General features: G+C 37.2%; 54 protein-coding genes and 1 pseudogene (1 of these 55 running past the window's edge). 14 read left to right on the top strand and 41 right to left on the bottom strand.

Annotated elements, in window-relative coordinates; all coding sequences use genetic code 11:
• The 11 genes and pseudogenes from ACQKN2_RS00275 to ACQKN2_RS00225 form a co-directional block, all read right to left on the bottom strand.
• A protein-coding gene (locus ACQKN2_RS00275; protein WP_427413133.1) for an ABC transporter ATP-binding protein crosses the window boundary here: on the bottom strand, positions 1-418 show its start. Its footprint begins 611 nt before the window's first position; the window shows 418 of its 1,029 coding nt (coding positions 1-418); the start codon lies at positions 416-418; the stop codon falls past the left edge of the window.
• A 25-nt stretch (positions 419-443) separates the two neighbouring features.
• Positions 444-1,898: an aldehyde dehydrogenase family protein gene (locus ACQKN2_RS00270; RefSeq protein WP_427413132.1), complete on the bottom strand. Its 1,455-nt coding sequence runs from the start codon at positions 1,896-1,898 to the stop codon at positions 444-446.
• Between the two features lie 11 nt (positions 1,899-1,909).
• Positions 1,910-2,659, bottom strand: coding sequence for an SDR family NAD(P)-dependent oxidoreductase (locus tag ACQKN2_RS00265; protein WP_427413131.1), 750 nt, complete (start codon positions 2,657-2,659; stop codon positions 1,910-1,912).
• Between the two features lies 1 nt (position 2,660).
• Positions 2,661-3,749, bottom strand: coding sequence for a tartrate dehydrogenase (locus ACQKN2_RS00260; RefSeq protein WP_427413130.1), 1,089 nt, complete (start codon positions 3,747-3,749; stop codon positions 2,661-2,663).
• Positions 3,746-4,978, bottom strand: a complete 1,233-nt coding sequence (locus ACQKN2_RS00255) for a M20 family metallopeptidase (RefSeq protein ID WP_427413129.1) — start codon at positions 4,976-4,978, stop codon at positions 3,746-3,748. The genes ACQKN2_RS00260 and ACQKN2_RS00255 overlap by 4 nt, the downstream gene beginning before the upstream one ends.
• 711 nt (positions 4,979-5,689) lie before the next feature.
• Entirely contained in the window at positions 5,690-6,598 is a 909-nt protein-coding gene (locus ACQKN2_RS00250; protein WP_427413128.1) for a hypothetical protein, read from the bottom strand.
• 188 nt (positions 6,599-6,786) lie between these two features.
• Positions 6,787-6,858: pseudogene (locus ACQKN2_RS00245) on the bottom strand (transposase-like zinc-binding domain-containing protein); the annotation flags it as partial.
• Positions 6,859-6,924: 66 nt separating this feature from the next.
• Positions 6,925-8,049: a conserved virulence factor C family protein gene (locus tag ACQKN2_RS00240; protein WP_427413127.1), complete on the bottom strand. Its 1,125-nt coding sequence runs from the start codon at positions 8,047-8,049 to the stop codon at positions 6,925-6,927.
• 11 nt (positions 8,050-8,060) lie between these two features.
• Positions 8,061-9,947, bottom strand: a complete 1,887-nt coding sequence (locus ACQKN2_RS00235; RefSeq protein WP_427413126.1) for an ABC-F family ATP-binding cassette domain-containing protein — start codon at positions 9,945-9,947, stop codon at positions 8,061-8,063.
• Between the two features lie 243 nt (positions 9,948-10,190).
• Entirely contained in the window at positions 10,191-11,612 is a 1,422-nt protein-coding gene (locus ACQKN2_RS00230) for an anion permease (RefSeq protein WP_427413125.1), read from the bottom strand.
• Positions 11,613-11,964: 352 nt separating this feature from the next.
• The gene (locus tag ACQKN2_RS00225) at positions 11,965-13,419 is read right to left on the bottom strand and encodes a PLP-dependent aminotransferase family protein (protein ID WP_427413124.1); all 1,455 of its coding nucleotides are present in this window, start codon (positions 13,417-13,419) and stop codon (positions 11,965-11,967) included.
• 108 nt (positions 13,420-13,527) lie between these two features.
• On the opposite strand from ACQKN2_RS00225, the gene ACQKN2_RS00220 reads away from it, so the two are divergent.
• Entirely contained in the window at positions 13,528-14,925 is a 1,398-nt protein-coding gene (locus ACQKN2_RS00220) for a pyridoxal phosphate-dependent decarboxylase family protein (protein ID WP_427413123.1), read from the top strand.
• A gap of 186 nt (positions 14,926-15,111) precedes the next feature.
• On the opposite strand, the gene ACQKN2_RS00215 is transcribed toward ACQKN2_RS00220, so the two are convergent.
• From ACQKN2_RS00215 to ACQKN2_RS00190, 6 genes are all read right to left on the bottom strand, one after another.
• Positions 15,112-15,726: an HD domain-containing protein gene (locus tag ACQKN2_RS00215; RefSeq protein WP_427413122.1), complete on the bottom strand. Its 615-nt coding sequence runs from the start codon at positions 15,724-15,726 to the stop codon at positions 15,112-15,114.
• A gap of 777 nt (positions 15,727-16,503) precedes the next feature.
• Positions 16,504-17,547 (bottom strand): DUF917 family protein, encoded by a 1,044-nt coding sequence (locus ACQKN2_RS00210; RefSeq protein WP_427413121.1) that lies wholly within the window; start codon positions 17,545-17,547, stop codon positions 16,504-16,506.
• A gap of 16 nt (positions 17,548-17,563) precedes the next feature.
• The gene (locus tag ACQKN2_RS00205) at positions 17,564-19,138 is read right to left on the bottom strand and encodes an OPT/YSL family transporter (protein WP_427413120.1); all 1,575 of its coding nucleotides are present in this window, start codon (positions 19,136-19,138) and stop codon (positions 17,564-17,566) included.
• A 23-nt stretch (positions 19,139-19,161) separates the two neighbouring features.
• On the bottom strand, positions 19,162-19,914 hold the full coding sequence (locus tag ACQKN2_RS00200; protein WP_427413119.1) for an IclR family transcriptional regulator: 753 nt from the start codon (positions 19,912-19,914) through the stop codon (positions 19,162-19,164).
• A gap of 16 nt (positions 19,915-19,930) precedes the next feature.
• Entirely contained in the window at positions 19,931-21,610 is a 1,680-nt protein-coding gene (locus ACQKN2_RS00195) for a hydantoinase B/oxoprolinase family protein (protein WP_427413118.1), read from the bottom strand.
• A 3-nt stretch (positions 21,611-21,613) separates the two neighbouring features.
• On the bottom strand, positions 21,614-23,650 hold the full coding sequence (locus tag ACQKN2_RS00190) for a hydantoinase/oxoprolinase family protein (protein ID WP_427413117.1): 2,037 nt from the start codon (positions 23,648-23,650) through the stop codon (positions 21,614-21,616).
• 327 nt (positions 23,651-23,977) lie between these two features.
• Here ACQKN2_RS00190 and ACQKN2_RS00185 point away from each other — a divergent pair, with 327 nt between their 5' ends.
• The gene (locus tag ACQKN2_RS00185; protein ID WP_427413116.1) at positions 23,978-24,202 is read left to right on the top strand and encodes a hypothetical protein; all 225 of its coding nucleotides are present in this window, start codon (positions 23,978-23,980) and stop codon (positions 24,200-24,202) included.
• Between the two features lie 70 nt (positions 24,203-24,272).
• Here the strand turns inward: ACQKN2_RS00185 and ACQKN2_RS00180 are convergent, their stop codons facing one another.
• Positions 24,273-25,952 carry a formate--tetrahydrofolate ligase gene (locus ACQKN2_RS00180; RefSeq protein ID WP_427413115.1) on the bottom strand — a complete coding sequence of 560 codons (1,680 nt, stop codon included), beginning with the start codon at positions 25,950-25,952 and terminating at the stop codon, positions 24,273-24,275.
• A 213-nt stretch (positions 25,953-26,165) separates the two neighbouring features.
• Here ACQKN2_RS00180 and ACQKN2_RS00175 point away from each other — a divergent pair, with 213 nt between their 5' ends.
• Positions 26,166-26,366: a cold-shock protein gene (locus ACQKN2_RS00175; RefSeq protein WP_427413114.1), complete on the top strand. Its 201-nt coding sequence runs from the start codon at positions 26,166-26,168 to the stop codon at positions 26,364-26,366.
• 76 nt (positions 26,367-26,442) lie between these two features.
• Here ACQKN2_RS00175 and ACQKN2_RS00170 read toward each other — a convergent pair whose 3' ends face one another.
• Positions 26,443-27,228, bottom strand: a complete 786-nt coding sequence (locus ACQKN2_RS00170; RefSeq protein WP_427413113.1) for a VOC family protein — start codon at positions 27,226-27,228, stop codon at positions 26,443-26,445.
• A 176-nt stretch (positions 27,229-27,404) separates the two neighbouring features.
• On the opposite strand from ACQKN2_RS00170, the gene ACQKN2_RS00165 reads away from it, so the two are divergent.
• Positions 27,405-27,893, top strand: a complete 489-nt coding sequence (locus ACQKN2_RS00165; protein WP_427413112.1) for a flavin reductase family protein — start codon at positions 27,405-27,407, stop codon at positions 27,891-27,893.
• A gap of 76 nt (positions 27,894-27,969) precedes the next feature.
• On the opposite strand, the gene ACQKN2_RS00160 is transcribed toward ACQKN2_RS00165, so the two are convergent.
• Together ACQKN2_RS00160 and ACQKN2_RS00155 are read right to left on the bottom strand one after the other, a co-directional pair.
• Entirely contained in the window at positions 27,970-28,644 is a 675-nt protein-coding gene (locus ACQKN2_RS00160) for a phosphopantothenoylcysteine decarboxylase (protein WP_427413111.1), read from the bottom strand.
• A gap of 466 nt (positions 28,645-29,110) precedes the next feature.
• A complete protein-coding gene (locus ACQKN2_RS00155; RefSeq protein WP_323646510.1) occupies positions 29,111-29,986 on the bottom strand; it encodes a LysR family transcriptional regulator in 876 nt (291 codons plus the stop codon).
• Between the two features lie 134 nt (positions 29,987-30,120).
• Here ACQKN2_RS00155 and ACQKN2_RS00150 point away from each other — a divergent pair, with 134 nt between their 5' ends.
• Positions 30,121-31,020, top strand: coding sequence for a DMT family transporter (locus ACQKN2_RS00150; RefSeq protein WP_427413110.1), 900 nt, complete (start codon positions 30,121-30,123; stop codon positions 31,018-31,020).
• A gap of 131 nt (positions 31,021-31,151) precedes the next feature.
• Here the strand turns inward: ACQKN2_RS00150 and ACQKN2_RS00145 are convergent, their stop codons facing one another.
• The 5 genes from ACQKN2_RS00145 to ACQKN2_RS00125 all read right to left on the bottom strand — a co-directional run bounded on the left by ACQKN2_RS00145 (position 31,152) and on the right by ACQKN2_RS00125 (position 34,009).
• Positions 31,152-31,499, bottom strand: coding sequence for a general stress protein (locus ACQKN2_RS00145; RefSeq protein WP_427413109.1), 348 nt, complete (start codon positions 31,497-31,499; stop codon positions 31,152-31,154).
• Between the two features lie 207 nt (positions 31,500-31,706).
• Positions 31,707-32,147: a Dps family protein gene (locus ACQKN2_RS00140; RefSeq protein WP_427413108.1), complete on the bottom strand. Its 441-nt coding sequence runs from the start codon at positions 32,145-32,147 to the stop codon at positions 31,707-31,709.
• Between the two features lie 282 nt (positions 32,148-32,429).
• Positions 32,430-32,663 (bottom strand): hypothetical protein, encoded by a 234-nt coding sequence (locus ACQKN2_RS00135; RefSeq protein WP_427413107.1) that lies wholly within the window; start codon positions 32,661-32,663, stop codon positions 32,430-32,432.
• 137 nt (positions 32,664-32,800) lie between these two features.
• Complete coding sequence (locus tag ACQKN2_RS00130; protein WP_427413106.1) at positions 32,801-33,652, bottom strand: hypothetical protein; 852 nt, start codon at positions 33,650-33,652, stop codon at positions 32,801-32,803.
• An 84-nt stretch (positions 33,653-33,736) separates the two neighbouring features.
• Positions 33,737-34,009, bottom strand: a complete 273-nt coding sequence (locus tag ACQKN2_RS00125) for a hypothetical protein (protein WP_427413105.1) — start codon at positions 34,007-34,009, stop codon at positions 33,737-33,739.
• Between the two features lie 169 nt (positions 34,010-34,178).
• Between ACQKN2_RS00125 and pepF the strand changes: the two genes are divergently transcribed.
• Positions 34,179-35,987, top strand: a complete 1,809-nt coding sequence (gene pepF / locus ACQKN2_RS00120) for an oligoendopeptidase F (RefSeq protein WP_427413104.1) — start codon at positions 34,179-34,181, stop codon at positions 35,985-35,987.
• Between the two features lie 221 nt (positions 35,988-36,208).
• Positions 36,209-37,192: an SEC-C domain-containing protein gene (locus ACQKN2_RS00115; RefSeq protein WP_427413103.1), complete on the top strand. Its 984-nt coding sequence runs from the start codon at positions 36,209-36,211 to the stop codon at positions 37,190-37,192.
• Positions 37,193-37,465: 273 nt separating this feature from the next.
• Here the strand turns inward: ACQKN2_RS00115 and ACQKN2_RS00110 are convergent, their stop codons facing one another.
• The gene (locus ACQKN2_RS00110; RefSeq protein WP_427413102.1) at positions 37,466-37,657 is read right to left on the bottom strand and encodes a zinc-finger domain-containing protein; all 192 of its coding nucleotides are present in this window, start codon (positions 37,655-37,657) and stop codon (positions 37,466-37,468) included.
• 559 nt (positions 37,658-38,216) lie between these two features.
• On the opposite strand from ACQKN2_RS00110, the gene ACQKN2_RS00105 reads away from it, so the two are divergent.
• Both ACQKN2_RS00105 and ACQKN2_RS00100 read left to right on the top strand, forming a co-directional pair.
• Complete coding sequence (locus ACQKN2_RS00105; protein WP_427413101.1) at positions 38,217-38,609, top strand: ribonuclease HI family protein; 393 nt, start codon at positions 38,217-38,219, stop codon at positions 38,607-38,609.
• A gap of 347 nt (positions 38,610-38,956) precedes the next feature.
• Positions 38,957-39,595 carry an NlpC/P60 family protein gene (locus tag ACQKN2_RS00100; RefSeq protein WP_427413100.1) on the top strand — a complete coding sequence of 213 codons (639 nt, stop codon included), beginning with the start codon at positions 38,957-38,959 and terminating at the stop codon, positions 39,593-39,595.
• Positions 39,596-39,638: 43 nt separating this feature from the next.
• Here the strand turns inward: ACQKN2_RS00100 and ACQKN2_RS00095 are convergent, their stop codons facing one another.
• Positions 39,639-40,829: an MFS transporter gene (locus ACQKN2_RS00095; protein ID WP_427413099.1), complete on the bottom strand. Its 1,191-nt coding sequence runs from the start codon at positions 40,827-40,829 to the stop codon at positions 39,639-39,641.
• 5 nt (positions 40,830-40,834) lie between these two features.
• Entirely contained in the window at positions 40,835-41,233 is a 399-nt protein-coding gene (locus ACQKN2_RS00090; RefSeq protein ID WP_427413098.1) for a MarR family winged helix-turn-helix transcriptional regulator, read from the bottom strand.
• Between the two features lie 270 nt (positions 41,234-41,503).
• On the opposite strand from ACQKN2_RS00090, the gene ACQKN2_RS00085 reads away from it, so the two are divergent.
• Positions 41,504-42,061 (top strand): DJ-1/PfpI family protein, encoded by a 558-nt coding sequence (locus ACQKN2_RS00085; protein WP_427413097.1) that lies wholly within the window; start codon positions 41,504-41,506, stop codon positions 42,059-42,061.
• Between the two features lie 34 nt (positions 42,062-42,095).
• Here ACQKN2_RS00085 and ACQKN2_RS00080 read toward each other — a convergent pair whose 3' ends face one another.
• From ACQKN2_RS00080 to coaW, 4 genes are all read right to left on the bottom strand, one after another.
• Positions 42,096-42,425 (bottom strand): DUF3889 domain-containing protein, encoded by a 330-nt coding sequence (locus ACQKN2_RS00080; protein ID WP_427413096.1) that lies wholly within the window; start codon positions 42,423-42,425, stop codon positions 42,096-42,098.
• A gap of 94 nt (positions 42,426-42,519) precedes the next feature.
• Complete coding sequence (locus ACQKN2_RS00075; protein ID WP_169776077.1) at positions 42,520-42,663, bottom strand: hypothetical protein; 144 nt, start codon at positions 42,661-42,663, stop codon at positions 42,520-42,522.
• Positions 42,664-42,686: 23 nt separating this feature from the next.
• Complete coding sequence (locus tag ACQKN2_RS00070; protein WP_419150377.1) at positions 42,687-42,923, bottom strand: hypothetical protein; 237 nt, start codon at positions 42,921-42,923, stop codon at positions 42,687-42,689.
• Positions 42,924-43,045: 122 nt separating this feature from the next.
• Complete coding sequence (coaW, locus tag ACQKN2_RS00065) at positions 43,046-43,882, bottom strand: type II pantothenate kinase (RefSeq protein WP_427413095.1); 837 nt, start codon at positions 43,880-43,882, stop codon at positions 43,046-43,048.
• 697 nt (positions 43,883-44,579) lie between these two features.
• Here coaW and ACQKN2_RS00060 point away from each other — a divergent pair.
• Complete coding sequence (locus ACQKN2_RS00060; protein WP_427413094.1) at positions 44,580-45,401, top strand: squalene/phytoene synthase family protein; 822 nt, start codon at positions 44,580-44,582, stop codon at positions 45,399-45,401.
• Positions 45,402-45,574: 173 nt separating this feature from the next.
• Here the strand turns inward: ACQKN2_RS00060 and ACQKN2_RS00055 are convergent, their stop codons facing one another.
• The 4 genes from ACQKN2_RS00055 to ACQKN2_RS00040 all read right to left on the bottom strand — a co-directional run bounded on the left by ACQKN2_RS00055 (position 45,575) and on the right by ACQKN2_RS00040 (position 49,199).
• Positions 45,575-46,456, bottom strand: a complete 882-nt coding sequence (locus ACQKN2_RS00055; protein ID WP_427413489.1) for an arginase family protein — start codon at positions 46,454-46,456, stop codon at positions 45,575-45,577.
• 499 nt (positions 46,457-46,955) lie between these two features.
• Positions 46,956-47,249 (bottom strand): 3-isopropylmalate dehydrogenase, encoded by a 294-nt coding sequence (locus tag ACQKN2_RS00050; protein ID WP_323645744.1) that lies wholly within the window; start codon positions 47,247-47,249, stop codon positions 46,956-46,958.
• Positions 47,250-47,499: 250 nt separating this feature from the next.
• Positions 47,500-48,528 carry a sensor histidine kinase gene (locus ACQKN2_RS00045; RefSeq protein WP_427413093.1) on the bottom strand — a complete coding sequence of 343 codons (1,029 nt, stop codon included), beginning with the start codon at positions 48,526-48,528 and terminating at the stop codon, positions 47,500-47,502.
• Positions 48,525-49,199 carry a response regulator transcription factor gene (locus tag ACQKN2_RS00040; protein WP_403001070.1) on the bottom strand — a complete coding sequence of 225 codons (675 nt, stop codon included), beginning with the start codon at positions 49,197-49,199 and terminating at the stop codon, positions 48,525-48,527. The genes ACQKN2_RS00045 and ACQKN2_RS00040 overlap by 4 nt, the downstream gene beginning before the upstream one ends.
• 227 nt (positions 49,200-49,426) lie before the next feature.
• Here ACQKN2_RS00040 and ACQKN2_RS00035 point away from each other — a divergent pair, with 227 nt between their 5' ends.
• Complete coding sequence (locus ACQKN2_RS00035) at positions 49,427-50,194, top strand: ABC transporter ATP-binding protein (protein ID WP_403001069.1); 768 nt, start codon at positions 49,427-49,429, stop codon at positions 50,192-50,194.
• Complete coding sequence (locus ACQKN2_RS00030; RefSeq protein ID WP_427413092.1) at positions 50,181-52,058, top strand: FtsX-like permease family protein; 1,878 nt, start codon at positions 50,181-50,183, stop codon at positions 52,056-52,058. Before ACQKN2_RS00035 ends, ACQKN2_RS00030 begins: the two co-directional genes overlap by 14 nt.
• Positions 52,059-52,360: 302 nt before the next feature.
• Here the strand turns inward: ACQKN2_RS00030 and ACQKN2_RS00025 are convergent, their stop codons facing one another.
• The 4 genes from ACQKN2_RS00025 to ACQKN2_RS00010 form a co-directional block, all read right to left on the bottom strand.
• The gene (locus ACQKN2_RS00025) at positions 52,361-53,017 is read right to left on the bottom strand and encodes a hypothetical protein (RefSeq protein ID WP_427413091.1); all 657 of its coding nucleotides are present in this window, start codon (positions 53,015-53,017) and stop codon (positions 52,361-52,363) included.
• Between the two features lie 177 nt (positions 53,018-53,194).
• Positions 53,195-53,446 (bottom strand): hypothetical protein, encoded by a 252-nt coding sequence (locus tag ACQKN2_RS00020; RefSeq protein ID WP_427413090.1) that lies wholly within the window; start codon positions 53,444-53,446, stop codon positions 53,195-53,197.
• A gap of 335 nt (positions 53,447-53,781) precedes the next feature.
• Positions 53,782-53,985 carry an IS3 family transposase gene (locus ACQKN2_RS00015; RefSeq protein WP_427413089.1) on the bottom strand — a complete coding sequence of 68 codons (204 nt, stop codon included), beginning with the start codon at positions 53,983-53,985 and terminating at the stop codon, positions 53,782-53,784.
• 481 nt (positions 53,986-54,466) lie between these two features.
• Positions 54,467-55,366 (bottom strand): TetR/AcrR family transcriptional regulator, encoded by a 900-nt coding sequence (locus ACQKN2_RS00010; protein ID WP_427413088.1) that lies wholly within the window; start codon positions 55,364-55,366, stop codon positions 54,467-54,469.
• Positions 55,367-55,567: 201 nt separating this feature from the next.
• Here ACQKN2_RS00010 and ACQKN2_RS00005 point away from each other — a divergent pair, with 201 nt between their 5' ends.
• Positions 55,568-57,013: an MDR family MFS transporter gene (locus ACQKN2_RS00005; RefSeq protein WP_427413087.1), complete on the top strand. Its 1,446-nt coding sequence runs from the start codon at positions 55,568-55,570 to the stop codon at positions 57,011-57,013.
• The last annotated feature ends 658 nt before the right edge of the window (positions 57,014-57,671 follow it).

The raw sequence follows: 57,671 nt of genomic DNA, 5'->3' as shown, positions 1-57,671 counted from the left end.
ATTTCTCCCACGCCTCTTTTTTTGATGTCCTTTGATGTCTACGAATTCCTTCCATCATTTGATTGCCGATTGTAAACACAGGATCTAATGATGTCATTGGCTCTTGAAAAATCATACTAATTTCATTGCCTCTTATATTGCCCATTTCTTTATTTTTATAGTCTAAGAGATTTTTGCCATTCAGTTTAATGGTACCAGCTGTAATTTCTCCTGGTGGTATGGGCAGTAATCGCATAATTGATAACGATGTAATACTTTTTCCGCTTCCAGACTCACCTACAAGCGCAACCGTTTCTCCCTTACGAATCGTAAAGCTTACATCATCGACCACTTTCGCCTGTTGACCATTTTTTAAATGGAATTTTATTTTTAAATGATTTACCTCTAGGAGCACCTGATTTTCTTTTGGCTGATCCATATGCATCCCTCCATCTCACATTTCATTACATTTGATTAGGTGGTGCATAGCGTATTGCGATATTTTTCATTTGCGTATAATTTCTCAACGCGACAAAACCTTTTTCTCGTCCAATGCCGCTCTTTTTATAGCCACCAAACGGCATTTGAATTCCACCTGCTGCTCCATAGTTATTAACAAACACTTGTCCAGCTTTTACACGGCTTGCAACATAATGTGCAGTATCCAAATCCTTCGACCAAACGCCTGTAACTAAACCGTAATCTGTACTATTCGCTAAGGTAATCGCTTCATCAACCGTCCTAAACGTAAATACAGTCAACACTGGTCCGAAAATTTCCTCCTGCGCGAGTGGATCGTTCGCTTCTACTCCTGCAAGTATTGTTGGCTCAACATAATAGCCCTGTTCATAACCTTCAATCGTCAGTGTTTCACCACCAGTAACTACATAGCCATCTTCCTGCGCCTTTTGCAGTAGTGTTGAAATCTTCGTATATTGTCGTTCATTTAGAAGCGGGCCCATATCAACATCTGCTTCACCCGGACCAACTTTTAACGCTTGGAATTTTTGCACTAATTGTGCCATGAATTTTTCTTTGGCGCTTTCTTCAATTAGGAGTCTGGCTCCTGCAGAGCATGTTTGCCCGGCATTCTGAATAATGGCGCGTACAACTCCTTCAAGCGCCTGCTCCATGTTGGCATCCGCAAAAACAATATTTGGAGATTTTCCACCGAGCTCTAACGTCACAGGTACAACATTTTCAGCGGCTGACTTCATGACCGCAATGCCTGTTGGAACAGAGCCTGTAAACGTAATATGATTGATATCAGGATGGGATGTTAAATACGGTCCAACAGCACGACCTAAACCAGTAATATGCTGAAAAATGCCTCTTGGCACTTTATCCGCAAACCATTCCGTTATGGCATGTGTAGTTAATGGCGTATCTTCCGCACTTTTAACAATTACAGCATTGCCAGTAGCAATGGCAGCTGCTACACTTCTCGCTGTAATTTGAATAGGGTAATTCCAAGGCACGATATGTACGGTAATTCCGACAGGCTCTAACACTACCGCGTTTAAAATACCGTCTTCAATGGGAATCGTATCCCCCATTACTTTATCAGCAGCTCCTCCGTAAAACTCAAAATAGCGTGCTGCCGCTTCAATATCCGCTCTTGCTTGAGTTAACGGCTTTCCAACATCACGACATTCTAATAAACTCCATTCCTCTGCATGCAGACGTATATAGCGTGCAAGTTCAATAAGTAGCTGGCCACGTTCATAGGCCTTTATTTTCCGCCACTCTTCACTTTCAAACGCTACACGTGCAGCACGTACAGCCTCGTCAACTTGGGTTTTACTCGCATTCGTAATTTGGGCAATGACTCCACCAGTAGAGGGGTTCATGACATCCAATAATGCTTCCATACCACCATGTATCCACTCACCATTTATCAACATCGGAATTTTTTTCACGCTTATCCCTCCTATAGTCCACGACCACCGTCTACATGTAATGTCGTTCCTGTAACCATGCTCGCTGCATTAGAGAGTAAATAACTTACTGCTCCTGCAATGTCTGCTGGATTCACTAATCGCCCAAGTGGGACCGATTGAACAAAGACACTTTGCATTGTTTGCTCGACGTCCGCTCCTTGTGCCGTAAATTGAGCAAGCATCTGAGTATCGGCTGGCCCTGGGTGAATCGTATTCACACGTATTTGGAACGGCGCTAGCTCAATAGCCAAACCACGTGTAAAGCTCTCTGCCGCCCCTTTAGATGCTATATAAGCTTGTAAACCTGGGCGTGGTCGTACAGCAGAAATAGAAGCGATTGTGACAATGGAACCCTCTTGCCGCTCCTTCATATAAGGAACAACTGCCTTTGTTGTAATAAATAAGCTTTTTACATTGACATCCATTAACCGGTTCCACTCGTCCATCGTTACTTGCTCAATCGGTTTTGCTGCCTGCGCTATACCAAGTGCATTGACTAGTCCATCAATCCGTCCATACTCGTCAAAAATCTGTTTGAATACTTCGTTCACACGCTCCTCCTGTAAGACATTGACTTCAAAGCAGCGTAAGGCGTCCTGCTGCACTAAATCGCTTAGAGAAGCTACTGATAAATCAAGCCCTACTGCAATATTGCCTTTTGAAAGCTGTTCCTGAATAATGGCTTTTCCCATACCACCACCAGCACCTGTAACGATGATGACCTGTTGTTCTACTGCCATGCTATACACCCCTTGCAGCTAAATTCATTTTGATAATCTCCTGACAAATCGCATCACCCATTTGTGCTGTTGTCGCCTGTCCACCAATATCTGCGGTTTTCACAACACCTTCTCGAAGCACCTTCTCAATCGCACTCACAATTATCTGTTCTATATCTGGTCTCCCAATATGTCCAAGTAACAAAGCAAGTGACCAAATTTGTGCGACTGGGTTTGCTATGCCCTTTCCTGCAATATTTGGTGCTGACCCATGCACTGGCTCAAACATTGAGGGGAATTCCTTTTCCGGATTTATATTAGCTGACGGTGACAACCCAAGACCACCAACAATGGCTGATCCTAAATCTGATAAAATGTCCCCGAATAAATTGGAGGCCACAACAACCTGAAAATCTTGCGGGCGTTCCACGAAATAAGCTACTAAAGCGTCGATATAGATAGATTCTAGCTCTAGTGCTGGTGAACTTTGTGCAACAATTCTTCTAGCATGCTCATCCCAAAGTTTCATTGAGTGAATAATAGCATTCGATTTTGTCGCGCTCGTAATTTTTGTTTTGCCATTTTTATAGGCATAATCACAGGCGGCTTGGACAATTTTTTCAATACCGATACGTGTCATAATCGTATTTTGAATCGTCATTTCTTGTGACTGGTGATGATAAATTCGCCCACCACTATCGGAATATTCCCCCTCTGCATTTTCACGGAAGATCACAAAATCAATATCCCTTCCGTTAGCAAGCGGTGAGGCTATGCCGGGTAGTGATTTAATCGGACGGAAATTAACATATTGCTGAAAACTTTTTCGTATCGGCATAATTAATTCCCATACGGTAACGTCATCAGGAACACGAGCATCTCCAATAGCCCCGAATAATATCGCATCAAATTCTTTTAATATATCTAATGCATTACTTGGCATCATTCGACCGTGCTTGAGGTAATAATCTGAGCTCCAAGGAAAAATGGTTGTTTCTATTTGTAAAGACAAATCTTGTTCCTGCAAAGAATTCATTACCTTTAATGCTTCCTCCATAACTTCTTTCCCTATGCCATCCCCTGGAATAACCGCAATTTTTGTATGAGTCATTGTACATCACCTGCTAAAAACTTTAATGCTGCTAAACGGTAAATGGCTGTTGTTTCTGCTAATTCTTCAATATCGACATATTCGTCAATTTGATGAGGCATATCACGATCACCCGCTCCAACGGTAACAATGGGTACTCCGTGCACATGAAGGAACGTTCCATCCGTAGCCCCTGGAACACCGTTATATTTCGGCTCTTTTTCCGTTACCTCAGCGACTGCCTCATAAATGGCTTGTACAACAGGATCCTCCTGCGCTGTTGCTGTTGCAGGGCGGTTATCAAGCACTGTTAGCTCAACTTTAAAATCCGGATCATCTGCTTGCAGACGTTTAATAATTGCCTCAATTTTACCGAGAAGTTCCTCATGATCCTGTGCAGGAACTGTACGAATATCAAGTGTCGTCATACAGTGATCAGGAATGACATTAATTTGCGCATCGCCTTTTACAGGTGCTCGTAAAATCGTTGGTGTAATAGATGGCCAATTAAGCATCGGATCACGTCCTAAACGTGCTTGCTCTTCTTTTTCCAATTTTTCAAGCTCTACGATAAAACGTGCCATGCGCCAGTTCGGATTAATGCCACTCCAAGAAATCGCACCGTGCGCCATTTTACCAAAAATATCCACTTTCAAACGTATTGCCCCACGCTGTGCGATACAAACATTGTTTTCCTCTGGTTCACATATAATTGCTCCATCCACATCATCTGCCCAGCCATTTTTTATAAAATGTTTAATACCAAGCATTAGCCCTTCTTCATCACAAGGAATACATAAAATAATCTTGCCTGTAAATTCCTCCTGATCCAGTAACAACGACTGACAAGCTGTAATCATACACGAAAGATTTCCTTTTGTATCATTTGTACCTCGGCCATACATTCGACCATCAATAATTTCTGCACCGAAAGGGTCGTACGTCCATGCTTCACGATTTCCTTCAGTAACGACATCTGTGTGTCCTTCAAAGAGGAGTGTTTTTCCTGGCTTACCCGAATCAATAATACCAATGACATTCGGTCTGCCTGGTACAACCTCCTCAACATGTGTTTCAATCCCTAAATCACGTAAATATTGAGCGACATAATTCGCGACTTCTTGTTCATTGCCATTTGGATCATCTTCTCGGTAAACACTTTCTATGCGTACTAGCTTTTGTGTAAGCTCAATAACTGCTTCGCGGTCCCGTAAATAAGATTCTGTTGTCTTTAAACTAGTTATTGTCATTCAAACGCCCTCCTAAATTTATAGAATATTCCGAATTTAAATAATTCTATCATTATCCTATTAAACAAGTATTAGACAATTTGTTAATAATATATAGAATGCTATTAACCTTTTGTTTAGTAGCAACATGCTAGAAAACAACAAAACTTTCTAATTTATATTATTTTTTGATAGAAAAAGACTTATGAGAGGCTCTTCTTACTTAGAATAGATATACTACAATAAAAAAATCTGATCATTACCATAACGTGGGGTTGATTTCCGTTCCGATTGGGCGCTTTGCCGCTGACGCTTCGCTTTCGCACAGAGCAAAGCTTCCTGGGGGCGTCGGGGCAACAGGATGTTGGTCACGAAGGCGTTATCACAGGACGTGATGCTTTTAGCCTTCGTTCCCCTCCCGCTTCGCTCACGTGGCTCGCTCCAGGGTCAGGGGCCAAATTAAAAACATCGATAAAGTAAACTAGGTTAGAGATTACTTAACTACAGGTGGATACGAGCAGACGTAAGACTGGACACATAATGTTAGAGCTACGACATTTGAGGATTTAGTGAAAGGCTGTTTTCGAAAAGATTGTTGCTATTCAACTAACGCTGCAAGTTAGTTCAATAAGAGAAGGCGTATCCTGTTATGAACAGGATGCGCCTTATTAATATACTTTGTGTCAAACGTTAAAGAGTCTGTGTAGAGAAAATACTCTAATCTACTAGAGATTAGTTAGTGGATATGGCCATTAAATCATCATTTTCTAGCCAATGTTTACCGCCTAGAAAATCAACTAAATATAGTGGTTTGTAGTTGTTATTAACAGTAGTATGGATTACTTCGCCCGTTATCTTTAAGGCAGATATCATCACTTGTGATCTGATAGGATATTTAATATCGACGTATTCCTTTAGAACAAGGATGAATTGTTCCATAGAGCAAACACCAGTCTGGAAGATACGGTGATTATCACCGGTCTCAATGTGGTATATAACTCCCCCGTCTTTTAATACATCGATTACGATTGTATGTTGGAATTGACCAACTGAACGAGTGGCAGAAAATCTGCACCCGGTAACAGCTCGGTGGAATGGTTCTTCTTTATCCGGATGATATAAGCTTCTCTCTACTTGCTCCCAACCACTTTCTGTAAGTGCATTCTCAATATAACTAAAGATGGGGACGTATCGACTCGGGTTTTCTAGTATGAATTGTTTTATTTCTTCAAGTTCTTGAGCGAATGAGTTGTCGAAATTAGTTTCATCGAAATCTCCCTCAGAATACGTTTTAGTCAAATCTTTCATTTGATCTCTAAACTGTTGGGGGGTGATAAGCTCTGTAATGGCCCCTTCATATTTAAGTACTTCAGATGTTTGGGTATTGCCTGATGGATCGAACAAGTATGGTTTGCCTAAATAAGATGTTTCTAAATATACCTTTAATAGTTTCATCTGCAAAACTCTGTTGTGTTGTATTATTGGGCGCCAAATTGCAATGATGTCATATCCAAAGACTTCATTCATTGCTAAGGCAAATATATGGCTACGGTTAAGACAATAATCGAATAGTGTTCTTCCTGTATCGCCTACTCTAATTTCATTTAAAGGCAAGTCTACGAAATCGTATTTCAACTGCACTTATCTTCCCTCCTTAAAAACTATAATCTTTTTTTATTGGTCATTTGTTACTTGCTACTATTTATTATGCACTGTGCTCTTATTGCTTAAACTTCAAAGGTACCGATATAGAATATGCCCCCGCTCTCCTATATTCCTGTTCTCCTGTTCCACTTTAAAATTAACTTGTTAGATTTCAATGTATGAAACAAATATCTTTGTCTAGAACGATATTTACCATTACGTTTTACGGCAGTACATCCACAATGAAAACAACCTAGTGAAAAGAAATATAAAAAAACCAGCATCTATTTTGAATAGCTCAAATAGATGCTGGTTTTTTCGTTTTATTGCTGGCGAGATTCTGTCATTTGCTTCCAAACAGAACCTTTTGCCTCTTCACCCTGTTCAATGCGGGCAATCGCCATTTTTACTTGTAGCTTCACTTCAAACTCTTTATCTTCTTCAGCAGCCTTTAATGCACCTAATGACTTTTCAGTACCGACTTCATATAAGTACATAGCTGCACGCCAACGAACAAGTTTGTTTTTATCCTGTAATGCTTGCTGCATCGCGTCTTCAAATTCTACGAGGCCTAGGTCACTCATACAATCTCCTGCAGTTCGACGTACCGCTGCACTTTTGTCCTGTATTGCCTTTTCCAAATATGGAACAACTGCCACATCTTCAATCATGCCTAAATAAACTGTTGCAAGTCGACGGATAGACATTTGCTCATCTTGTAACGCTAAATCTAAAAGTGGTAAATCATCTAGCTCTGGATCTGCCATTTGATCAAGCAGTTGGAAACGTTTTTCCCATTCTGGTTGCTTAAACTGTTCAACAGTGATTTTTAGCTTAGCTGGCTTCTCAATTGTTTTCTCAGAATCATTAATCATTACGGCAATCTCTGCTATACGTTCCTCAGAATATGTCACATCGATTTCTTGTTTTACGGCTTCTGCAATTTCTTCAAGCTCTCCATAACGTACACCATAGTCAATCCACTTACGTTGGAAAATATAATTTTCATCAACTGCTGTCTCACTAATTTTATTGAAAGCTTCCACAAAGCGCTCACCACAGCTTACTCGGTGCTCACGTTGGTTATCAAATACCTTCACTTGAAGTGGTACTTGCTTATAAAACTGTACATGAACGTACACTTCACCATAAAATTCATTGGCAACTTGTTCATTGTTTACTTCCTGTACATCTTCACCTAACACTTGACGGATGCTTGCTAAAATACCTTCCCATGCATACTTTGCGTTACGCTCTACAGCGAAGAAATCTGCTACATGATAAACGCCCTTCACACCTTCAATGGCTAAAATCGCAGCTGCTTCACCAGTTGCTTCATCTTTATTATCCTTTTTAAAATTATAGCTTTTGCCAAAAGGTAACTCTGTATCAACGATAATCTTCATAGAATTAGGGCTTGGTGTCGGTTCAATTGTAATAATCTTCATGTTATCGCTCCTTATCCGTTTACGATTTCATCTAAATACGACCATCTTTCAATTAGATGCTCATATTGTGCATTCAGCTCATCCAGCTTCGCCGTTAATTCCTGAAGCTTTGTAAAATCTGCCCCAGCATTGGCAATACCTTCTTCTGTCGCCATTATCGCTGTTTCTGTCTTTTCTATGTCATCAGCCATAGTTTCCCATTCTTTTTGCTCTTTAAAGGATAATTTTTTCTTGTCCGATTTAGGCTTTTCGGTCTTTGGTTTTTCGACTTTCGGTGCTTCTACTTTTACAGTTGCTTCCTGTTCACGCTTTAGTAAATATTCACTGTAAATATCAAGCATCTCTTCAACATGACCAAGACCATCTAAAATCCACAGCTTCTTCGCGATTCGATCTAAGAAAAAGCGATCGTGGGATATCGTTATAACGACTCCAGGGAAATGCTCAATGAAATCCTCAAGCACACCTAATGTTTCAATATCTAAATCATTTGTAGGCTCATCTAGTAACAGTACGTTTGGTTGCTCCATTAATAATCGTAATAAATGCAGACGTTTACGCTCACCACCCGATAATTTACCGATAGGTGTACCGTGTGCATTAAGTGGGAATAAGAAACGCTCCAGCATTTGAGCAGCCGAATAGCGTACACCCTCTGCATCTGTTATATCATTTGAAGCTTCTCGGATATATTCAATCATGCGCTCATTTTCATTCATCTTTGGTAGAGTTTGTTTGAAATGCGCTAACTTCACTGTCGAACCAACAAGAATTTCACCAACATCAGGTGACAGCTCTCCTGCTAGCATGTTCAATAATGTTGATTTTCCTACACCATTCGCTCCGATAATACCAATACGATCGCCCTGCTGTAGTAAAAATGAAAAGTTTTCAAGAATTTTTTGTTGGCCAAATGCCTTTGAAATATTTTCAGCCTCTAATACCTTCCGACCGAGACGTGTTGTTGCTAGGCCAAGATCAAGAGAAACATCCTCAGATTTACGTTCCAAGTTCTCCTCTAAGTGCTCAAAGCGCTGAATACGTGCCTTTTGCTTCGTAGAACGCGCTTTCGCACCACGACGAATCCATTTTAATTCTGAGCGATAGCGGTTGCGATCTTTTTGTGCAGAGGCTGCATTCATTTCCTCACGAATAGCACGAGCTTCTAAATAATCCCCATAATTCCCTGTATGTCGATATAATGTTTGATCAGCCAGCTCATAAATATGCGTAGACAGCTCATCTAAGAAATAACGATCATGGGTAATAAATATAACTGCTCCCTTTAATCGTAACACCATTTCCTGCAGCCACTCTGTTGCCTGCACATCTAAATGGTTGGTAGGCTCGTCCAATAAATAAAGATCTGCCGGCTCTATTAAAACTTTAGCTAAAGCAACGCGCTTTTGCTGACCGCCTGACAGTGTTAATACTTCTTTATCAAACATTTCAATTCCAAGCTTCGTAAGTGCTGTCTTAGCAAGTGCATTGACATCCCATGCCTGCTCCTCATCCATACGATGTTGCAAGCTAAATAACGTTTTTTGTAAACTTTCTGAAGTCGGATTTAATGCAAGTGCAGCAACCGTTTCCTCATATTCACGATTCAGTTTTAAAATAGGTGAATCCCCTGCAAACACTGCCTGTAACACAGTTTCGCCACTGTTAAAAGTAGGTTCCTGTGGTAAATAAGCAACACGATATTTATTTGGGCGGTCAACTTCTATTGAATCCGCTTCGATTTCATTTGCTAAAATAGAAAGCAATGTGGATTTACCAGTACCATTAATACCAATTAACCCAGCTCGCTCCCCCTCATAAATCGTAAATCCAATATTTTGAAAGAGCGTTTTATCGCCCACTGTTTTCGTTAAATTTTGTACAATTAAATGACTCATTACACTTGTCCATCTCTTTCATTTAGGTGTTGTTTAATGCCATACTACTTTTTAATATATAGTTTATTATTGATATCCATTTTTATCATAACACCAAATGACAGGTAAACAAAGGACAACAAACTCTTCTTACCCATCTAAAAAAATACCTCCTCCATTACCTGCAAAATGAAGAAGGGTTAAAAATCTCAAAAAAAATATCCGGATAGAAATATTTCTATCCGGATACAGAAGCTAATTATTTCACCAATAATTAAGAAGCTTCCACCATAATCCTCCTACTATAACAAAAATCAGGATTGTTACAACGGAAACTACAAAACCAACTGTCCACCATTTTTTTTGATCAATATAGCCTGCACCGAAGAAGACCGGTGCTGGACCAGAACCATAATGAGTAGTGGCGCCAAATAAATTGCTAAATGCCGCTAATAATATAGCCGCCAACATTGCTGGTGCTCCCGCTTGCAGCATAACAGATAAAAACGCTGCATACATCGCACTAATATGAGCAGTCGAACTCGCAAAGAAATAATGAGAATAGAAGTAGACTAATGCTAATATTAACACAGCCCATATCCAACTATACCCAGATACAAGTCCACCCACTTCATTACTAAACCACGGAATCAACCCTAGTTTGTTCATAAAAGATGCCATCATAAATAGCGTTGCAAACCAAATTAGTGTATCCCATGCGCCTTCTTCCTTCTTAATATCTGCCCATGTCAATACATCTAACAATAAAAGCAATGAAAGACCAATAAGAGCTGCTGTAGTGGCACTAATCCCTAAGTAGTCTCCACCAATCCATAACGACAACACAGCAACAAATACTACGATCATTCGTTTTTCAGAACTTTTTAGTGGACCAAATTCATCCAGCTTCTTTTTCGCGATAGCTGCTGCCTCTGGTGTTTCCTTGATTTCAGGCGGATAAATTTTATAAATAACATAAGGAACAACGATTAAAGCTGTTAGACCAGGGACAATCATGGCCATTGCCCAACCAAACCAAGTAATCGTTACTCCAGCTGAATCACTTGCTAGCTTAACAATTAAAGGATTCGCTGCCATGGCTGTCATAAACATGGCCGACGTTATTAAATTCCCTTGAAAGCCTACCTTCAAAAGAAAGGCCCCCATCTTACGCTCTGTCCCGTCTTCTGGTTTAGATCCGAAAGTATGGGATAATGACTGGATGATTGGGAATATGACACCACCAGCACGAGCTGTATTACTAGGAATAGCAGGTGCTAATATTAGGTCACTTGCTAATAAAGAATAAGACAGACTCAACGTTTTTTTCCCAAAAAGACGAACAAATACATAGGCAATTCGTTCTCCTAGTCCCGTTTTAATAAATCCACGAGAAATAAAGAAGGCAATAACAATTAGCCAAATCGTTGAATTGCCAAAACCGCTTAAAGTCTCTTCAATAGTTAATGTATTAGTTATGGCAATCATAGCCATAGCAATAAAGGATATCGCTCCCATTGGCAACGGTTTCGTTATAAATCCTATAATTGTCGCAACAAAAATAGCAAACAGATGCCACGCTTTTTCCTCTACTCCTGAAGGTACTGGACAAAACCAGATAGCCACGCCAACAGCAAGGGAAATGAAGAAAGGAATCCATTTGACTGTGCTTTTTGCTTCTTTCATGATGTTGATGCTCCTTTGACAGTTACCCCAATGTAATTTAACAGGCGATTTCTCCCACGATTGAATTATAGACCAAATTCAAGATCCCCATTGTCGAAAAAGCATAAGTAATTATATACACTTTACGTGACGGACGAAAAGAATTTTGGCTCATTATTCAAAAAAAATTCATCTTTAATTGTAAATATCCGTTTTTTATGTTAATTTCTTCGTTTCAAAAACTTTTGAAGCATCATAGTTATTGAGGTTAGCATGCGCAAGATTACTAAAAAGATACGAATAACGTTTAAATTAGCTTATCGGTTTGAACCAATCCGACACATTTCAGATAGTTAAAAAAGTGAAATCAACCTCACTTTATGTCATGCAAATACAATGTAATAATCTTACAAAGTTCAATTATGCCCCATTCAAGTTCTTGATGATCTGGATAGGAATAACTAATTCTCATATGATTATATTGAGGTTCTCCCGGATAACATGCAGAGCTTGGTAAAAAAGAAATGTTGGATTGCTGTGCTTTGAAAAGTACTTCATCTGCATTTTTATCGCTAGGCAAAGACACCCAAATATTTAAACCTCCTTTAGGTATTACCCAAGTAACTCCTTCAGGAGCATACTTTTCCAACAACTTAATCGTTTGATCTCTTCTTACTTCAAGAGCAATACGTAACTTTTCTAAATGTGTGTTCATTCTATTTGAAGTTAAAAAAGGAATAAGCGCCTTTTGTGTTAAAAGTGGGCTCCCCAAATCAGCACTAGATTTTGCCGATAATAGCCGTTGGTGAACTGTCCCGTTCGATATAATTGCACCAATTCTACAACTAGGTGCTAAAGCTTTACTAAAACCTTTTAAATAGATAACATGTCCATTCATGTCTAAAGATTTAATAGTTGGTGGTGGTGGATTATCCTCAAAATAAATTTCATTCCATGAATCATCCTCAATAATAAGGAAACTATTGTGTTGAGCGAGTTCTAATAACTCGTTTCTTCTAGTTTCGCTTAAAACAGTGCCTGTTGGATTATGGAATGTAGGATTTGTATAAACAAGCTTTGGTTTTTTTGTTAAACACAATGAAGCTAAAATATCGGTCTGCATACCTTCTTCATCCATAGGAACAGGAATAATATGTGCTCCCCGATTTCTAAAAACATCAATTGCCGCTGTATATGTAGGAGCTTCCATAATTACAATGTCTCCTGGACCAATGAATGTTCTCGCAACTAAATCAATTCCTTGCTGAACACCATTTGTAATGATGATCTCTTGGGGGTTTGTTTGAATTTGACAATGTTGTTGTACATAGTTTTTTATTGCCTCTCGAACTGCATAATCTCCTTGGACAGGGCCATAGCGAGCTACAATTTGTGGATCTTCCTGTAAAACCTGAAAAATTTCTTTCGATAAGTATGTTGACGGTAATAGTCCTGGATGAATTGTAGCACTAGATAATTTAATCGAATTTTCAATTCCAACATTCAACATATATTGAGAGCGATGAATATAATCTGGGATAGCTAGTTGCCAATTATAATCGTTCTTACTTTTAGTACTTGTTCTCTGTTTTCTCTCTCTAACAAAAGCGCCCTTCCCATGCTTCAATTGAATATAGCCATTTTTCTCCAACAATGCATAAGCTTTACTAACTGTCACAAGACTTACTTGATTTTCTTTTGAAAAGTTCCGGATTGATGGCAATTGACTACCTTCCTCTACTAAGCCTGCTCGTATCTTTTCCGATAAAATGTTCGAAATCTGATGAATTAGAGATTGATCTGATTGACGATTCAGTTTTATTTTCATAGGTCCTCCTACTGTTATACCCTTTGTTTGACTGTTATATATATCACTATATAGTGTAATAAGCGTGAGGAACAAGAACAAATGATATGACAAGGAGATTGATCAAGTATGAACATAATGAAACATGATCAAGAAATTTTTGACAGTATATTAAATGAAGTCGTACAGCATGCTACTAATTTTTTTAATGGACTCGAAGATAGATCTGTATCTATTCATTCCTATGATTTAACAAAAAATGAACTTCCCGAAATAGGAAGTGGGGCCAATGCAGCCCTTGAGTTTTTCACTCAAAATTATTCGAAAGGCTTAAGCGGTAGTGTTGGTTCAAGATATTTAGGATTTGTTACTGGCGGTGCTACCCCTGCATCCATCATAGGAGATTGGTTAGTTAGTATTTATGATCAAAACCTATCAACTTCGAAAGATTCGATCGCTGGATACATTGAATTAGAAACGATTAACATGTTAAAAGAATTATTTTTGTTAAGTAATGACTATAGTGGTACCTTCGTAAGTGGGGCCACAATGGCTAATTTCGTAGGTCTTGCTCAAGCAAGAGAATGGATTGCACATCACTATGGAAAAAGCACTTCTATTGATGGTTTATACGATATTCCACAGATTAAAATCGTGAGTAGTACACCACATTCAAGTATTTTCAAAGCAACTGCTATGCTTGGTATAGGTAGAAAATCTATTCATCAAATACCTTGTAGAGAAAATCGTGAAGCTATTGATATAACTAAATTACAGGAATTTCTTGAACATCATAAAAATCAACCGTGTATTGTCGTAGCGAATGCTGGGACGGTTAATACTGTAGATTTTGATGATTTAGTTGCTATTGGAAAACTAAAAACTCAATACAACTTCTGGTTACATGTCGATGCTGCATTTGGTGGTTTTGCTGCTTGTTCTCCACTATATAGAGAATTAGTAGAAGGAATGAACTATGCTGACTCAATTACGATTGATGCACATAAATGGCTAAATGTTCCCTACGACTCTGCCATGCAATTTACTCGTCATCAACAGCTACAGGTAGCAGTATTTCAAAATAATGCCGCTTATCTTGGAAGTTCTATTGAAAATCCAGATTTTTGTGATTTGACACCTGAAAACTCTCGACGATTCCGTGCCCTACCTGCATGGTTTACGTTAAAAGCATATGGAAAAAAGGGATACCAACATCTTATTGAGCAAAATGTAAAGCTAGCTAAACAGCTTGGGCAAAAAATAGACGATAGTAAATACTTTAAGCTTCTTTCTCCAGTAAGATTAAATGTCGTGTGTTTTTCTTTAAATAATGAATCCATTACGACTGAAATGAACAATCATTTTCTTTCTGCTTTAAATCGTCAAGGAAATGTCTTTATGACACCAACTATTTATAATGGAGTTCCTGCAATCCGTGCCGCCTTTAGCAATTGGCGTACAGAAGAAAAAGATATAGCTATTATATGGGAAGCATTAATAACAACTGTACAAGACTTCCAATCATAGCTTAGTGAATACGTATGGAGCTTTTTGATCCACAGACATTTCGAAGCATGACGAGAGCTAGTAATCACTTTTACTTTGGATGAAAATTCATTCTCCTTCCGAAGTAAAAGATTCAACATTATTCATACCTAAAAATCCGTTGTCTATTGAAATAGACAACGGATTAATTTTTAATAGCGTAAGTAATTACTCACCTATTTCATTTTGTAATTGCTCTAAAAACTGTACCATAAATTGATGGCGTTCTTCAGCCATTTGTTTGCCCTTCTCTGTAATCATTAAATCCTTTAGCAATAATAGCTTCTCATAGAAATGAGTAACTGAGGATGTATTTTTACTACGATACTCGTCCTCTGTCATATCCATACGTGCATTCTCTTCTTTATCATAAAGCTTTCGACCCTTAGCCCCACCAAAAGCAAACGTACGTGCAATACCGATTGCTCCAATCGCATCTAAACGATCTGCATCTCGTGCTATTTTTGCTTCGATAGAAGTTGCTTCTATTTCATTGCCACCATTAAACGATACTTGTTCGATGCAATCCCGAATATGTTGCTTTTTTTCTTCACTTAAAGGTAGCTCGGCAATCAGCTTATTTTCTTGCTCTTTGCTATCGGTATACTTTTTATCACTTACATCATGCAAGAGCACAGCAATTTTCACAACTTCTGCATCCGCTTCTGACTCTGTTTGTAATATCGCTAACGCATTTTGATAAACACGTTCAATATGTTGAAAATCATGACTAGCATCAAATTGTTCGTATATTCCCCGTACTTTGTCCATTAAATTGTTCATAATCTTAGTTCAGTCCCTTCATATTATTATTATACTGTATTGTTTCGAATAGTTGGCAATTAAGTATCCTCTAGGCTTAACAAAAAAAAATTTGTAAATCCATTTCAATTGACAAACTTTTCAGAATATTATAAGATAAATGTACAGAACATCTAATTTTGTTCTGTAGCTCACAATTTCAGTGGTGTACAAGAACTATGTTTTGACAGATTTAACAACTTCAGCGGGCTTACAATTAAATATTGTGTTGAAAGATGACGTGCGTATAGTGAAAGTCAATCATCTAAGAAAACAAATAAAAGTGAACATTTTTCCCTTAGAAATTCTTTGTTTCAACCCGCATAGTGAATGTACATGACGAAATAAGTGAACAAACAGTTAGCTTGTTGTCACGACCTAGAAGGCTTTGACCATATGTCGCAAGCGTGTGATATTTGTATCATTAATTGACGTTACCTTCTTGTATTCATACCTTTGTGTATGTGTGAACGTAACTCCTCCCATTAATAGCAAATAGCATACTGAATTCTTGCCAACATTTTGCGAAAAGTCAAATTATCAGAGTCGTGCTAACAAAACTAGAGAATTCTTTTTTAGGCAACAATTTTTCCGTATTTCATTTAAGCCGTAAGCGAAGTAATACGTTATGAAGGAAGTAGGAACGATAGTGATGTTAAGTAATACCAACCCGCTGAAGAAAAAGTAAAAGCTGCCCATCTTATTTATTGTAGATGATGGCAGCTTTTATTGTTTATTTTCAATTTTTTATTAACCCATTTATAGAACAGCTTTAACAACCTCATAAATCTCCTGTAACAGAGCCTCATTTTTCATCGTTGTACTTAATTTTAGATTACTTTGATCGACTAAAATAACAGCAACCTGCATTCCTTCTTTAATGCTAGCGCTCGGTACTGGAATCATTTTTTCCGTATCAAAAGTCATGATGAGGTCTGGAAATTGAGATTGGATATTACCTTCTTTAGCTAAAGTCATATACTCGTTCCAGAAAGTTAAGTGAAAATCCCCAACTTTTAATTTTCCAATGTCAAAGCCATTTTCCTTTATTAGCGAATAGTCCGTCACGATTCCAGAAACGATGTGCATACCATTCAACTGACGAATAACATTTTCTAATTTTCCCTCGATTGTTTGTCCATTTAGAAAGCTATAGCCGAGCCCAATCGCAGCGGAAATAGCATGAGGTGCTCCATTTTCTTTTAAATAGCCAATGGTTACAGGGTTTCGAGTAACCCCTACCATCCCACCAGCTAAAATAGAAGCATTGCGAACGGCTTTTGCAGTATTTTGCAAATCACCCTCTATAAAGCCTTGAATTGCAAAATCATTTTTTCCACCTGCATAAAATTGCACGGATTTATAGTCTTTCTGTTCATGTAGATTCAATGAACCCATGATACCAGTTGGATGAGCTCGCCCATTACAAGGTGCATCCACAACTGGTACATTCAATAAAACGGATTGCAACCAGCCATTAATCGTTGTAATGGCACCATTCTCGTTTGTAATAATACCTTTTAAACGGTCATCCATATACGTATTCATACTTCGATAGCTCCAACTAAGCTGTTCGCATGAAATATATTGATCGGCAGCTGAGGGAGCTCCGACCATCGCAACACAAGCGACAAAATCTTCATCCTCTAAGTCTGTTATATCGATTAACTGAGGTGTACCTGTAGCGAAAATTTCCTCAACAAGTTTTAACCCTTCCTCTAGGAGACCACCACCACCGCCTCCTAGAATTGCACCCCCATAGACAGCAGCAATACCATCCTCGTAAGATAGAGTTTTTACCATTATCAATTACTCCTTTCTATTTTCCTATTTTTAAAATAGAAGAGAAGAAACTATATAAAGCATCTCCTGCAATCACACCTGCTGCAAATATAGTCATTTCAGATTCTCTCTTGCCTTTCGTCACATACGTGAAAATAGTTCGAAGTAAAATACCGACTAAAACAGCCCATCCAGCAATAGGATTGATCAGTAATAAACCCGTTGCAAATAGGATACCCATTTGTCTTTTTGCACCGCCGATTAGTTGTATCAATGCACCCGGAATAGCCCAAATCAATAATTGTTTAGCCACCTCACCTGTTACACCAGATTGAATTGTAGCAGCATACACATGATTTACAGGTGCCACTAAACCTTGTGCAAAATAAGATTGATAAGACAGTAAAACAACAATGGCAGAAATAGAGAAGGCTAAAATACCAGCGATCATTTGCTGTTTACGACCTTCTTTTTCTAAAGCGGGATCACTACCATTTCCACGTAAAATAAAACCTGTTTTCAAATCATAGCCCATATCCGCAAAGGCAACACCTGTTGCAGCGCTATATCCGGCTAATAAAGCAAGTGCAGGAGGTGGGAAACCAATTAAAACGCCGACAATAAGCGTTATAAACGCTACTGCAAATGCTGGGAACCAACCTGCATGCATGGCAGCAATACCAACAATTAATTCATGTACAAATGCAGCAATCGCTGCGAAAATGATGAAGCCTATCAACATACCAACAGACATTTGTGACATCAATCCACCCAAAAGTGCGATTAATACCGCAATCAATAAATAAGCAATAAACCCTGCACCAAAGCCTTGTCTAATTTCCATGGAACCTTTAGAATACACGAAATTTTCTGACTCTTTGATAGATTCCTTATTTAATAAAGTAAAGCCTACTTGGAATAGCGCCACAATTCCAGCGCCAATCATCATGCCATGTGGAATATAATATTCGTTTAAATCCACATTAAATAGTTGAACAGAATAGCCTCTAAGTAAAAGACCAATTCCAAACATTGTAAGCGCCCAAATATTCCCGATAAACGCTACCCCAAAGGCTGACATTGGAATTTTAAGTACAGCTCCTACAATACCAACTAAAACACCACCGAGTAGAACCTTTGCATTATTACCACCTTTATCTCCAGCTTTAATTGCTTCAGCTGTTGCAATCCCTGGTGGCCAAGTGCCTGTTGCTGGGAAAATCTTTGTATCAAAAAATTTATATAATAATAAAGCATCCACAAACATCGCTAAAATAACACCGATGAACAATGGTAATACTAAGTTTTCATAGCCTAAAACATATGGAATACCAATTGGCAACATTAAACTACTTGCTGCACTAAAAGTAGCTGATGATATCGCTGTTTGAATAATGTTTTGTCTATGCACTGATTTAAAAGCTATCAATTTTCCAATAGGAATTCTGCCGAGAATCATGGCAAATATTGCACCAACAATCGATGTATTCGCTGAAATCCCTAAAGTAGTAATCAGTTGTATCCCAATAATTGCACCAACTACAGATGTTAAGACTATCATTAGTAGAGTTACGGGCTCTAAGGCCCGCGGATGTAATACTTTATTATTCATAGTGTCAGCTCCCCTATTGTTTGTTATAGTTTAGAGATGTGAGATTGAATTTGATGAGCAATTTTCACTAACTGTTCAAGCATGTATTTCTCCCTTTGATCGTCAAAGTCATATACTAATCCAGAAATCGTTAGAGATGCCATGATTTTTTTCTTATGATTGAATAATGGTACACTTATACCAAAAGCATGTTCGTTGTACTCCCCTACAGTGACACACCAATTATTTTGTCGTATGATTTGTAGCTCTTCTTGAAAATTGTTAAGGAGCTTTTCATGTTCCACTTCAGACTGCTCTTCATTAAAATACGCTAATAATTCAAGCTGTCTTTCTTTGTCCAAATAGGCAAACATAACTTTACATGAAGCCCCGATATAAAGTGGTGTTTTTGTACCTAATGACACTGCATACTTTATATTCTTATTACTTTCAGCAATTTTTGTTGTGACACCATACTCTTTATCCATATAAGTTAGAAATACTGATTCATTGATTTCACTTGCAAGACTCTGCATCAATTCATAGATTGTAAAATGTGGGTCACTAGTATTGGCGAGCGCATCATGAAATATAAACATTTTATAACCTAATTTATATTTTTTTGTAGCGTCATCCTGTAATAAATAGCCTGCTTCTGTAAATGTATTGATTGTTCTTTGCACAACACTTGTGTGCAATTTTGTCATACGTGAAATTTCACGTACACCTAATGCGTTTTCTGTAGTTGCGAAGCATTCAAGTATATCCAATGAGTTTTTTAATGTCTTAACAGTCATTTATATATTTCTCCTTCTATGCGTTTTGGTAACCGTAACGTTTTTCAGCTACCTCTAAAGAAATATATCCATTTAATAAATCTTTTTCAATTGCTTTCGTACTTCTCTCTTTTGGATTGCCATAGCCACCCCCTGTTGCCGTAACAAGCTCTATACGGTCTCCTTTTTGCAGTTCATAATTCGCTAGGACACCAACCGGACCAACCTTTGCACCATCTTTTTTATGAATGATCAGATAGTTATGCGATCCTCCTTCACCATCATTTAAGCCAAATGGTGTAAATTGATGTCTACCTAAATTGACAGAAACCTTTTGACCGTCATTATTAACGGTATAAACTCGGCGTACTCCTAAGCCACCTCTATATTGCCCTGCACCAGCACCATCGCAATTTAAGCTATATTCATCAATTTGAATACCATATTTTGTTTCCGCAATTTCAACAGGAAGATTATATGTTTCACCATCTCCCATACAATATTGTCCACTTTGACCATCCTCATCATTTGACGCTCCCCAACCACCTACTGATGGTTCAACAATTAGGAATGACTCATCATTTTCAGGATTTTTACCTGTTAAGATAAATGTACAAACCGACTGTAAATGACCTGCTGACAATCTTTCTGGTAAATGAGGTGCAAGTGCTTTCCAAATTAAATCCGCTGCACCAATACGTGCCTCAAAGTTCATTGAAACAGGGTGCGGACGTTTGGCAGATACAATAGAATTGTCATCTGTCATAATCGTTAAGCGTTTAAAGACACCTTCATTTATGACATCAATATCGCCAAGTAAAGCCAGAAACATCACTCGCACACTGGCCATCAAGCCAAATTGCGAGCAGTTTACCGGTACATTTACAGCAGGATGTGATCCTCTAAAATCACACATAAATTCTTCATCACTGATGGTTACCTTTACTTTGATTGGATAAGGTCCGCCTTTTAAAGGATCACCCTCAATAAAGTCTTCCGCATAAAATTCGCCCTTTGGTAATTGTTGTAGTTCAAACTCAACAATTTTTTCACCCTTGTCCAATAATTTTTGAATGGACAATTTAACAGATTCGGCACCGAATTTCTGACAAAGCTCCGTGATTCTTTTTTCACCTGTTTTTAAGGCAGCCACCTGAGCAAACATATCTCCGATTGATAGTTCTGGTAAACGAACATTAGTAGAAATGATTTCATAAATTCCTTTATTGAGCTCGCCTTTTTGATAAAGCTTCACACCAGGTAACTGTAGTCCTTCCTGATAGATTTCATTGGAATTACTTGTGAATGAACCCGGATCCATGCCACCAACCTCTGTCCAGTGCGCTTTGTTTGCAGAAAAAGCGATAACCTCGCCTTTATAGAAAATCGGTAAGACTAAACCAACATCCGATAAATGCGATCCTCCACCAACATACGGATCATTAATAATAATGACATCGCCTTCGTGTAAGTCTTTTCCATGATTAAACTTTTCAATGACACGTTGTACCATCGGACTTAGCATCCCAATAAAACTTGTTACGCCATTACCTTGGCTGATTAGATTGCCTTTTGCATCTGTTAAACCACACGCATAATCTAATACCTCATAGATAACTGGGCTCATAGACGAACGAGCTAACGCTACAAACATCTCATCACCAATAGCTAGTAAAGAATCCTGAATAATTTCTATTGCAAAAACGTCTTTTTTCATGTTTTATCTCCCCTCCATCTCTACAATCAGATTACCGTATTTATCTATTTCAATAGATTGTTTTTCATTGATCACAACTGTAGATGTAGGACTTTCCACAATAGCAGGACCAGCAATTACATAGCCAGGTACTAATTTTTGTTGATCATAAACATTTACCTCTACCCAGCCTGTTTTCTTGACGTATAACTTCCGTGTTGCTTTTATACATGTCGAAGCGTCAATATGTGAGAAATCTAATTCCTTAAACTGCATCGCTTCACCTTTCCCATAAATAGTAAGATGTGTATTCACTAACTCAATAGGCGTCTCTGGTAAATCAAAAGAGAACTCCTGTTTATGTTTAATATGGAAAGCCTCTGCTAATTGAGCAAGCTCTTCTTTATGAATAGCAATATTCGATGCATTCAATTTGACAGCGTGTTCCTGGCCTTTATAACGAAGATCATAATTAATTTCAAAATAATAATGATCTTTTGACAAAGGTGCATCTGCATAGGCATTTTCAATAGCTTCATCAATATTTTTTTGAATATCAGCTAGATGATGATGATTAAAGTCCATTAAACTTGTTTGAATATAATCTTGTCGGTATTCCGTCATCATCATTCCTAATGCTGAAAAGACAGATGAACCATATGGAATAATGATTTTTTTCATACCCAGCTCTTCCGCTAAATTAATCGCATGTAGAGGACCACCACCACCAAAGGCAACCATTGTAAAATCTTCAGGGTCATAGCCTTTACGAATAGAAATTAGTTTCAGGGCATTTAACATATTAGAGTTGGCAATATCTAAAATCCCTTGTGCTGCCTCCTCTGCTGTCACATTAAACGGATTAGCAATGGCTTCAGTAAGTGCTTCCTCCACTTTGTCAATAGACACTGGATTATCGAAGTTTTCTAATGATAATCTTCCTAAATAAACATTTGCATCCGTAATCGTTGGCTGTGTATTGCCTAAGCCATAGGCAACTGGCCCTGGATTCGCACCAGCAGAATCTGGACCAACTTTTAATGAGCCGAATTGATCCAGACGAGCGATGGAACCACCGCCATTGCCAATTTCCACGATATCAACAACTGGAGTTTTAATCGGATAGCCTGCAAACTTTTCATTTCTTTCAATATAGTAATCTGTTGTGACATTTACTTTTCCATTTGTAATTAGCGAACATTTTGCAGTCGTTCCGCCAACATCAAAAGCGATAATATTGGATTCATTTAAAAGTTCACCTAATTTTGCTGCCCCAAACATACCAGCTACTGGACCAGATTCCACAAGGTTGATTGGCAATTCCATTGCTTTATCAAAGCTTGTTGTACCACCATTGGATTGCATAATTTTCAAATGATCTGTAATACCGATTGTTTCTAATTTTTCTTTTAAGCTTTTTAAATACGCGTGTGCAATTGGCTTAACGTATGAATTTAAAACTGTTGTATTCGTTCTTTCATATTCGCGATATTCCTTAATCGTTTCACTTGAAAGTGTGATATACACCTCTGGCCAAATTTTTAATATTTCTTCTTTAAGCTGTAATTCATGTATTGAATTTTTATAACCATGAATCAGTGAAATAGCAACGGTATCTACACCCAATTCTTTAAATTTACGGACGATATTGCCTACTCCTTCAGTATTAAGCGCTTTCATAACATTACCTTTAAAATCGATTCGCTCATCGATTTCTTGTCGTAAATAACGCTCTACAAAAGGTTCTGGCTTTTTATATTTAAAATTGTATAAGTCCGGACGATTCCCTCGAGCAATTTCTAACACGTCGCGGAAACCTTTCGTCGTAATTAATCCAACTTTGCCCCCTTTTCTTTCCGTTAATGTATTAATAATGACTGTTGAACCATGAATAAAAGATTCAATAAGAGAATCTTCCGTTACGTGTCGTCCTAATACATTTAATATACCGTCCTCAAAATGACCTGGAGTCGTATGCCCCTTGTCAAAATGAAGATTTCCCTTCTCATCCGTGTAAACTAGGTCGGTAAAAGTACCGCCAATATCTGTTGCAATTTTCAAGACTTCATCCCTCCGTGTTCCTATTATTGGAACAGTGTTCCAATTAATAAATTAAGTAAATTATATTCAAAGTAAAAAGAAAATTCAATCTATTTTTAAAAATAAAAATTCATTTGACAATTAAGATTGTTGTAAAAATCTGCTTTTTATTTCCAAAATCAGACGGTTACTTGTAAAAAACGCCAAGTTTCCCTTTACATAAAAGGAACTCAGTTACTTTATACAGAACACAAAAAAGACCCTGGTCATACACCAGAGTCCCAAACAAACTAAAGAGCCTACATAATGAAATTAATCCTCTCATATCCTCTATATGAGAGGATGATTATGTTGAATAATCTATTAGAAAATACAAGCCTTTTAGAAAACGTATATAAACTATCTATTGCCGTTCTACTTCTATGTTCTGCTTTTTCCGTTAGACTTCTTAAAAAGGTAAAACGAAAAAGAAAGCTTTCTGCCTTTGAATTGACAATGGATATAATCATTCGAGTAGCCATTTTTTTATGGTTAACCAGCTTTTTACTGATTCGATATGGCTATCTACTTTAAATTTTCTAAAATAAAAAGCTGCCCCCTTTAAGTAAAAGGAGCAGCATTAACGTTAATTTTTTTGTATCAATTAGAACAACCCTACCGCATGTCCTTCATTATCTACATCCATGCGTAAAGCAGCTGGTGCTTTTGGTAAACCTGGCATTGTCATAATATCGCCTGTAAGACAAACTAAGAATCCTGCACCCAGTTTTGGAATCACTTCACGGATTGTGATGGTAAAGCCCTCTGGACGTCCTAAAAGACTTGGTTGGTCGGATAAAGAATACTGTGTTTTCGCCATACAAATCGGTAGAGAATCCCAGCCGAATTTTTCGATTTGGGCAATTTGCTTTTTCGCTTGTTCGGTAAATTGTACATCTTTCCCGCCATACACTTTTTGAACAATCGTACGAACTTTTTCTTCAACAGACTCTGTTACATCATATAAAGGAGAGAAGTTATTTTCTTCTTCTAATACGGCTACTACTTGCTCAGCTAAGGCTAATCCACCTTTACCGCCTTCTTCCCAAACATTTGTACGAGCAATACGAACATGATTTTCTTGACACCAGTTCATCACTGCTTCTAACTCCGCTTCTGTGTCCGTAATAAATCGATTTAACGCGATAATCGGTTCAACGCCAAATGTACGAACTGTGTCGACGTGTTTCGCTAAATTTTCAATTCCTTGTAAAAGTGCTTCAACATTTTCACCTACAAGCGCTGTTTTTGGTACACCGCCATGCATTTTTAATGCACGGATTGTAGCTACAATGACAACTGCACTTGGTTTAAAGCCTGCCTTACGTGCTTTAATGTTCATGAATTTTTCAGCACCTAAATCTGAACCGAAACCTGCTTCTGTCACAACAATATCAGCTAACTTACGAGCCGTTTGTGTCGCCATAATCGAGTTACAGCCGTGTGCAATATTTGCAAATGGTCCACCATGGATAATTGCAGGTGTTCCTTCAAGTGTTTGCACTAAGTTTGGTTTGAAGGCATCCTTTAATAATAAAGTTAAAGCTCCTTCTACTTGAAGATCACGCACGAATACAGGCTCACGCTCAAATGTATAACCGATTACGATACTTGCTAAACGTTCACGTAAATCTTCAATGCTTGTAGCTAAACAAAAGACTGCCATAACTTCTGATGCAACAGTAATGTCAAAGCCGTCCTCACGTGGCATCCCTTGCACAGGACCACCGAGACCCACAACAACTTTACGAAGTGTACGATCATTTAAATCCATTACACGCTTCCAAATAATACGGCGAGGGTCAATGTTTAAAGCATTTCCTTGGTGGATATGATTATCGATAAAGGCTGATAATGCATTATTCGCCGTCGTAATTGCGTGAAGGTCGCCAGTGAAATGCAAGTTTATATCCTCCATTGGTACAACTTGTGCGTATCCACCACCTGTTGCTCCACCTTTCACACCCATTACAGGACCGAGTGATGGCTCACGTAAAGCAACAGCAACATTTTTATTCAATTGATGAAGTGCATCAGCAAGTCCAACCGTTACAGTTGACTTCCCTTCACCTGCTGGAGTTGGACTAATGGCAGTAACTAATACTACCTTTGCGTCCTCACCATGTGCTGTTATTTTTAGTGGATCAATTTTTGCTTTGTAGCGACCATATTGCTCAAGTGCATCCTCTGGAATACCTGCGTCTTTCGCGATTTCTGTAATAGGCTTCATCACCGCTTGATTAGCAATTTCTAGATCTGATAAAGGTTGATTTGTCGTTGTCATTTGGCATCCTACTTTCTATGTTGTTAATTTCCATTATAGTCTTTATTGTGAAAAAAATCATAGTAAGTTATACTAGCATTTCGACAATCAATTGACAACTTTGCTCAATTCATGTATGTTCTTAATGAAAATGCATTTTTTCACATTTTCGCAGGTTATGTCACGACTTAATTGATTTTATTCTACTTTCAAGCGCATGGGAGGCGAATGCTTATGCAACAGGGAAACGTAAAGTGGTTCAATAATGAAAAAGGTTATGGCTTTATTGAATGTGATGATGGAGAAGATGTATTTGTACATTTTACGGGAATCCAGGAGGAAGGCTTCCGTACACTTGAAGAAGGTCAAAAGGTATCATTTGATGTGGTGGAAGGCAATCGAGGACCACAGGCATCAAATGTTGTAAAATTATAAGTACAAAGGAGCTGTTCGTTTAATGAACGGCTCCTTTTTTCAAATGCTCTTCATTGATCTTTTAAACGCTATAATTTTAGCTATTGATCCAATAAAAAGCCCCTGGAAAAACTAGTGTTTCCTTTGTTCTATCAGTATCCTTAAGTGTAACCCCAAACGGTCCTTCATTTAAATGACCTAGCGCCATAGTAGCCGCAGTAACTTCGTCATAAAAATCTAGGCGCATATTTGGTAAGTGTAAGGAAGTAAACTGTTCTTGTTGTTCAGGCTCTGGTAATTGTAATACTTCCCTCCATTGTTTCACTGTAGCTTGCACATCTTTTACATAAAATTGTACAGATTCCATCGATATGGATTGATTGGTCTTAATGGCTCCATTTGCTTTTAATTGCGCAACACGTTCCTCATCTGTATCAGCCCACTCAATCAAAAAAGGGAAATCAATTTCCTGCCCAGGTTTCCCAAAATGCAATAGCTTCCATTCAACTACGGAGCCGTCAGGTCTTGTTCGACTACAAGCATCAGGTCCAAATACTTCGAAGCCAAGTGCACGTAAACGTTGTCCCTCTTCCTTAATATTTTTTGTACGTAACGCAATTCTTGAAAAACCATAGCGCTCGTTTGTATGTTTAAACGTATAATGTAGTGAATAAGGCAATTTCACTGCATTTTCAAATAAATGACGATCATAAATGGCTATTTGCTCAATATAGTTTAATCCAAAGTAGCTTAACGTATTGTATGTCCCCCACATTGTATGTTGACCACCGTTAACTGTATGGATATTACGTTTATTTAAGAAAATCTTTGTATTCTCGGGTGATTGAACTTGATGAACTAGATGGTCAAAATATAAAGACATGACTAAACCCCCTTTTTTTCTCTATTATATACTTTACCTGTTAGTTTTGTTGGTTTAAAATGAAATTAGGAATATTGCAATTATTGAGAATTTAAATCAACGCGAAATGATTGGAATGCTGATGGTTCGATAGAAAAGATTTTTCATTTCCATAAATCAATGAAGAGGTGATTAGAATGACAGACAAAGTAGGTGCTTTTAAACAAGCATTAGGTAATTATCCAACAGGCGTAACGGTAGTCACTGCTTGTAATGAAGTAAATGAACCTTTTGGCTTAACTGTCAATTCCTTTGCATCCGTTTCCATAGATCCACTCCTTATTTTGTGGTCGCTCGATAAAAAATCACAGCTGCATCCATATTTTACAGTAGCTCAAAAGTTTGCTGTTAATATTTTAGCGCATAATCAAGAGCACTTATGTACCCTATTTTCAAGTAAAATCCCAGATCGCTTCGCCCATGCTAAATGGTCAACTTCTACTTTAGGTCTACCAGTTTTGCATGAGACTGCAGCCATTTTACAATGTAAAACTTTTCAGCAAATCGATGCTGGAGATCATACGATATTTATCGGGCAGGTCCTAGAAATTGACAATGCACAGAAGGAACCCTTACTGTATCATCGCAGACATATTGGTGAAATCCCAAAAAGTTTTTATGAATAGGCTATTGCAAGAATATACGCAAACAACAACAAAACAAAAACTGTGCAGATTTATTTACCTCTACACAGTTTTTGTTTTAATTATTTTGTAAAAAATCCATTAATGCTTGCGCTGTCTTTTGCTTGCCCATAATCTTTTTCGGTTCACCTTTAGCCGGTACAATCCAGTGAGGCTCATCTCCACCATATAAAGATTGTGAGCTATTCGCTACCATAAACTGAGCGCTGGCCGATTCCATTCGTAGACGTGCGCGGGACAGTAAAAACTCCTCATCGTCCGTTGCCTCAAGTTTAAAGCCTACTAAAGTAACTTTCGGCTGCCACTCCTTAATTTTACCTAATACTTTAGGTGCCTTTTTAAAGTGGATGATAGGTGGCTCGTCAGATGGCATTTTACCTGACTCCTCCATTAAATTCCCAGATTGGTCATACACTTTGTCAATGAGCCAATCAGAACCAGCAGCCGCCATAATAACGATATCCACTTGTTCCTCCTGAACAGCATGTCGAACTTTCTCGCCTAAATCTTCAATGCCTTCAAATCGAATGGTACGCATTTTATCTTTATTCGCTGGAAGCTGCGCGAAATAACCATGCATATACATTACGTTTGCCCCAGCCGCTAATGCCGCTTCAGCTAAATAACAGCCCATCGACCCTTTCGATAAATTCGTATGTCCACGCACACGATCCCATTTTTCAAGTGTTCCCCCACTTGTAATGAGTACGGTCTTACCCCGTAATGTCCCCATACACTCACCTTTTTTCTAATCAATTTCGCCTTGGCGTAATTGCGTCCGGATTTTGAATTGTGCCTAGGCCTGCACGATGCAGGTCAGTTAGCCGTTTTCGCAGGATGCGAAGGTTGTAGGCTAACATCCTTATTTTCATTCCTTTGAAAATCCGTGACATCCGCCGGAGGCTTTGGGCCAACACGATGTTGGTCACTCAGTCGTCGCCACAGGACGTGGCGCTCTTAGACTGAGTTCCTCTATTTCAGCGGGTAGTTTGGACACCCACTGAAAAAGTAATCAAAATTGCATTCATCTCACCACCTTTAGAGGTGGGAATCTTCTGTAGCTGACGCTTTGCTTTCGCTACAAAAAACATTTGCTGAATGAAGATAAATATACAAATACTATTTTAACGCAATGCTATGTTATGCTTCAATGCTGTTTTTATAGAGCAGGTTGCTGTCCTCTTATACTTGGATAAATATTAATTCATATTTTGCTCTTTTAACCAGGAACTTAATATTTCCGCAAATTTCTTGGTCACTGGTGATGCCTGGTGTTTCATCGCAATTCCAATTGTGCGATAGCCACCTTGTTTTAACGGTATGGCTTTTATCGTAGGCGGTAAATTATTCGTCACTAATTTCGGTAAAATACTAATTCCAAGCTGATGAGAAATCATCGAAGTGATTCCTACCTCTTCCGATAGTTCAAAACGAATATTTGGCTTCACATGATATTGCTCTAACAGTACTTTTACATCATTCGTCCCTTTATGTGACGTCATAATAAATGGCATGTCTTCTAGTTCCACAATATCAATTTCTGCTTTATCATAAAGTGGACTTTTATCAGAAACGATACACAGCAACGGATCTTGCTGTAGCTCGGTATACTGAAATTGCTTCGACTTTTGACCATTTAAAAATCCTGCATCCACCTCTCCACTCAATAGCCATTGTTCGATTTCATAATAGTCTCCCTCACGTAATTCTACTTGTATACCAGGAAATTGATTGTCCATAATACGAACAATTTCCGGCATCCAGTTGGAAGAAATACTTGAAATTACACCTATTCGCACTTTCCCTCGAGTAACACCGAGTATATGTGCTGCTTCTTGCTCTAATAGTTCCTGTGCATCGAGGACTTGCCTCATTGCCCTTAACATTGTATTTCCTTCACTCGTTAATATGACACCCGCTCGACTTCTGTGAATCAGTGCAAAGCCGAAATCTTTTTCTAAGCTTGAAACAGCATGACTGACAGCAGATTGGGTTAATCCCAATGCTTCTGCTGCTTTTGTAAAGCTAGCTACCTCAGCAACTTTATTCAAAATCTCATATTTCACTAAACTCATTGTCTTGTCCTCGATATACATGAATTTTTTTAATACTGATTATTATAAACATTCGTTTTACTAATCACAATACAAGAGATATAGTAAATTTTAGGTTAAAAACTGTTTTAGTACACAGATTGTAGGTGAGCATAATGAGTATCCAAGGAAAAGCAAATTTGTTAATGGTTATAGTGACTATGTTTTGGGGATTATCTTATACCTTTATGGTAATGGGGCTTGAAACATTGGCTGTTTATAATGTGGTGGCATTGCGTTGTATCATCGCATTTTTCGCAGCAGGTATCATCTTTTATAAACGCATGATTAAGGCCGATGCTAAAACTTTAAAATATGCGGCAATTCAAGGGTTTCTATTATTCATTGTGTTTGTTCTAAGCTTATTCGGACTAGAAACAACTTCGGTATCAAATGCTGGATTTATTTTGAGTTTAACGGTTGTCTTAGTACCTATTTTCAGCAGTTTTATTGAGAAGAAATTACCTTCAAGAGCAGTTAGTTTTGCGATTGTTTGCACAATGATTGGGATTACAGTTTTAACTGCACATGGCTCATTTACCTTGCAAAAGGGGGATTTGTTAGTAGCCATCGCTGCACTCTGTTATTCGATTTATTTACTGTTAAACAGTACATTTACGCGTAACGTTGAATCCATTTCTTATGGCATTTACCAGCTCGGTTTTGCTGGACTTTATGCACTTGTATTAACATTTATTTTTGAAACACCTACACTTCCAAATACAACGACTTCTTGGATTGCTATTATTGGACTCGGTGTCATCTGTAGTGCATTTTGCTTCATAGGTCAAACTGTTGCACAACAGTTTACTTCTGCTACACACACAGGACTAATATTTTCCTTAGAACCAATTTTTGCAGCGATGTTTGCCATGATGTTTATAGGGGAAGGAATAACGATAAAAGTATTAATAGGTGGAAGCTTTATACTAATCGGAAACCTTTTTGCTCAATTAGAGCATCTTCATGTATTACGCTTTATAAAAAAACATGAACACAAAAAAGCGATACATTAAATCAACTTTGAAATTTTTCTACACAAATAAACAGAGTGATGCATATGCACTCATTCTGTTTATCGTGTTGTACTAGAGGAAATGTTCCCTTTTATGTGAATTAAGATGACTCCCAATCACCTTTCACTAGATCATGTCGTCATAGGTTCAATTGTAGGCTCAGCAAATACTACGATGGCACCTTGTTCTACGAGATGAGCATAGTAAGCTGTTTGTCCTTCTGTAAGATCGAAACGCTTTAATCCTTCCTTCACAGCCGATTCACCGGTAAACCAAGACTTAAATTGATCCATCCAATTCCCTACCTCATAGGTTTTAACATTACTATCCCATTCTACGTCCTCAAATTTACTTGGATCCTTTGCAATTACATGAATGTCCTCTATTTGATATGCTTCTAATTGCATAGTTTCTAAAATACGAAGCATTTCTTCCCTTGTATGGGCCACTTCAATTTGTGGGTTTTGTTCATTTATCATGCTCAATTCCTCCTAACTTGTATGGCTTACTAAGTATCTACCCTTCCTATTCAAGAAAAAACATATTTTGCCCATTCTTTTCCGAACTGTAATATATGTTATAACTTTGTGATATATGTCCATCTTTTGAAACAACGGTATGAAACAAAAAAAAGACAATGGAAATGCACAAAAGAATTCCCATTGCCTAACATTTATTTGTGGTTATTAGTGCCCAAGGAAGGCCTTTAGCATCCATGTATGCTTTTCAAGGGACTGGTACTTAGCATTTAGTAAATCCTCTGTTCGATCGTCTCCTTCTTCTGCAGCAAGCTCCATTGTTGAATTTAAAGCTTTCATAATTTTTTGGAAATCTGCAATGGTTGTAACCACCATTTCCTCCGTCGTCTCATTCCCAGTCGCTTCCTCTATAAAGGACAGTTCAAGATGTTCTTTTAACGTAGCAACTGGTTTTCCATCCTTCGAAAGAATGCGCTCTGCAATTTCATCTAGATTTAATGTTGTTTCATTATATAATTCTTCAAATTTTGCATGTAGTGTGAAGAAGGCATTTCCTGTAACATACCAGTGATAATTGTGCAATTTCGTATAAAGTACAGACCATGTAGCGACAAGTTTATTTAATTGTTTGTTTAAGTTTTGTGTCATTGTTTCTCCTCCAATGTGCCTTTTATTCTAGCCATTAGTATGCGTAGCAAAGTATACTGCCTATACACACATTTTCCTATTTAGATAAAGAATTTTTATAGCAAAATCAAAACATCTTCCACTACATGTTACTCGCTTTTCCTGCAAGAAGATTTTCCTTACGATAGAAGGCAAAGGCAGTTCCACAATAATTTCGCACAGATGGATTTCGTCATTAGGACGCTAGAAAACTTACAACAAACCTAAAAAGAGTTTGGCATTTTGTCTCTCTACACAATTAGACTATTTAAGTTCCTTACGAATTTCTCTTATCTTTGCCACTGGAAGCTTTGCAACTTCAGCAATCCACTCATCCTCAACACCCTTTTCTATCAAACCTGTGATTATTTGTTTCACACCTTGTTCAAACCCTTGCTTGAAACCTTGCTCGAAACCTTGTTTGAAGCCTTCTTGCCTTTCTAATTCCAATACTGCAGCAAGTGTCGGTGGTAAATCTTCTTTAAATAAATGTAACATTTCTTTCTCCCCTCTAATTCCCTCTTTCACATCTCTTATAAGCTGCTTAGATATAGCTCTTTATAAAATAATCAACAATGTAAAGTAGCGCACTTTTTTTCTTTCAACATTAGTGTCTAGATCTAAATACTTTTTAATTATTTTTGTTCCTTACGAATTTCCTTAATCTTTGTCACCGGTAGCTTTGAAACCTCTGCAACCCATTCGTCTTCAGCACCCTTTTCAAACAAACCAATAATTATTTGCTTCATGCCACGTTCAATCCCTTGTTCGATTCCTTGTTCGATTCCTTGTTCGATTCCTTGCTCGATTCCTTGTTCGATTCCTTCCTCAATGCCCTCCTGCCTCTCTAATTCCAATACTCCAGCAAGTGTCGGTGGTAAATCTCCCTTATATAGATGCAACCTTTCTTCCTCCCCTTTAAGCTCAGCTTTTATGTCTTTTACAAGCTGTTCTGATATAAATTTAGGTAGTTTCAATAAGTAATCAACAAAGTAAAGTAGCGCACTTAATTCTGTCCGTTCAACATTATTTAATGACCACACTTCTCTTATGAGAGCTCTTTTGTATGCACTACGAAGGCTCATTTCTTTCTTAGTCCGATTCATATAAATTGAAGCTAGTAACGCTTTACTAAACAGCTTCGGTGATTTCTTCAATTCTTCTTCATCAAAGTCTGACACAACAAACTTATTAAAAGTGTACATAATTTCTGTACCATAATACTTTTCATGATATCGGTTCGTGCTTTTTGTACTCTTATTCGTAAAAATAGCAATAGCCACAATCTTCTTACCATATCGATCACTTATTCGATAGAAGTATTCAAACATACGCTTCGCAAAATGCACTTCATCTACAGCTTGTATTTCCGTATGGACAAGAATCCATTGCTCTTCCCCACTTTTTAGATGAACTTTCGCAATTTGGTCAGCTATTTTGCGCCCTTGACGATGCTCAATAATTTCTTTGAAAAGCTCCTGTTGCAAAAATTCTACTTGCGAATCAATTATGCCTCGGCATAATTGCGTCCGGAATCGGCTTTGTGCTTAGGCCTGCGTGATGCAGGTCAGTTAGCCGTTATCGCATGGATGCGATGATTTTAGGCTAACATCCTCTAAGAACTCCTTTCCGATTCCGTGACATCCGCCGGAGGCTTTAATATCTTTCAGCGAATGTTTTTGACATTCGCTGAAAGATGTTAAAAAATCCACTTCTGCGTGCAACTCTGGCAAAAAGAACAACAAAAAATCTTCAAACAAATCCGCAATTAACTTCTTCCATAAATTATCTTGATTCACGTGACTAAGCTTATACACATCTGGTTTCTCCAAAACTAGCTGCATTATAATTAGATCCCTCCTTTACCTTTAAATTCATTATAGCTAACACGAACATAAGTTTCTACTCTATTATTATATTTTTAAAAATATTAAAACTATTCTCTATAATTATTTCACTTTCCGAAATAGTTTCGTTATAATGGAGACACTTACACATAAGGGGTGTTGATTGATGGAAGTATTACGAAAAGATGTACCAGTAGAAGAAACGTGGAATTTAAAAGATTTATTTGAAAATGATGCGGATTTTGAGCCTATTTTAGCTCAGCTTGTAGAGGATGCACTAAGCTTTGAACGCAAGTATCAAGGTACAATTACGGATGCACAAAAAGTAATTGAAGTTTTAACGGTTTTTGAAGCATTACAAAAAAGCATTGTTCCTATTGGCACTTATGCAAATTTAAATATTCAAACAGATCTTACAGATAATGTAACGCAAATGCGTTCTGCCAAATACAGTACTGCGGTAGGTAAAATAAGTAGTGCATTTTCTTTCGTACGCAGTGAATTACTAGCGCTAGACGAGGCAATTTTACTAGAAGCCACTGAGTTGAGCCCTATTTACAAAGTTTACTTAGAGGAATTATTAAAGCAAAAGCCTTATCAGCTGCACCCTGAAGTGGAAAAAGCATTAGCTGCATTTAGTTCAACTTTTAAGGCACCTTATGAAACATATAATACGACAAAGCTTGTTGATATGCATTTTGGACAGTTTGAGGCAAATGGTGAAAAGCATCCATTAAGCTTCGTATTGTACGAAAACAACTGGGAGTTTGAGGCTGATACAAACGTACGTCGTGCTGCATTTGAAGCATTTTCTAGTAAGTTACGAGATTATCAACACACAACTGCAAAAATTTATAACACACATATTCAACAGGAAAAAACAATGGCGAATTTACGCGGCTTTGACTCTATCATTGATTATTTACTGTTTGATCAGGATGTTGATCAATCACTTTATAATCGTCAAATAGATCTTATTACAAAAGAGCTTGCTCCTCATATGCGTCGTTACGCAAAGCTTATTCAACAAGCAAACGACATCGAGAAGATGACTTTTGCAGACTTAAAAATAGCGCTAGATTCAGAGTATGATCCAAAATTAACAATGTCGGAAGCACAGGAATATGTTGAAAAAGCATTATCGATTATGGGCGAGGATTACAAGAACATGATTGAAAAGGCATTTAGCGAGCGCTGGATTGATTATGCAACAAACAAAGGAAAATCTACTGGGGCATTCTGTTCAAGTCCATATGGTAATCACCCTTATATTTTAATGTCATGGAATGAACGTATGAATGAGGTATTTACGCTAATTCATGAGCTAGGACACGCAGGTCACTTTGTGAATGCACATGCCCATCAATCTTATTTTAATAGTCGTCCTTCGTTATACTTTATCGAGGCACCATCAACAATGAATGAAATGCTTCTAGCCAATTATTTATTAACCCATAACGAGGATCCTCGCTTCAAACGTTGGGTTATTTCAAACATTGTGTCCAAAACATATTATCATAATTTCGTCACACACTTACTAGAGGCAGCATATCAACGAAAAGTATATGAATTAATTGACGCTGGTGAAGCTGTTAATGCTTCTGTTTTAAATCAATTAAAACGTTCTGTCCTTGAAGATTTCTGGGGCGATACTGTCGACATTTCTGAAGGTGCAGAACTTACATGGATGCGTCAGCCACACTATTATATGGGCTTATATCCATACACATACAGTGCTGGCTTAACAATTTCTACACAAGTATCCAAGCGTATCTTAAAAGAAGGTAAGCCGGCTGTAGATGAGTGGTTAGCGGTCCTTCAAGCTGGAGGTACAAAATCACCTGTAGAGCTAGCTCAAATGGCGGGTGTCGATGTTACAACAGACCAGCCGCTTCGAGATACGATTGCTTACATTGGTCACCTCGTTGATGAGCTTGAGCGATTAACGACAGAAATGGAAGCTATCAAAAGCTAAACAAAGCGAGAACTATCTATGCTATTTCTAAAGCGTAGATGGTTTTCTTTTTTTAGTTCTAAGTTGGAAAATATGTTCATATAATAGAATAGGGCGTCTATTTTTTGATATTTCTAAATAGACAATCATTTTTCTTCATACAAATGTACCGTTATTATTAAATGTATGCAATTTATTTAGCAAAATTCGACTAACAATTTTCAAAGGAAGTGTTTCTAATTATGGTAAAACGTAATGATCCATGCCCTTGCGGTAGCGGCAAAAAATACAAAAAATGTTGTGAAGGTAAACAGCAAGTTACAGTAGAAACTGTAGCAATCGAAGAATTAGAGCGTGTACTACAAACATTTTACTTAGAATATCCAGAGCGCAAAGATGTTCGTGCTTATATCGAGCATGTAGGTACATGGCAGCCTAAATTAGAGAGCGTACTACAAAGAGAGCTAATTGAAGCGATCGCGTTAGACGACTTCTTCTTCCATCAAGAACCATCTATTTGGAAAGGTTACTTAAAGAAAACAAAGAAAAAAACGGTAAGACCTTCTACTGTAAAAGTGTTAGAAGGCTGGTCACAACCTCATCTATTTATTGGTTCTGTGTCAGTTGTAGAAGAAAAATATTTCAAGGCTACACATGTGTTATCAAATGAAGAAATTTATATTCGTCGTGAAAATGACAAACCAATCCCTGAAGGTATGCATGTCTTTGCATTCATCTTACCGGATGGTACAAAAAATTCAGAGCATTATTTAGCTGTTTCAACGCTTATCTTCTTCCCTGAAGATCATGCGAAGGTATTTGAGCAATTTAAGAAAAATTTCGAGGCTTCTGAGAAAAAGGTTGGCGCATTCTTAAAAGAAGAGCATTTATCCTTCTGGGAGTTACTTGTGTCAAATGGTTATAAAGGCGAGGAATTCACGAACTTTGAGAGCAATGTAATCACACAAGTGAAAGATTTCCTTGAGCAAAATGATCGTGAAACAGCTCCAATGTTAGAGCTTTTAGAAGACTATTTAATTGAAGGACAACCATCTGCGCGTAAAGAGGCTGCGATTGCTGCTGGCGCGATTCGATATGGTCAAGAAAAAGAGCTGTTCGAGTCGCTATCAATGACAGTAAAAGAAATTGCGGCGACGTTCGACATTTCAGCTTCCTCACTTACAAAATACTATCAAGACTTAAGTACTTATGTTGCAACTAAATAATGCTTAACATTATATTGCGCTACACGCTCTAAACAGATTTTAGAGTGTGTGGCGCATTTTGTTACCATAGAAAAAAGCTACATTTGTTATCGGCAGTGAGCCAACAACAAAGTAGCTTATTGTATGGTACCAACCATTACTATTTTTCCGAACTATCGTTATTTATGCATCGAATTGAGTAAAAAGATTTTTTTCATTAAGCTTTACTTTATTTAAACATAGTTTGTATAGTACTATGATACCTTCAAGACATTTTTGTAATATGTGAAAACATTATTTACTATATACCTTCAAGAGCTCTTCTCCGAGAAATTGTAATCGCTCCCCTACTGAGCAGGCTTCAATACAGAAGCGATGAGCTCCAGGTTTACCACGCTCTTTTCGTAATTGCTTTATCACTAAGCAATCAGAACAATACGTATCATGTAGTTCATCAATATCTTTCATAACCGTCACTTTATCCAATTTGAACTCTCGCTCCTTTCACGTCCAAATTTCGCTTCTTACTATTATGAAGTGAACATTTTAAACAAGCAACTATTTTGTTTATCCACATTTAACATCTTTCAGCAAATATTTTATGTACCGAAAGTGCAACGACAGGTACAGAAGTCTCCCACCACTTTAGGTGGTGAGATGAATGCGAATTTAAGCTATTTTTCAGTGGGTGTCCAAACACCCGCTGAAATAGAGGAACTCAGTCTAAGAGCGCCACGTCCTGTGGCGACGACTGAGTGACCAACATCGTGTTGGCCCAAAGCCTCCGGCCGATGTCACGGAATCGGAAGGGAATTCAATATAGGATGTTAGCCTAAAATCATCGCATCCATGCGATAACGGCTAACTGACCTGCATCACGCAGACCTAAGCACAAAGCCGATTCCGGACGCATTGTTTATCTGTGCGAAAGCGAAGCGACAGCAACAATTATGCCGAGGCATAATTGATCATCAACTAAGATATTGTGAAAAAGCACTATTGATGTACAATGAATGTAAAATCTAAATCAAAAAGTGGGGATTTTATGTTAGAAGTTTACATTGATGCTGCTAGTGCAGGAAATCCTGGCCCCAGTGGTATTGGAATATTTATTAAAGGAGAGGGCCACCATATACAAATAAGTGAGTATATAGGACAAACCAATAACCACATTGCCGAGTTCACTGCCTTAGTACGTGGCCTTGAGGAAGCAATCAAGCTTGGTTCAAACTTAGTATCAGTGCGCTCAGATTCAAAAATTGTTGTAGCCTCTATGGAAAAAGAATATGTGAAAAATGAGGAATTTAAACCTTATCTTGAGCAAGCACTTACACTTGTAAGTAGCTTCGATTTATTTTTTATCAAGTGGGTTCCAGATACGCAAAATAAAGCTGCAGATGCACTTGCGCGTAAAGCAATTCAAAAAGAAAAAAACTAAACTTCGGAGACTGTCCCTTGTCTTAAATCAAGAGCCGGTCTCCTTCCTTCATCCACCTTCACTTTATTTAGATACTTAATATCCCCCAATATTTCATTTTTATCATCTTCACGTTCTAAATACATGCTTCAATAGAACTATGTCCCTATAAATGTCCATTCATATGACATACGTTTAACCTTGTATCATCCCTGACTTTAGATAATGAGCCATAAAGTGGGTGATTTCCTAATTATTATTAGTAAAATTTGTATCCAACATGTTATTTTATTGACATACTATTGTAATATTACAATGTTAATATCATTTATGTATTAAGTTTTTCGATTTTTAGGAGGATACATATTATGAAAAAGAATAAAAAGTATAGATGGGGAATGAAATTAGCTACATTGGTTTTAGGTTCATCTGTACTTTTTTCAACAATTGACACAGCATCGGCGGCAACTTATACAGTAAAATCTGGTGATTCTTTATCGAAGATTGCCAATCAGTACGGTATTTCTTATCAAACTTTAATGAAATGGAATAACTTATCTTCTTCAACCATTCGTGTTGGACAAAAGTTAAACCTTAATACTACATCAACATCAACGGTTAAACCAAAACCAATAACTACACCTAAACCAACAGCTAGCCTAGTACAAATTGCTAAAAAACAATTAGGTGTAAGATACACATTTGGTGGAAGTAAACCGAGTACAGGCTTTGATTGTTCAGGCTTTGTAACTTACGTTTTTAATAATGCTGGTATTTCGACTGCTCGTAAGTCAGCAGCAGGTTTTTACAGTACTGCAAAAAAAGTAAATTCACCCCAAGCAGGCGATTTAGTATTTTTCGCTAATACGTATAAAGCTGGCATCTCACATGTAGGCATATACATTGGAAATAACCAAATGATTAACGCGAGTAACGGTGGTGTTTCTGTCGCTAATATTAATAGCACTTATTGGAAAAAGCATTTTGCGGGATATGGTCGTTTATAGTGCAAAATAAAACAGTTGGGATACCCCAACTGTTTTTTTGCACTTATACATGCGCTACTTTTTTCGATTTTATTTTTGCTATTCGCACTAAATAAATGATAAAGACAACAACTAGTAAGCCGGCGCCAATTAGATAAACAGAACTATAGCCTGCTTGCACGGCTATCATTCCTAAAATATAAGATCCAAGCGCAATACCCATGTCAAACATCGTATAGTACGTTGCGGTTGCATAGCCACTACGTGTGTGTGACGTAGACTGTACAGCCAATGCTTGTAAGCTTGTATTCACCGCTCCGAAGCCAAATCCAACAAAGATGGCTGCACATAAAAATAATGACGGTCCTGAGACAAATGCGAGCATTACAAGACCAATTGCAAAAAATATAATACCCGGAAGAATAACAAATTGCGGCCCTTTTGTGTCATAAAGCCTACCTGTATATGGCCTTGTTATAAGCATTGCCGCTGCAAAAACAGCATAAAAAAGACTCGCTACATCCATTAAATCTTTTTGCTGTGCGTACACTGATAAAAACGATAAAACACTCGCATATGAAAAAGCAACTAAACTAGCAATAGCCGCTACCGGGAGTGCACGGCGTTCAAATAAATCATTAAATTTAAATGTTAATTTACCTTGATGTTCAGGCTTAGGTAAATCATCCGTATTCAACGTTACAGCTAGTATGCCTCCTGCTAATATACAAATACTCATAACTATAAATAGAACATTAAAGCTACTATATTGAATAAGCAGTAAACTGATAAATGGCCCAATAACTACTGCTAGGCTAGTAGACATTGAGAAATAGCCTAGACCTGCACCTTTCCGATTGGCTGGCACAATATCCGCTGCTAAAGAGCCTGCTGCCGTTGTCATAATACTAAAGAAGATCCCTTGAATAAAACGTAATCCTAGCAAAAGTCCAAAAGGATGTATAAATAAATATAAAACTGTACATAAAAAATAGCCGATCATTGAAATAACTAAAAGCTTTTTCTTCCCAAAAACATCTAATAGTTTACCCGAAAAGGGACGAACGATAATGGCTGATAATAAAAATCCTGACAGTAACAATCCCGCTTCCTTGTCAGTCTGGTGTAGCTCACCAATCGCATAAAGTGGCAAAGTCGTTACCAATCCATAGAAAACTAAAAATACCGAGATATTTGTTAAAAAGAGACTAATAAACCGCTTCGTCCATATTGTTGTATTTCCCTCTTGCTGCATGTCAATCAACCTTTCATTTTTTCCAATAAAATCATAAATTGCTGCTGTTCCTCGACAGTCAATGCCCCTACCATTTCTTCCTCAAAAGCTAAAATGGTTTTAGTAATAACAGGCAAATGTTGCTCTGCATATGGTGATAAGGTAACAATTTTTTCCCGCTTATCTTCACCATCTATTCTGAGCACCCAGCCTAAAGTTTCGAGTCGAGTTATTGCTCTTGTTATACTCGGTGCCTCAACGTTTAAATACTTCCATATTTGTGTTAATGTCATTGGACCGTGATTATGTAAGCAATATAAAATAGTCCATTGCGAACTATACAAATTGTGCTGTTTCAGTACTTCATTTAAACAATTCGTTATATAACGACTTTTTTGGAATAAAGCATGAAATAAAGGATTCATGTTAGTGACCTCCAAAATTTATTTACCTAGCTAAATAAATACTATACGCTTCATTTTTTTCGTTGTAAAGCAGGTTGTTTATGTAGTGCATTTAGAGGCAATGATTCAGAGTCGACTGGAGAGTAACAGCGATTCTTTCGCTTTTACCGCGGATTCCCACGCTATTATTAGCGATTTCACTACTTTTTCTAGCTTTTCTATACTATCAGAAGGGAATTTTTTGAAAGTGTCGAATTAAGCTACTAGATTACAATAAAAGGAGATGGAAGCATGGGGAAAAAGGTATTGATACTTGCAGGAGACGCAGTTGAAGCTTTAGAAATTTTTTATCCTTATTATCGTTGTCTAGAGGCCGGCTATGTTGTAACGATTGCAGCACCTTCCGCAAAAAAATTACAGACTGTATTGCACGATTTTGTCGATGGGGTCGATACATACATCGAGCGTACAGCATATGGCTTAGATGCACATTCATCCTTTGCCGAAGTAGACCCAACACAATTTGACGGGCTCATCATTCCTGGTGGACGAGCGCCGGAATACATTCGTTTAAATGAGCATGTGCCAAAACTAGTGAGCCATTTCTTTGAAGCAAATAAACCAATCGCTGCTGTATGTCACGCTGCTCAAATTTTCGCGACCACTCCAGAAGTATTGAAAGGACGTGAGCTAACAGCCTATATTGCCTGTAAGCCAGAAGTTCAAGTAGCAGGTGGAACATATATCAATGCTAATCTTCATACAGACGGCAATTTAATTAGTGGTCATGCATGGCCAGATTTACCTGGATTAATGCGAACATTTATTCAAAAGCTAGAAAGTGAATAGTAGGAGGATGCCTAACATTAGGCATCCTCTTATTTTATGGAGTGGTTTCCTGGAATTCCACCTTTACCAATTTATTTGTATTTGTTACATATTTGATTCGAACTTGTACGCCGAATTCCTTGTCACTTAGTTTTATCCAAAGCTTAAATTTCTCAATAGTGGTGTCTTCATTCACTTCGCTTCCCTCATACAAATAATCGAGGATTTTAGCTTGAGGATATTTTGCCTGCGTCTCTTTTACCGCTACTTTTCCCCATTGAGCACGGGCTGGTATTTCTTGCTGTGCATAGGCACTTGTTGGGGTGTGTACCGATACGGCAAACAATACAAGAAAAAACCCTAGCATTACATAAAATTTTCGCAAGTGAATCAACCTCTCCTATTCTTTTGGCATAAAGTCGCCAAAACAGCATAAAATAAGTGCTCCCTAAGTATTTCTTCTTAAGGAGCAGTTTTTGTTATCTTTTGCTGGATTGTTTTGGTTGTTGAGGATTGTTATGAATTACTTGATTAAATTCTGCTGAATATTCCTCATGATCATTTCTTTTATGTGTATCTTCTTTCTTTTTCTTTTTGAAGCTTGTTTTACCCTTCTTTGCCATTATTTAAGCCTCCACTATTTTAGTTATTTGTTTTTGTTGGACTGTTGATGTTTCTTATGGTTCGTTTTATTATCTTTATTTTTGGCTTTCGCATCAAATTCTGCACCGAATTCTTCATTTAGATTGTCATTCGGGTTATTGTTATTACTATTTGATTGATCGAGGTCTATTTTTTTGTAGGTATCAAAAGGATTATGCGTTCTAACATTCATTGTTTTATTGTTATTTTTGTTATTTTTATTGGTGTTTCTATTGCCCACGGATATTCACCTCCTACTTGTAATGTGCTCAGGATAGAAGGATTTATGCTTTGGGGATTACGACAGACATTACCAAAATAAAAATGTACATCACCAAAATTAATTAGTAATGTACATTGTATTTAGACAATCGTATATTCAGTTATATTTAATAATGCACCGACTGCACCTGAAAAACCGTGGTCATTTATAAAGATTGGGGTATGTTTTTTCGTACGTGTGTAATTGGCAATAACACGTGCAAGATGATCGTTATTACTTAAAGTTGAACCGATATAAACGATGTGCTGAGCATTTTTCTCTTCAGCATATTGAATACTAAGTGTAGTAATAACCTCACCAACAAGCCCTTGTACAGTTGCGATAATATCTTCTGTTGGATGTTTGACTGACTCTGTAATACCAACTTTCCCAAAATTACTAGCTGTCAAATGCCCATCAATAGGTGTGTCCATCCCTTGGTAAATATCCTTTACAAGTAAATCAATTTCTTCTCGATTACCTTTGGAGGCCAATTCTCTTATTTCATTATAATCCGTGATGCCAGTTGTAAGCGCTGACAATCCAATCAATGTTCCTCCGCCAACGCCTGTCCCACCAACACGAATATGCGTATTATCTTCCATATAATGAATCGAAGTACCCGTACCAATATTTGTAATCATGCTTCGCTCAAAGAAGTAGCCCTCTTTTTGCAACAAAAATCGAACGCCCTTCAATGTGGCTTCAAACTCTACTATATAATGAATCGATTTCATTGTTTTAATGACATCAAGTAATTGTTCTGTACGCCCTCCCGTAACACCAATATCCTCAATATCTGGATGGTTAATTATCCAATTCTTCACAGCGAGCAAATCATTCGACGGGAAAGTTGTTAAAACAAGCTCGTTATGCTCATCTAAATAAGCAACTTTTGTCAATGTTCCCCCTGCATCAATACCTATAGCCTTTGGCATACCATTCTCCTTTGACTTTACGTACAATCTCTATTTCAGATGGTGAGATATATACTAGATTTTGCTTTTATTCAAGAGGCGTTTAGAAGCCATTTGAATAACGTTCATGTCTCCACAAATGTCACGGATTTTGCAAGGAGTTATTGTGCCAAAATCCGATGTATTGTATTTCAGTACCGAAAGCAAACAACAGCTACAATTGTTTTCTGCGTGAAAGCGAAGCGACAGCAACAATTACTTGAAAAGTGAAGTTGCATTTTTGTCCTTCCTAAACTTTAACGCTGTTGAAATAATTGTGCAATAACTTAGCAAACTTTCTCGAAAAAAAACACGAAAAATATTAATCTTTGTCTATTTTTCACACGATTTTCATCGCATTTTTTTAACTTTAACATTATTCTACTAAAAAAACAAAAGAAGTGAAAACACCCTAATATATTTTTATTTCTATAGCAATTCTAGCAATTAACGAGCTGAATATACCTCCATCAATCACAAGTTAATTTCTGTCTCAAACGATTTTGCCATTCTGAGCCACCCCTGACGGTACAACCTGTACATCGCAACATTGTTATCTACCTTTCATCTATCCCCTTTGAAAATAGTTGATTATAAATTGAACAATCTGTTTTATCTTTCTTCACTTTTACGATACGATATACTATAGATGTGTTACCATTTGAACGGAGGAATACAAGTGAAAGAACAAAAGAAACTTTATAAAGAAGCGATGCAAGTTTTAAAGGACACTAGTCGCACTTTTTATATACCGATTACTTTTTTAAAAAATGATTTAAAATTGTCAGTGGCCGCCGCATATTTAGCAATGCGCGCTATAGATGAAATTGAGGACCATGAAGAGCTTTCAAATGATGTAAAATTTGATTTACTAACTGCAACAAGTGAATTATTAAAGGATACATTTAATGCCGAAGCTTATGAAGCATTATTAGCGCCATATACAAATCAGCTACCTGAAGTATCTCTTCGTTTAGCAGATTGGCTAACGTTTTGTCCTGAAGGCTCACGTAAAATTGTCCAAGCTTCAACGAGTGAAATGGCATTCGGGATGGCAAAATGGGCAAAGGCAAACTGGCAGGTGCATACGCGAGAGGATTTAGATGATTATACATACTACGTTGCAGGGCTTGTTGGGACAATGCTATCTGAGCTTTGGGCGTGGGGTGCTGACATTCAAACAGATCGCGATTTAGCAATTGGCTATGGTCGAGGTCTACAAGCAGTCAATATTTTACGTAATCAGCATGAGGATCTGGATGAACGTGGCGTAAGTTTCGTTCCAGATGGCTGGACACGCGATGATTTATTTGCATACGCGGAGGAAAATCTTGCAAAAGCGGATCTTTATATGAAAGATATTAATAAAAGAACGGTATTATTATTCTGTCGATTACCGCTTGCCTTAGCCCATAAAACATTGAAGGCGATGCAAGATGGTCGTGAAAAAATAACACGAGCAGAAGTAGAACAAACGGTTGAAGAGGTACAGGCTGACTGATCGGTGCTTTACATTTCTCAAATGGACCATTAAGATGGACAGCCAATAAAACCCCTGCATGAGAAGTATCTCATACAGGGGTTACTTTTTTAGGCAACGCTCTCTCTATTTAAAAAAACTTAATCAAAATGAAGTTAATCACAAACAGTTCATTGTTAAATGAATTTCATAAATTACAATTTTCGGACGGGAACTTGGATTTCAAAGGTGATTTCATTCGGTTTATCCGTAATCGTGATATCGAGATGCATAATTTGCAAAGCATCACCAATAATCTGATAGCTGTTTTTGTTAAGATAATGCAGTATTTTTCTTAAACTTTCGCTACGACTCGACAATAATTCTCCATTGTATCGGATACACGCAAATAATCCACCCGGGGAAGGTGTACCCGTCCCAGGAGCGATTGATGGATCCAATCCATCGATATCAATTGTCACATAATATCTTTCTCCCGCTGGTATTTGTTCCAACACCTCTTCAATCCCCATTTTTCTCATTTGACGTGGCGATAAGATCACGCTACCATAGTCTTTTGCAGCATCAACATCCTCTTTTTTACTACTGCTAATCCCCCGAATGCCTAATTGAAATATTTTCTGTACATGATCCATCTCTGATAAACGGCGGATACAGTTCCCATGACCATATCGCATTCCTGAGCGATGATCCGCCCAATCCAGATGAGCATCAATTTGAATGATATGAAAAGGACCTAATTCATTCAGTCCTTTTCCTACCGCAGCCGTGATAGAGTGGTCTCCACCTAGAACTACTGGCATAGCTCCCTTCGAAACAATTTTGCGGATCGCTTCTTCTGTATTTTCATGACATTGCATAAGATCTCCATGTACCATATCGACATCACCGCAATCCACTACTTTCCAATCTGGTCCGAGATACATGATATCATTTTCAATATCATAAGCACCTTCTAATCCAAAACTATATAACGTCGATCCTTCCCTGATTTCCCTCGGTCCCATTCTTGCACCTGATTTCCATTGGGTACCCATATCATTCGGCACTCCTATGACCGCTACATCAGCATCCAGCTGGTCTAGATCTGTGCAAATCGGTTAAAGGAGCTAATGCTCCTTGATGATCCCGTAAACAATCCTGTTTCAAAAGCTGAAATATGCCGTAAAGCTGGGGTGAGTAAAACGTTCACTCTAATCGGGAAGAACTTATAAAGCCGATTGACGAAGCAATTAAGAAGCAAAATCAAAAGTTAAAGGTTATCACTAAAAAACAGACGTTCAGTGAAAGTTCAAAAGACAAGCTTATTGAATCACTAAAACGAAGATTAGCTACATTAGAAACAGAAAACCAAAAACTAAAAAAAGATAATGCTATCTTACTTGGAAAGTTGGCAAAAGATTCGTTTGGAAACGAACAAATCAATATATCGGACGATAAAGTTCCATTCTAATAAAATCATCAATAAAAAGGTTCTGTTTATAAACATTGTTAACGGCTCAATAAAAAGAGACAGCTTTTGTACTGTCTCTTTTATTCAATTAAAGCACCCCGTTAGTTGAATATAGTCGTGAATTATGTTGTTCTGTTGTTATATCTTTTTATTATAGTTACTAAAATTGCAATAATGAAAACGATGATGCAATTGAATAATAAATATTGTGCTATTTGCATCCCATAAAATAATGCAAAAGCATCGCGGATAACAAATACTGCCAATGCTCCACCGATTGCCCCAAATAAAACTGCTGATAATAATATTGTAAAAGCTGCAAAGTATAGATTTTTCTTTTTTTTGTAGGATATAAATCCAATAACATTTGCAACAACAATAAAAACGCCTATAAGAATTAAGAAAAGATTACTCATTTAACCCCCACCCTTTATATACATATTTTACCACGAAAACTAAAACGTTATTGAATTATTCTGCCTCGTTAGTTCAATAAAAAAGAGCTGCATATGCAACTCAATGATCTTCAAGTAAAGCACCCGTTAGTTTAAGTGTAATTTTTCACAAGCTCTTTCAATCAAATTAAATTAAATTACCATAACTTTTGAAGTTCACTAATAAATATCAAATCGAAGCATACGACTATCCGGTTCTGCTTGTTATAATTCAATTGAAATAATAGTGATTTCTCATTTTAGGAAAATGAATAATGATTTTTGTGTACATACCTTCTTGGGATTGAATAGAAATATCATGCCCCAATTTCAAGGCCATTTGTTTTGCCAAGTATAAACCCATCCCAGTAGATTTCGTATAGGTTCTTCCATTAGTACCTGTGAAACCTCTTTCAAACACACGATAAAGTTCTTCTTGTTTAATGCCAATCCCTGTATCATGAATGATCAATCGTTTTTCTTTACGGTCCTCTTCCATAACAACAGAGATGTCTTCACCTTCATTGGTATACTTTAACGCATTGGTAATGATCTGATTAAAGATAAAAGCAAGCCACTTACTATCACTTTGTACAAAGTTCTCCCCTTCATTCATATGAAAATGAATCCTATTATTGATGAAAAGCTTGGCATATTTTTTTACACTTTTTTTGACAATGCTTTCTAAAGATACATCCGTAATGAAATAGTCTTTAGAAAAAGAATCAATGCGGGAATAATATAACGCTTGTTCCACATAATTATCAATCTTAGTTAGCTCATCTTCCAATTTATCGACCAGGAAGTCGGTTGTTTTTCCTGCACTGTTGTCCATCAATAAATGACTTGCAGCGATCGGTAGCTTTACTTCATGTATCCACGACATGATAAAGTCTTGATGATCATGTTTCTCCAATACTAGTTTTTGCAGTTGTTCCGCATGATTGGCATGTACTTTTTGGATTAGTTGGATGTATAAAGCTTGTTCATAACTTTGGGGTTCAGGCATTGCTACGTGAAAGTCTTCCTGTTTACTGTCGATTAAAATTTGTAACTTTAGGTAGAAGGAACGTCGGTAATAATAGCCGATGATCACATACAAGCTTGCAAAAAAGAAACAAAAAATATGCGTATAAAGAAGATTTTGAGATGCAAGATACCAATCATCATGCACAATAATTATTAATGAAACAAAAAGCATCAAAATCACGTATAAAGTGAGAAAAAATCGTTTGTCCTTTAAATGTTGAATAAAACTCATACAATCATATACCCATTTCCCTTCTTCGTAACGATGAAATGTTCTTTACCAAGATCCGTGATTTTCTTGCGTATACGTGCAATATTAACTGTCAACGTATTTTCATCGATAAATCTTTCGTCTGCCCAGAGACTACGCATAATTTTACTCCGGCTTACGACATTTCCTCTATTCTTCATGAGAAGATGGAGAATAATTGTTTCATTTTTACTTAACACTACTTTTTGATTTTCATAAGAGACTTCATAGTTTTTCAAGTCAAGTACCACACCATCATGCTCAATGACCATTAGCTCAAGATCCGCTGTATAGGCGTACGTACGTCGCAGGAGCGCATTGATTTTGGCCATCAAAACATCCATATGGAAGGGTTTATTGATGAAATCATCCCCTCCCATATTCATTGCCATCACCATATCCATTGGTGTATTACGAGAGGAAATAAAAAGTATCGGCGCTTTTGAAAATTCTCGTATTTTTTGACACCAATAAAACCCGTCAAAGTTGGGCAAATTAATATCCAATAGCACAAGCTGAGGATTCTCCTGTATAAAGACTTGTAATACTTGGTCAAAATCTTCTGCTTTCACGAGCTCCAATCCCCATTTTTCAATCGTTTGGCCTATCATATCTCGAATTGTCTTTTCATCTTCTACAATCATAATTTTCATCGTTGTTCTCCCGAATCCTTTTAGTAAGGTTAATTTGTGCTTGAGGTAGTATAGTTATGCAGTTATCACACCACTTCTCCCCATCATTATAGTAGAAAAGTGGATTTGTATTGTCAAAATGACGAAACTGTAAGGTTAACGCTTCAACTGTAAGGTTACAGAAGGATTGCGTGGTATAGAATAGAGCATGTAAAGAGAACACAACTTCGAAATTGGAGGAAATATAGATGAAAACAATCGTAGAAGCTACAAACATCAAGAAAGTATATGGAGATAGAGGTAATACATTTACCGCGCTAGAAAACATTGACTTCTCTGTTCGAGAAGGAGAATTTGTTGGTATTATGGGCCCTTCAGGTGCTGGTAAATCTACTCTCTTGAATATTTTGGCTACCATTGATAAACCTACATCTGGTGAAATATTGATTGATGGAACTAGTATATTAAACATGAATGAAGATCGACTATCTGCATTCCGTCGAGATAAACTCGGCTTCATTTTTCAAGATTATAATTTGTTAGATACATTAACGGTGAGAGATAATATTATTCTTCCATTAGCATTGGCGAAAAATGATGTAATGGAAATCGATCGAAAAGTCCATGAAATAGCCGATCGTTTTGGGATTCACTCCATCTTAGAACAATATCCTTATGAAATTTCAGGTGGGCAAAAACAGCGTACAGCTGCTTCTCGTGCGATTATATCAAATCCTAGCTTGATTTTAGCAGATGAGCCGACCGGTGCATTGGATTCAAAATCAGCGACAGACTTATTAGAAAGTTTACAAGGCTTAAGTAATGAAGAGGAAGCGACCATTTTAATGGTTACACACGATGCCTTTGCAGCGAGCTATTGCCAACGCGTGCTCTTTATTAAAGATGGTAGCATGTTTACGGAACTTGCAAAAGGGAAGGCTTCACGAAAAGAATTCTTCAAAAAAATATTAGATGTATTGTCTGTTCTTGGGGGTGGTGCAAGTGACCTTATTTAATCTGGCGAAAAAAAATATTAAAGGCAATATAAACAACTATCTTCTTTACTTTTTCTCTATGGTTGTTTGTATCATTATCTTTTATACCTTCAATTCACTGTTATATATTCCAGAAATTAAAAACACTGTTAAAAATTTGGATAGTACTATGTCACAAACTTCTTTCATTTTAATAGGGTTCATAATAGTCTTTATTGGCTATTCGAATGCTTTATTCACAAAAAAACGGAAGAAAGAAGTCGGCTTGTATTCCTTACTCGGTGTAAAGAAAAAAACGATTGGACGCATGTTGTTTGTTGAAAATATCATCATCGGCGCAATGACATTATTAACTGGGCTCGTACTAGGCATTATCTTATCTAGGTTGTCTACTATGTTGCTACTCAAACTTTTGGGTGCCCCAATTGAGGTAAGCTTTAGTATTCCCCTGGAAGCAATTTTAACAACGACATTTATTTTTACAGTAATTACAATTTTCACATCGGTTCAGTCGTATCTCTTAATTTATCGATTCCAATTGAGTGAATTATTCCATGCAGAGAAAAAAGGCGAGAAAGTCCCAAAAGCCTCGCTATTATCTGCTGCTCTTGCGTTTGTATTACTCACAAGTAGTTATTGGTTAATGTTTAATGGCATGGCAATGCTTGCGATACCACTTGTGGTCATTGGAACCTATTTATTATTTCGCTCTTTGACCGTCTATCTGTTAAAACGTGCACAAAAGAAGAAGGCCAAGTACTATAACGGCATCAATATCATTGGCACTTCGCATTTATTGTACCGAGTTAGAGGAAATGCGATGATGCTTACCATCATCGCATTACTTATTACAGGAGCGATACCTTATATTCAAGTAGGTTTTTTTGAATATGCTATGACTGAAAAAGATGCCCAAAACTCGGCTCCTTTTAGTTATATATATCTTTCAAAGGATGAAGCAATCGACCAGCAAATCAATCATGTAATTGCAAATGATAAAAATCATCCCATTACTGAGCAACTCGATATCCCGATTATTTCAGTGGAAGGAAGTACCACAGCACCATTCCAAGACAATGATAATCTGTCCATTAACTTGATGGCTGAACAAACGTATCATCAAGTGAAAAAGACACTAGATTTAGGGGATATACCTTCATTATCTGGCGAACAAGCTATCGCTATTAAATATTTCATACATCAACCGGATGCTGATTTTAAGGGACATGACATCGAAATTCCCTTACCTCAAGGCAAACAGACATTGACACTTGAAAAGCTCGAAAAAAAATCAGTAAGACTAACAGATGGTCAGGAGCTTTTATACCTTGTAGTTGATGACAAAATGTTTAATAAAATGGCTGAACATTTCCCACTCATTACTTATAAAGCGTACGAAGTAGAAAATGAAAAAACTACAAAAGAAACATCTAACACCTTGCAGAAACTATCCGATGAAAACATGCAACTGATGACGTATTATGACAAATATACATCCTTAAAAGCATTCACAGGCATGAAAACGTTTATTGTCAGCTCGTTAGCATTAGTTCTCTTAGCTGCAACGGGAAGTATTATTTATTTCAAACAAATCTCAGAAGCACATGCGGATCAAAACCGTTATGAGATTTTACGAAAAATAGGTGTAAGTAAAAAAGAAGTAAGGTCAACAATAGCCAAACAAACGCTATTTGTATTTATACTGCCTTTATTGATTGGAATACTGAATGGAGGCATGTTACTTCTATCAATAGTTGTAGCATATAACATGGACCTAATCGAAAATTTCCTTTATTTCCTATATGCGGTCGCTGCCTATGGCGTCATCTACCTGATTTATTACGCATTAACTATTACGTCTTATAATAAAATTGTAAACAAATAAAACAAAAGGGTTATCACAAAAAGTCATTGAAAATTGACTTTCTGGATAACCCTCTTCTGATTAGTTCAATTATCTTTATTAACAAACATTATGTGTAAGGTATCATTCATAATATATTTAGGTTTAGTTTGTGTTGTTCAGTTACAATAATTCCTTATTCAACTAACCTGCTGGAAAAAATGCTCTACTCCTTATAGAAGTAAAGCACCCCGTTAGCCATCCATGAAGTGCAAAAATCAGCACTTCACCACAGAAAATGAAAGAGGATTAAGTTCTTTCATGGGAGTTGAATAACGCCTGTGCTACATCTCCCACTTGATGCCAAGTTCTGCAAATGATATTCTGCTTTCGTTAAGACCTTCCTCATCGTCTGATTGAATCATTTTTATTTCACTCTCCATCAATATAATTTCACCAGAAGGGTTACTTATTTTTCTCTCAAAGATGGAGTGAAGCAAATTTATTTGAGAGTCGGACATATCGTAGTATTCTTTCCATTCATTTATTGCTGTTTCAATATCTTTAGCTTGACTTTCGATAAGAAAACCTCCGTTTTCAATAAAGTCCTCAAAACTATCGTTTGAATATGTCCCAACATCGCCTTCCCAAAAGGCAGTAGTAATGACTGGGACTGTATCTCCATCAATTTCATTTAACAAATATTGAAGGGTTTCGTTAACAGCTAACTGATTTACTTCCTTGGGAGCACCGTTAAAATAATCCAAAGCATCTATATACTCTCGTTCACTAAATTCGTTTCGGAAGGCACCTACAACGTAGTTGAGATTGAAGGTTATTGTCCCACGAGCACCTGAACTATCCTGAACGTTGTAATTAATGTCATCCCAGGATTGTTCATTTGACAATTCGGGATAGTGAGCAACCATAATAGCGTGGGCTATTGAAGCCAAAATGCATCCTTCCCAAAGGTGTTCTCTTTGCCAATTTAGCTTTTTCATAAATTTAATTCCCTTCATTTAACTTTCGATTTTATCATTATTAATTCGACGACGAATTCCAATTAACCTTCTTCAAGTAACCTGCTCCGTTAGCTACATAACAAAAAAGGCTACTTAAAAGCATCTTGATCTTCAGTTTAGGCACCTATTGGTTGAATAAGATATTATTCGTAGCTACTAAGACTCAAATGCTGTCTTTTCTGGAAATACACCACTCTCTCTTACTAAGCAAACCGCTAATCTCTGAGCAGCTCGATCAAAATAAAACTTAGCAGGAATATTTGGATCTGGTAGACTTTCTAATTCTGAAAACTTCCTAGTTACTTTATTTAATTCAATTTCGCCCATAATCTCTTCGTTAGGTCCGAATTTGTAAACCACAGTTTCATCATCTTCATATTTCTTTAATAATAAAACGTATGAAGCCAATTTTACTCCTCCTCTGTTGGATAATTATATAAGTTTATATTCAGCTTCTTATGCAACTATCCTGCTCCGTTAGCCATCCATGTAGCGCAAAATCAACACTACACCACAGAAAATGAAAGATTTTTACGTTCTTTCATGGGAGTTTAAGTAGAAAAAGGCTCTACTCCTTATTGAAGTAAAGCACCCCGTTAGCCATCCATGTCGTGTAAAATTAACACTACACCACAGAAAATGAAAGATGGTTGCGTTCTTTCATGGGAGTTTAAGTACATTTATTCACAAACTTTGCCTTTTATTTGATTGTTTTGGAATGTCAACACTAAACTGGACAAAAATTATGAGGGCTGCAGCTTGAATTCTTTCGGTGTTAAATAGCCTAGAATGCCGTAGATACGGATGTTGTTAAACCAGTTTATGTAATCGTCAATTTCAAGAGCAAATTGTTCAAGGGAAGAGAAATGTGTGCGCTTTAAGAATTCGGTTTTAAACACTTTAAATGTCGCTTCGGCCACGGCATTATCATAAGGGCAGTCCTTCATACTTAAAGTACGCTGAATACCGAACGTTTAAAGTGCTTCTGAAATGAGCTTATTATCGAATTCTTTGCCTCATTCGGTATGGAACATTTGCACATCGTGCAAGTTTGCTTCAATACTGGCCAATGTTTTGTAGACAAGCTCCGCCGTTTTGTTTTCGCCAACACTCTGACCAATGATTTCTCGGTTAAAAAGGTCGACAAATAAGCATACATAGTCCATTTTTTTCTGACACAGACGTATGTTAAATCGCTGATAATAATTGGTAACTTCTTGTTTTATAAAGCTTCATCATTTGTAGTTTTAATCCAGGCTTAAACGTTCAGCGTTGACGTGTGATAGTAGTACGCTCCTTAAGTTAGTATTCTAAGTTTACACCCCTCATTTTATCTTTCTAACTTAATGTAGCCTATCCACTATCCCCATACTTTAGAGGTGAATTGCAGTTGTTTATATTTTTTTGCACCAGAACCAACAATCTTCACTAAAACATTTCATATCCTAAGTTTTGCATTGTTTGCAAGAAATCATCTAATTCATTTGATGAATGGAACTTATCAAAAGAATTAAACGTTGTAATCGTGCTTAAAATTAAGGCTCTATTTGGTTGTTCTGCCACGATTTCTTGTTGCACAAACGCCACTAAATCATACAGTAAATTATTAATTTGCGGTTCGTCCCCGTATAGTCGCTCAATCGCTTTCTTTAAACTATTCGTATGCATAGCGATTTCACTAAACAAGGAATCAGTTTGCAGTGCGATTTCAAAGTTTTGTTCAAACGCTCCATTGGTTACTATCGCCTTTTCCCCTTGTGTTTTATTTACGATAATCGTTTCTGCACTCGTAAGACTGTATTCAATCAGTCTGATATAATCGTTGCTCTTATTATTCATCAAGGGCGAGAAATGAAACAGATTTTGTAGAATCCCTGCAAATACTAGTGTCATTTCAGCGATGTATGCTTCATATTTCACCCCATATATTTGATGTAGCCGTTTATACAGCCATTCAATAAATGAATTTCGTAACTCCTTCATAAATTTTATCAAATTTGAATCATCTGAAACCGCAGCATCATCCATCAATTCCGACATATTGATTGTCCCTTTATTCAAAAAGGTCACTTCTATTTGCTGAATAAAAATATGACGATCTCCCACGTTATCCCCATCTAGTAGTAAATCTCTTTGATACTGAATACGTTCTTCTCTATATAACAATGTTTGCTGTAACAAAGAGCTTTTCGATTCAAAATAATTGTAAAACGTCCCCTTCGAAACATTTGATTTATTTAATATGTCCTGAATCGAGGTTGCGTGATAACCTTGACTCAAAAATAAATCAAATGATGATTGTATAATGGCTAATTTTTTGTCCTTCATCTTAACACTTCCCTCAAAGATAGTACATTCATTATACTACGATTCTGTTTTTATAACTCAAGTATATTAATGCTTGTTTTTTAAAAATAAAAGGTTTAGAATACACTTTATACTTCAAGTACATTTTTGTACACTGAGTATAATTCGGTGTTGAGAATCACTATTTAAAGAATACTAATCAAGAAAGGAATTTTGAATAATATGAAACAATCTACCAAAACAACATTAATTGTTTTAATTATCGGCGCTTTTTTTGCTTTACTGAACAATTCATTTTTAAATGTAGCATTAGCCGAAATTATGAAGGATTTATCGATCACTGAATCGACTGTCCAATGGCTAACTACAGGCTATATGTTAGTCAATGCGATTTTAGTGCCAACTACAGCATTTTTAATGAAAAAATACTCTCTACGTAAATTATTTCTAATTTCGATAGGGAGCTTCTTCCTCGGGTCATTGCTGGCTGGTATCGCAGGATCATTTGGCTTACTTCTAACTGGGCGCTTAATCCAAGGAGTCGGTTCGGCACTGCTAATGCCAATGGGTATGTATTATTTAATGACTTCATTCCCTCCTGAAAAACGAGGTTCAATGATGGGGCTTTTTGGTCTAGTAATTATGTTCGCACCAGCGATTGGTCCAACGCTATCCGGCTTCCTAATTGAGCATTTTAATTGGAATATTTTATTCTTAATGATGGTGCCAATCATGGGGGGTGTTTGGTTAATTGGTTATTTCAGCTTAGACAAAACGAAGCAAGACTATACAGGAAAAATAGATGTACCTTCCGTCATTTTCTCTGCTTTCGCTTTTAGTGGCATTTTATATGGCTTCAGTTCTGCTGGAGACAAGGGTTGGGGTAACACAATGGTGTGGCTACCGATTGTACTTGGCTGTATTTTCCTAGCGCTATTGATTATCAGACAGTTCCGCCTAGATGATCCAATGCTAGACTTTGGTATTTATAAATCAAAACAGTACGCACTTGCATCAGCTATTACTGCTACAAACGTCATAGCGATGTATTCTGCGATGATTTTAATTCCACTGTTCTTACAAAATACACAAGGATTAACTCCTTTAGAAACTGGGTTAATTTTATTACCTGGTGCAATTTTAAATGGGATTATGAGCCCTATTGCAGGTCGATTATTTGATAAGTTTGGCGCGAAAAACTTAGTGCTACTTGGTGTTTGTATTACCATTTTGACAACCATTGCGTTTGCAAGATTAGATGAGAACACATCAAGCCTATATATCGCTACAATTTATGCGTTCCGTATGTTAAGTATGTCGTTTGTTAGTATGCCTATCCAAACACATGGCTTAAACTCATTAACACATACCCAAACACCACATGGTACGGCGATAAATAGTACGTTAAACCAGGTTGCAGGAGCAATTGGTACAAGTTTACTTGTTTCAGTCATGGTAAGCCGTACAAAAACATATGTGGTAGATGTAGCGAGTCAGGTAACTGATCAAGCATCACAGCAGCATTTAATGCTTCAATCTTCAATAAACGGGGTAAATGATGCCTTTTTAGCAACATTAGTGGTTTCCGGTATTGCCTTTGTTTTAGCGCTTTTCCTTAAAAAGAAAAGTGTCAAAGTCGAAAGCGAACCGGTCACTACAAATAAATAGTTTGCTGGATTAACTAAATTTATAGATAAAGATTGAGATTAAGATCTCCATCAAATTTTTGATTCACCTCTAACTTTCTCCACTCTCATTAGTCAGAGAAACATACTAACATTAGTAGTACAAACCAAAGACATGGATTGTACTACTATTTTTTTGAATTTCAACAGAATTGGACAACTTTTTAAGAGGTATAGGTCGCTCAATTTTAGCTTAACAAATACACAAAATTGCTACATATCCAGTTTTTCTTCGTTGCAAGGCTTTATAATTGTTCCTTAACGAAAGTTATTAACCCAAGGGCTTGACTGACCTGTCACCCAGTGAGTTTTCAAAAGAAGGAGGAATATTCTTCGGTTTTGCATTTACTGTTCCATAATACAACCTAAAAATCAATATATTTAATAAATTCGATAGAAGAGTGATATTTCATCACCCTAAATTATATTTAGGTTTAGTTTATCCTGTCCAGTTTCAATCATTCCTTATTCAACTAACCTGCCCCGTTAGCTTAAGTACATTGTTTCACAAACACACATAGATATTAATATAAAATATGGATAGGTTACACTAAGTTGGACAGATAAAATAAGGGGTTGTAAACTTAGACTATTAAAAAAAGGGAGCGTGCTACTATGACACGTCAACGTCGAACTTTTAC

Origin of the sequence: Lysinibacillus sp. NPDC093688, from assembly GCF_050280145.1 — a bacterium.
Lineage (GTDB): Bacteria > Bacillota > Bacilli > Bacillales_A > Planococcaceae > Lysinibacillus > Lysinibacillus xylanilyticus_B.
The sequence above is the reverse complement of the archived record's forward strand: the minus strand, read 5'-3'. Positions and strand labels throughout refer to the sequence as shown.

Coding starts and splice junctions, on each gene's coding strand:
- ACQKN2_RS00265 (WP_427413131.1), bottom strand. CDS start 2,659: ATGGCAGTAGAACAACAGGTCATCATCGTTACAGGTGCTGGTGGTGGT.
- ACQKN2_RS00260 (WP_427413130.1), bottom strand. CDS start 3,749: ATGACTCATACAAAAATTGCGGTTATTCCAGGGGATGGCATAGGGAAA.
- ACQKN2_RS00255 (WP_427413129.1), bottom strand. CDS start 4,978: ATGACAATAACTAGTTTAAAGACAACAGAATCTTATTTACGGGACCGC.
- ACQKN2_RS00240 (WP_427413127.1), bottom strand. CDS start 8,049: ATGAAGATTATTACAATTGAACCGACACCAAGCCCTAATTCTATGAAG.
- ACQKN2_RS00235 (WP_427413126.1), bottom strand. CDS start 9,947: ATGAGTCATTTAATTGTACAAAATTTAACGAAAACAGTGGGCGATAAA.
- ACQKN2_RS00230 (WP_427413125.1), bottom strand. CDS start 11,612: ATGAAAGAAGCAAAAAGCACAGTCAAATGGATTCCTTTCTTCATTTCC.
- ACQKN2_RS00225 (WP_427413124.1), bottom strand. CDS start 13,419: ATGAAAATAAAACTGAATCGTCAATCAGATCAATCTCTAATTCATCAG.
- ACQKN2_RS00220 (WP_427413123.1), top strand. CDS start 13,528: ATGAACATAATGAAACATGATCAAGAAATTTTTGACAGTATATTAAAT.
- ACQKN2_RS00215 (WP_427413122.1), bottom strand. CDS start 15,726: ATGAACAATTTAATGGACAAAGTACGGGGAATATACGAACAATTTGAT.
- ACQKN2_RS00210 (WP_427413121.1), bottom strand. CDS start 17,547: ATGGTAAAAACTCTATCTTACGAGGATGGTATTGCTGCTGTCTATGGG.
- ACQKN2_RS00205 (WP_427413120.1), bottom strand. CDS start 19,138: ATGAATAATAAAGTATTACATCCGCGGGCCTTAGAGCCCGTAACTCTA.
- ACQKN2_RS00200 (WP_427413119.1), bottom strand. CDS start 19,914: ATGACTGTTAAGACATTAAAAAACTCATTGGATATACTTGAATGCTTC.
- ACQKN2_RS00195 (WP_427413118.1), bottom strand. CDS start 21,610: ATGAAAAAAGACGTTTTTGCAATAGAAATTATTCAGGATTCTTTACTA.
- ACQKN2_RS00185 (WP_427413116.1), top strand. CDS start 23,978: ATGTTGAATAATCTATTAGAAAATACAAGCCTTTTAGAAAACGTATAT.
- ACQKN2_RS00180 (WP_427413115.1), bottom strand. CDS start 25,952: ATGACAACGACAAATCAACCTTTATCAGATCTAGAAATTGCTAATCAA.
- ACQKN2_RS00175 (WP_427413114.1), top strand. CDS start 26,166: ATGCAACAGGGAAACGTAAAGTGGTTCAATAATGAAAAAGGTTATGGC.
- ACQKN2_RS00170 (WP_427413113.1), bottom strand. CDS start 27,228: ATGTCTTTATATTTTGACCATCTAGTTCATCAAGTTCAATCACCCGAG.
- ACQKN2_RS00165 (WP_427413112.1), top strand. CDS start 27,405: ATGACAGACAAAGTAGGTGCTTTTAAACAAGCATTAGGTAATTATCCA.
- ACQKN2_RS00160 (WP_427413111.1), bottom strand. CDS start 28,644: ATGGGGACATTACGGGGTAAGACCGTACTCATTACAAGTGGGGGAACA.
- ACQKN2_RS00155 (WP_323646510.1), bottom strand. CDS start 29,986: ATGAGTTTAGTGAAATATGAGATTTTGAATAAAGTTGCTGAGGTAGCT.
- ACQKN2_RS00150 (WP_427413110.1), top strand. CDS start 30,121: ATGAGTATCCAAGGAAAAGCAAATTTGTTAATGGTTATAGTGACTATG.
- ACQKN2_RS00145 (WP_427413109.1), bottom strand. CDS start 31,499: ATGATAAATGAACAAAACCCACAAATTGAAGTGGCCCATACAAGGGAA.
- ACQKN2_RS00140 (WP_427413108.1), bottom strand. CDS start 32,147: ATGACACAAAACTTAAACAAACAATTAAATAAACTTGTCGCTACATGG.
- ACQKN2_RS00135 (WP_427413107.1), bottom strand. CDS start 32,663: ATGTTACATTTATTTAAAGAAGATTTACCACCGACACTTGCTGCAGTA.
- ACQKN2_RS00125 (WP_427413105.1), bottom strand. CDS start 34,009: ATGCAGCTAGTTTTGGAGAAACCAGATGTGTATAAGCTTAGTCACGTG.
- pepF (WP_427413104.1), top strand. CDS start 34,179: ATGGAAGTATTACGAAAAGATGTACCAGTAGAAGAAACGTGGAATTTA.
- ACQKN2_RS00115 (WP_427413103.1), top strand. CDS start 36,209: ATGGTAAAACGTAATGATCCATGCCCTTGCGGTAGCGGCAAAAAATAC.
- ACQKN2_RS00105 (WP_427413101.1), top strand. CDS start 38,217: ATGTTAGAAGTTTACATTGATGCTGCTAGTGCAGGAAATCCTGGCCCC.
- ACQKN2_RS00100 (WP_427413100.1), top strand. CDS start 38,957: ATGAAAAAGAATAAAAAGTATAGATGGGGAATGAAATTAGCTACATTG.
- ACQKN2_RS00095 (WP_427413099.1), bottom strand. CDS start 40,829: ATGCAGCAAGAGGGAAATACAACAATATGGACGAAGCGGTTTATTAGT.
- ACQKN2_RS00090 (WP_427413098.1), bottom strand. CDS start 41,233: ATGAATCCTTTATTTCATGCTTTATTCCAAAAAAGTCGTTATATAACG.
- ACQKN2_RS00085 (WP_427413097.1), top strand. CDS start 41,504: ATGGGGAAAAAGGTATTGATACTTGCAGGAGACGCAGTTGAAGCTTTA.
- ACQKN2_RS00075 (WP_169776077.1), bottom strand. CDS start 42,663: ATGGCAAAGAAGGGTAAAACAAGCTTCAAAAAGAAAAAGAAAGAAGAT.
- coaW (WP_427413095.1), bottom strand. CDS start 43,882: ATGCCAAAGGCTATAGGTATTGATGCAGGGGGAACATTGACAAAAGTT.
- ACQKN2_RS00050 (WP_323645744.1), bottom strand. CDS start 47,249: ATGAGTAATCTTTTCTTAATTCTTATAGGCGTTTTTATTGTTGTTGCA.
- ACQKN2_RS00045 (WP_427413093.1), bottom strand. CDS start 48,528: ATGAGTTTTATTCAACATTTAAAGGACAAACGATTTTTTCTCACTTTA.
- ACQKN2_RS00040 (WP_403001070.1), bottom strand. CDS start 49,199: ATGAAAATTATGATTGTAGAAGATGAAAAGACAATTCGAGATATGATA.
- ACQKN2_RS00035 (WP_403001069.1), top strand. CDS start 49,427: ATGAAAACAATCGTAGAAGCTACAAACATCAAGAAAGTATATGGAGAT.
- ACQKN2_RS00025 (WP_427413091.1), bottom strand. CDS start 53,017: ATGAAAAAGCTAAATTGGCAAAGAGAACACCTTTGGGAAGGATGCATT.
- ACQKN2_RS00015 (WP_427413089.1), bottom strand. CDS start 53,985: ATGAAGGACTGCCCTTATGATAATGCCGTGGCCGAAGCGACATTTAAA.
- ACQKN2_RS00010 (WP_427413088.1), bottom strand. CDS start 55,366: ATGAAGGACAAAAAATTAGCCATTATACAATCATCATTTGATTTATTT.
- ACQKN2_RS00005 (WP_427413087.1), top strand. CDS start 55,568: ATGAAACAATCTACCAAAACAACATTAATTGTTTTAATTATCGGCGCT.